Genomic DNA, 49,467 nt, shown 5'->3' on the forward strand with positions numbered 1-49,467 from the left:
CCACGTGCCGGTGCAACGTGTCGCGGTCGATCGGCGGCAGGCCGCGCGCGCTGTGCCACAGCTTCGCGGTGGCGAGCGGCAGCATCACGAGCGCGATGATCGAGTGGAACAGGAACGCCGGTTCGAGCGCGGGATTCAGCGTGCCGGCCTGCTGCGCGGCGCGGATGCGTTCGGCGAAGCCGCCGATATGGTCGAGCGGGATGCGCCGGACCATCCGCTCGCGCAGCAACCCGCCTTCGTGGACGATCTCGCGCAGCCAGATCGACGGCAGCCACGGCATGCGGTGCGTGACGTCGAAGAAGCGGTCGACGAGTTCGGCGACGAGCGCGAACGGATCGTTCTCGATCCGCGGTTCGGTCGGCCGCCACACGAACGCGATGACCTGCGCGAGCCGCTCCTCGACGATCGCGTCGAGCAACTGTTCGCGGTTCGTGAAGTAGTAGTGGACCATCGCCGACGTGACGCCGGCGGCCGCCGCGATCTGCGCGACCGTCGTCGCGGCGATGCCGCGCTCGGCGAACAACGCGATCGCGACGTCGAGCATATGGCCGCGCAGGTCGAAATCGTCCACCGACGGGCGGCGCCCGCGCGGCCTGGCGACGGTGGCTTTCGCGTTCATGAAATCGACGCTAATTGATGAGTTAGTTAATTTCAAGGAAGGGTTTTCGCCGCCCTTGATCTCGATCAGGCGTGCGTCGAATCCGGCCACGGACGCGCGGGGCGCCACGTCGCGGCACGCAGTGCGCCGTCGGTGGCATGTAGGGAGCAGTTAACGGGGAAAAGGGCGAGCGGGCGCGCGCCAGCGGTAGCGCACGCGCCCCGCCAAGGGGTTACCGATCGATCGGCGACTTCAGCGGTTCGTGCTCGCCGGTCAGGCCGAACACGACGAGCTGCGCGGGCTCGGTCGCGCTTGCGTTGCGCGACACCGGGTGGCGCGAGCCGGGTGCCTCGTACCAGCCCTCGCCGGCGCGGTAGCGGCGCAGCGGGCCGTCGTTCACCTGCGACAGCACTTCGCCTTTCGACACGACGGCAAACACCGAGCCGAGGTGCCGGTGTGGGGCGGACGCCTGGCCGGGCGCATAGTCGACGGTCGCGACGACGACGCGCTTGCCGGGCGCTTCGGGCACGGCCTGCTGCATGATCGCATGAACGCTGTCGCCGGCGTCGTGCGCGAAGGCGGCGGCCGGCAGCGCGGCGCCGAGCACGAGCGCGGCGCCCAGAACGGTGCGATGGAGCGGGGAGCGGGTCATTGCCGGTTCCTTACTCGGGCATCTTGCGGAACGCGATCGCGAAGCGGTTCCACGTATTGATCGTCGCGATCAGCATCGACAGGTCGAACAGTTCCTCGTCGGTGAAGTGCGGCTTGACGGCTTCCCAGACGGCGTCCGGCACGTGGTTGTCGGCCACCAGCGTCAGCGCCTCGGTCCATTCCAGCGCCGCGCGTTCGCGCTCGGTGAAGAACGGCGTTTCGCGCCACACGACGACGGTCGCGAGACGGCGGTCGGTTTCGCCGCCCTTGCGCGCGTCGGTCGTGTGCATGTCGACACAGAATGCACAGCCGTTGATCTGCGACGCGCGCAGACGGACGAGTTCGGCGAGCGGCTTCTCGATCGAGCTCTTCGCGATGAAGTCCTCGGCGTTGCGCATCACCTTGATGGCGTTCGGGCTGGCGGTATAGAAGTTCAGGCGCGGTTGCATGGCAGGTCCTTTTGGTGGGTGGCGCCGGGGCGGCGCGACAGGACCCACTTTACGAAACCGACTGGCCTGTTTGAATAGCCAATTCCGTGGAAATTCAGGTAACCAGTGATGGTCCGCCGGCCCCGCCCGCGCCGAGCAGCCCGGCCAGTTTCGCGAGCGCCGTGTCGATGCGCAGCGCGTCGATCCCGCCATAGCCGAACAGCAGCCCCGCGCGCACCGGCACGCCGACGTGAAACGCCGAGATTCCGTACAGGCCGATGTCCTGCGCACGCGCCGCGCGGACGAGCGCCGCTTCGTCGAGGCCCGGCTTCAGGTGCGCGGCGAGGTGGATGCCGGCGGTCGGCACGATCGCGTCGAACCACGGCGCGAGTTCGCCGCGCAGATGCGCGATCAGCATCTTGCGTCGCGCGTCGTAGTGCTTCTGCACGCGCTTCAGGTGCCGGCCGAAATCGCCTTCGAGCATGAAGCGCGCGAGCGCCGCCTGCGTCAGCGTGCAGGTGTGCCAGTCGACGATCTGCTTCGCCTTGGCCAGCGCGCCGCGCAGCGCGCGCGGCGGAATCGCGTAGCCGATCCGCAGTTCGGGAAAGATCGTCTTCGAGAACGTACCGACGTACGCGACGAGGCCCGTGCGGTCGAGGCTCTTCAGCGATTCGACCGGCCGGCCCTCGAAGCGGAATTCGCCGTCGTAGTCGTCCTCGATGATCACCGCGCGGCGGCGCTGCGCCCATTCGAGCAGCGCGATGCGCCGTTCCAGCGTCATCGGCATCCCGAGCGGGAACTGGTGCGACGGCGTCACGTAGACGAGCCGGGCTTCGTCGGGCAGGCGGCCGGTGACGAGGCCGTGCGCGTCGACCGGTACGCCGATCACGGTCGCGCCGAGCGACGCGAACGCGGCGCGCGCGGGCGGATAACCGGGATCCTCGACCGCGACGACGTCGCCAGGCCGCACGACGACACGCGCGAGCAGGTCGAGCGCCTGTTGCGCGCCGTGCGTGACGAGCACGTCGTCCCAGCCGCACGCGACCGCGCGGCTGAACGCGACGTAGCGCGCGATCGCGCCGCGCAGCTGCGGGTCGCCGGCCGGGTCGTGATACTGGCCGCGGCCGCGCGCCTGCTGGCGCAGCGCGTGATGCAGGCAGCGCCGCCATGCGTCGAACGGGAACAGCGTCTTGTCGGTCACGCCGCCGCGGAAGTCGAAGCCCGGCGCATCCTGCGGCGCGGGCATCGCGAGCGCGTCGGGCAGGTCGTTCCACAGCGCGCGGGCGTCGACCGCATCGACACGCGGCGTGGCGTCGACGATCGACGGCGCCGGCATCGCCGCCGCGTGCGGCACGCGCGCGAGGCCGTCCGCGACGAACGTGCCGTCGCCCGCGCGCGTAGTCAGGTAGCCCTCGGCGACGAGGCGCTCGAACGCGTCGAGCGTCGTCTTGCGCGACACGCCGAGCTGTTTCGCGAGATCGCGCGTCGACGGCAGCCGCGCGCCGCCTTCGAGGCGCCCGTCGACGATCGCCGTGCGCAGCTGCCGGAAGATCTGCCCCGTCAGGTCGTGACGGCCTTCGATGCGGATCGCGATGTCCATCGCAGTGGTTACCTCGATCGTGACGATTCAATGCCGATCAGGATACCGGAAGTCGGCGGACGGATCGGCAGCGTGCCGGCGCGAGCGCCGCCCGCATCGCGCGATTGGACCGCAGGCCGCCGCTGCCTTACGATCCACGACACCCTTACCCCTGGAGCGACCTCATGCTGTCCGAAGACGAACTGGCGCTGCTCGACGCGATCCGTGCCACCGGCAGCCTGTCGCGTGCGGCCGCGCGGCTCGGCAAGGCGCCGTCGACGGTGTCGCACGCGGCGCGCCAGCTCGAAACGCGGTTCGACGCGCTGCTGTTCGACCGGCGCGGCTACCGGCTGCAGCTCACGCCGGCCGGACAGGTGCTGGCCGACGAGGCGGCACGGCTGGCGCTGGACGTCGCGCGGCTCACGCAGCGCGTCCGGCAGATCGCGAGCGGCTGGGAGGACCGGCTGTGGATCGTCAGCGACGAGGTGCTGGAGTTCGACACGCTGCTGCCGGTCGTCCGCGCGTTCGATGCGCTCGATTCCGGCGTGTCGCTGCGCTTCACGCACGAAGTGCTCGGCGGCACCTGGGAAGCGTTGCGCGACGGCCGCGCGGACATGGTGGTCGGCGCGACCAACGAGCCGCCGGCGATTCCCGGCTTCAAATGGTTCGAGCTCGGCGCGATGGAATGGGTGTTCGCGGTGTCGCCGCGCCATCCGCTGGCCGCCGCGGGCGGCGTGCTGACGCGCGACGCGATCGGCGCGCATCGCGCGGTCGTCGTCGCCGATTCGTCGCGGCGCGCGGCCGGCCGTGCGTACGGGCTGCTCGGCGGCCAGCCCGTGCTCGCGGTGCCGTCGATGCGCGCGAAGATCCTCGCGCAGCGCGACGCGCTCGGGATCGGCTGGGTGCCGCGCCGGCGTGTCACGTCGCTGCTTGCGCGCGGCGAACTGGTCGAGAAACAGACGGCCGATCCGCGCGAGCCGAACCTGCTGTACGTGGCGTGGCATGGCGAACGCGACGGCCGCGCGCTGCAATGGTGGCTCGAGCAACTGCGCGAGCCGCGCCTCGCGCAGCGGCTGCTCGACGGGATCGACGTCGTCGGCTGAAGCGGCCGCCCAAACATGTTCGATGTTTTCGAACATGTTCGTCGCGCCCGTCGTACGGCAAGGGCGCGCGCCGGGCGCATCCTGTGTTCACGGTCAACTCACCGGTTCACAGGAGAACATCATGCAACGCTTCGAAGGAAAAACGGTCCTCGTCACGGGCGGCAACAGCGGCATCGGCCTGGCGGCCGCCAAGGCATTCGCGGCCGAAGGCGCGCGGGTCATCATCACCGGGCGCGACGCCCAGACGCTGGAAGCCGCCCGGCAATCGCTCGGCGAAGGCGCGCTGGCGATCCGCAACGAGGCCGGCAGCGTCGCGTCGGCGCGCGCGCTGGCCGACGCGATCGCGACGGCGGGCGCCCGGCTCGACGCCGTGTTCATCAACGCGGGCGTCGCGAAGCTCGCGCCGTTCGCCGACAGCGACGAGGCCATGTGGGACCTCGTGTTCAACACCAACGTGAAGGGCGCGTATTTCCAGATCCAGTCGCTGGTGCCGCTGCTGAACCGCGGCGCGTCGATCGTGATCAACGGTTCGATCAACGCGCACATCGGGATGCCCGGCTCGTCGGTGTACGCGGCGAGCAAGGCGGCCGTCAATTCGTTCGCGAAGACGCTGTCGACGGAACTGTTGCCGCACGGCGTGCGCGTGAACGTCGTCAGCCCGGGACCGGTGCAGACGCCGCTGTACGGCAAGCTCGGGCTCGATGCGGCGACGCTCGACGAGACGGCCGACAAGATCAAAGGCCTCGTCCCGGTCGGTCGTTTCGGTACGCCGGAAGAAATCGCGTCGACGGTGCTGCACCTGAGCGCGGCGGAATCGGCGTTCATCGTCGGCGCGGAAATCATCGCGTCGGGCGGGATGGGTCTGCTCTGATCCGCGACACCGACGAAGGCCGTTCGCCGGGCGCCGCGGCGCCCGGGCGGACGGCCCCGCCACGCGCGGGACGGAGCAGGCGAACCGCGCCTAGCGGGCGGCGCAGGCGCCGGCTTCGAGCTGCGTCACCGTGAGCCCGGAGAATGTCGCGCGGCCGTGCTCGGCGAACACGGCGACGCGGTCCGCATCGAGCGGCGGAAAGACCAGGTCGGTCAGCGCCACGCGGCCGCCGTTCGCGAACACTTCGACCGAGCCGCGATCGACGACGATCTCGAGCCGCACTTGGCCGCGCTCGAGCGGCAGGTCCACGATGTGCTCGCGGCTGAACTTGTCGGCGAAATGCGTTTCGCCCGAGCGGGAACGGTCGAGCGTCAGCGTGCGTTTCGCCGTGTCGTAGACGATCCGGGTGCCGGTCGACCCGTCGGCGGAACCCCGGACGATCAGGCCGGCGCGCGCCGCTTGCCGCGGCGCCATCGTCACCGTGATGCGCTGGACCACGCCGCGCGTCGCGGCCGGCAGCACGCGCGTCGCGGAGTCGACCGTGAGGTCGCCTTCGTGCACGACGGGCCGGCTGTCCGCCCACGCATCGAATGCGGCCGCCGGCGTGACGAAGAGCGTCGGTTCGCCGTCGATCGTCTTCAGCGACAGTTCGCGCGGCAAGGTGGTCGCGCCGCGCCACGGCGCAGTCGGCGCTTTCGCCGCGTAATCCCAGTTGCTCATCCACGCGATCGCGACGGGCCGCGCGCCGGGCGCGCCCGAGAACGTGCCGGCCGCGTAGAAGTCCGCGCCGTGATCGACCCAGCGGAATTGCGCGGGATCGGAGCCGGCGGGCGCAATGTGGTCGGGCACGAACGTGCGGCCGTCGAAATCGCCGACGAAATACATCGCCCCGGAACCGCCCGCGATCGACCACGGGTTGACGTTGACGATCATGACCCACCTGATGCGTTGCGGATCGTCGTCGAGCGGCAGCGGCACGAGGTCCGGCATTTCCCACAGCGCGCCGTCGTGCGGCACGCCCGGCCGCGTGAAGTCGCTCAGGAAATTCCAGTGGATCAGGTCGTCGGAGCGATAGAACTTCACGACGTGCGCGTCGGCGACGACCGTCGTCATCAGCCAGTAGCCGCCCGGCGCATACCACGACACTTTCGGGTCGCGAAATTCCTTCGATTCCGGATCGAGCGTGAGCACCGGGTTGTGCGCATACGGCTGCCAGGTCGTGCCCTGGTCGAGGCTGTACGCGAGCGACTGGGCCTGGACGCCCGGTGCGTGACCCGAGCCGGGCTTGTAGACGCTCGTATACAGCGCGACGAGCGGCGTGCGGCCCGGTTTGCCGAGACCGGACGTGTTCAGCGTGTCGGCGACGATCGAGCCGGAGAAGATTTCCTCCGATGCGTTCGCGCGCATCGCGACCGGCTCTTCGCGCCAGTGGACGAGATCGGTGCTCGTCGCATGGCCCCACGACATGTTGCCCCAGTCGTTGCCGAGCGGATTGTATTGATAGAACAGGTGATAACGACCGTTGTCGTAGACGAGCCCGTTCGGATCGTTCATCCAGTTGCGCTGCGGCGTGTAGTGAAGCGCGGGCCGCCATTGCGGCGTGCCCTGGCCGGCCGGTGCGTCGCACGGGGCAGCGGCGACCTGCGAGCACGCCAGGCAGGCGAGCAGCAACCGGGCGATCCGGAAGGTAAGGCGGAAAGACGTCGAATTCATGCGCGGTACCGTGCTTCGTCGGGCGAAGCGGGCAAGGGGCGCATGCCGCGTTCAACGGCGGCACGCGCGTGTGTTCGAAAAAAAAGGGAGGCGCACACGCGACACGCGCGATATGCGCCTCCTCGACCCCGGGCTTTACCGGCTTTCTTTATAGTTGGTTATCCTAATTGACCTGGCTGCTGCCGTCGTTGTGGCCGGCCCCGGTTGCAGGCAGGTTCGCGGGGATGTCGCCGTAGCCGCCGAGCCCGCCGCTTCCGTAGGCGCGGTCGACCGCCGTCGACGTGCCGTTGATGCGCACTTTCACCGTCGGCGCGAGCGTGCCGCCGCGGCGCGGGCCGATCGCATCGATGAACGACTCGACGAGCCCGCCCGGCATCACGTAGTGCGAATACGACTGGAATTCGCGCGGGTTCTGGTTCGGATCCTGCGAATACGGCGCACCGGCCGGCGCGGAGAAATCGGTCGGGTTGCCGAGCACGAGCCCGCTGCCGCCGTTCAGCGGCAGGAAGTCGCTGCGGATCCCGTTGCCGACGAAGCCGTACACGCCGTCCGGGCCGTCGACGCCGGCCGCCATCGTCGTGCGGTGGCTGATCGTGAACAGGTAGTACTTGCCGTCCTTCAGGTAGATCTGCGGCCGCTCGGTCTGGTCGTCGACGCAGTTCGCCGACAGGATCGGCGGCAGGAACTTCCACTCGGTCAGTTGCGGGTTCGTGGCGATCGCGAGGCCGACATTGGCCTTTTGATACACTGCGCCCGAATTCATCACCGCGTTGAGATCCTCCTTGTACGGATCGTTCGCCGCGTAGCCCAGGTCGGCGTCGGTACAGGTGCGCGCGCCGCGCGGGCCGCCCGTGTTGCCTTCGAAGACCATGTAGGTCTTGCCCGGATGCGCGGGGTCGGTGAACACGAACGGATCGCGGAACGAGAAGTAGGTGTTCTGCTGGCCGGTCTGGTAGTACTTGCCGTCCGGCTCCAGCAGCGCCTTGTGATCGTCGAAGCCGCTGAACCACACGTGCTTGTCGTCGGCATGGATGTGGCCGTCGGTGCGCGTGATGATCGCCTGCGGCGGCGTGATGTCGGCGCCGCCGGGCGCCGAGCGGTTGAACGACGTCGCGGTGTAGTAGAGGCTGACGTTGTCGCCGTGCGTGAGGCGAGCCGAGCCCGACCATTCGGCGTTGTTGGTCATCGGCGCGGTGCCGAACACCCTGGCGCTCGCGCCGTCCGGGAACAGGTGGCCGCCCCAGGTCCAGCCGCCGTTCGCGGGGCGCTGCGACGCGGGGATGCCCGCGCGGCGGTAGAAGAAGCCGATGCGCGCATGGACGTGACGGTCGTCGAACGTGTAGCCCGCGTGCGGATCGGCGGTGAGCGAAAAGATCACCTCCCAGCCCTTGTAGCTGAGCTGGTTGGCGCGCAGGTCGGCCAGCGGCCAGGTGTCCCACACCCACACGTTCGAGTTGATCAGCGGGAAATCCTGCGGGATGTCCGGCATCGTCAGCGCTTGCGGCAGCGAGTTCCGGTCGGCGCCGGCGGTGTGCGATTGCGCGACGATCTGGCGGATGTCCGCGCGCGTCCAGCGCATCGTGAAGTTGCCTTCGGGGTCGTAGGCTTGCTGGGAGTGAGGCGTGGGCATGGGCGCGCCCGTGCCGCCGGACTGCGCGTGCGCGACGGACGCGAAGGCGGCGAGTGCGCCGCCAGCGAGCAGCAAACGCCGGGTCGTCGCCGGGCGGAAAAAGGGAAAGTATGTCATCTCGTCGTCGTTTCCTGGGAAGGTGAAAGTGAACGGCTGAGTGGGCATCGATGTCCAAACCGGTTTGGATGCTATTTCAAACCGGTTTGGACGTCAAAAGATAATTATTTGACGGTAATCACTACCGACAGGAAACAATTGCCGCCAATCGGCATGCCGTGCGGCGCATGAAGGGCGAGGAACGACGGTGAAGGTGAATCTGAAGGCGCTATCGGATGCGCTCGGGCTGTCGCGCACGACGGTCAGCCGCGCGTTGAACGGTTACGACGACGTCAGCGAGGCAACCCGCGAACGCGTCGCGCGGGCGGCGCGGGAAATGGGCTACGTGGCCGATCCGACCGCGCGCCGGCTGGCGACCGGTCGAGCGGACATGATCGGAATCGTTTATCCGTTCGGTGCGGGCGATCTTGGCGATCCGCGTTTCGGCGAGGTTGTCGCGGGCGTGACCGAGCGGCTCGCCGAGCGCAATCTCGATTTCATCATCGCGTCCGCGCGACCGAACGCGGAGCTGGAGACCTATCGGCGGATCGTCGACGGCAAACTGGTCGACGGGCTGATCGTCGCGCGCACGCTCGTCGACGATCCGCGCATCGCGTACCTGCAATCGAGCGCGTTTCCGTACGTCGCGTACGGCCGCACGCAGGCGACCGAACCGTACGCGTGGTTCGATTTCGACAACGAGGCCGGCGCGCGCGATGCGGTGCGCAGGCTGATCGCCTTCGGGCATCGGCGCATCGCGATGATCAGCGCGCCGCTGGTGCTGAATTTCGCCGCACAGCGGCGCGCCGGTTTTCTGTCGGCGTTGCGCGAAGCGGGCATCGAACCCGATCCGGCGCTGCTCGTCGAGTGCCCGTTCACGCACGATGGCGGGTGGCAGGCCATGCGGGCATTGCTCGCGCGAGACGAGCGGCCGACGGCGCTGCTCGTCGACAACAACATCGCGGGCGGCGGCGCGTTCCGTGCGCTCGCGGACAGCGGGTTGCGCCTGGGCGCGGACATGTCGCTGATCGTCTATGACGGCGTGCCGCCGGACATCACGCATCCGTATCGCGTGACGGCCGTCGTGCAGCCGACCGGGCATGCGTCGGGGCGCGCGCTGGCGGAACTCATGCTGCGGCTGCTGGGCGACGGCGTGCACGCTCATCGGCTCGAGGCGCCGGTCATCGAGGCCGGCGACACCGACGGCCCGCTGCGCGGCTAGCCGGCGCGGGAACGGTGCGGGGCGTGATCGGCCCCGCGCGCGTTGCCGGGCCGGGTCCGGCATCGGGCGTGATGGAAAGGCCATGACGGCGGCAGGGGTGAATGCCCGTTTTTCTAGACGACCGGTCTAATCCGTCCTATCATCCGTCCTCATGAATGCGACGACGTATTCGGGCGTGGACGACACGGACGCGAAAATGCCATTTCGTGCTGCGATGCTGTCCATGCGGCGAGACGCCGTCGTTTTATTTGGCCCATTTCTAGACGACTGGTCTAATAGAGGCGTGGTATTCGGCGCGATCGATCGCACGATGACGCGCCAGCGCTGACTAACCGACAGGCGTACCGCGCCGACCGGCCATCGCCGGTTGCGCGGCCCTGTTCCCCCGTTCATTTTCGAAGGAGTGTCCGATCATGAAGATTCTGGTTGTCCTGACCTCGCACGACACGCTCGGCGACACCGGCAAGAAGACCGGCTTCTGGCTCGAGGAACTGGCCGCGCCGTACTACGCGTTCAAGGATGCGGGCGTCGAACTGACGCTCGCATCGCCGAAGGGCGGCCAACCGCCGCTCGACCCGAAAAGCAGCGATCCGTCCGCGCAGACCGACGCCACGCGCCGCTTCGACGCCGATGCGGCAGCCAAGGCGCAGCTCGCGTCGACGCACAAGCTGACCGACGTGTCGGTGGACGACTACGACGCCGTGTTCTACCCGGGCGGCCACGGCCCGCTGTGGGATCTCGCCGAGGATCTGCATTCGATCGGCCTGATCGAGCGCGCGCTCGCCGCCGGCAAGCCGGTCGCGGCCGTCTGCCACGCGCCGGGCGTGCTGCGCCACGTGAAGAACCCGCAGACCGGCGAATCGGTGGTGCGCGGCAAGCGCGCGACGGGTTTCACCAACAGCGAGGAAGCCGCCGTCGAACTGACGGAAGTCGTGCCGTTCCTCGTCGAGGACATGCTGAAGACCAACGGCGCGGAATTCGAGCGCAGCGCCGACTGGGCACCGCACGTCGTCACCGACGGGCTGCTGATCACGGGGCAGAACCCCGCGTCGTCGGCGCCCGCTGCCGAGGCATTGCTCGCCAAGCTCGGCCGCCGCTGACCGCATGGCGCCGGCCGGCCCGGCGCCGTTCCCGTTTCGTCGCCGGGCACGGCCGGCCCGCCGACGGCTCGTATCGTTCCGCCGTGCGCATCGCGCGGCGCGTTCCCTGTCGTTTTGCAGAACCAAGCAAAGGAGTCGTGGATGTCTGCCCTGTTCGAACCGTTCAAACTCAAGGATGTCACGCTGCGCAACCGTATCGCGGTGCCGCCGATGTGTCAGTACGTCGCCGAAGACGGCGTCGTCAACGACTGGCATCACGTGCATCTGGCCGGCATCGCGCGCGGCGGCGCGGGTCTCGTGATCGCGGAGGCGACGGCCGTGTCGCCGGAAGGGCGCATCACGCCGGGCTGCGCGGGGCTGTGGAACGATGCGCAGGCCGAAGCGTTCGCGCCGTCCGTCGCGGCGATCAAGGCGGCCGGCTCGGTACCCGGCATCCAGATCGCGCATGCGGGCCGCAAGGCGAGCGCGAACCGTCCGTGGGAAGGCGACGACCATATCGCCGACGGCGATCCGCGCGGCTGGCAGACCATCGCACCGTCGGCCGTGCCGTTCGGCGCGCACCTGCCGAAAGTGCCGCGTGAAATGACGCACGACGATATCGCCCGCGTGCAGGCCGATTTCGTCGCATCGGCGAAGCGTGCGCGCGATCTCGGCTTCGAGTGGCTCGAACTGCACTTCGCGCACGGTTACCTGGGCCAGAGCTTCTTCTCGGTGCATTCGAACCACCGTACCGACGAATATGGCGGCTCGGCGGAGAATCGCGGCCGCTTCCTCGTCGACACGCTCGCGGCCGTGCGCAAGGTCTGGCCCGAGCACCTGCCGTTGACCGCGCGCCTTGGCGTGATCGAATACGACGGCCGTGACGAAGAGACGCTTGCCGAGTCGATCGCGCTCACGCAGCGGATGAAGCGGGAAGGGCTCGACATGCTGAGCGTGTCGGTCGGCTTCTCGACACCCGCCGCGCAGATTCCATGGGGCCCGGCGTTCCTCGCGCCGATCGCCGAGCGCGTGCGCCGCGAGGCCGGGCTGCCGGTGTCGTCCGCATGGGGGATCGACACGCCGCAACTGGCGAACCGCGTGGTGGCCGACGCGCAGCTCGATCTCGTGATGGTCGGCCGCGCGCATCTGGCTGATCCGCACTGGCCGTACTACGCGGCCAAGCAGCTCGGCGTCGAGCGTCCGTCGTGGACGCTGCCCGCGCCGTACGCGCACTGGCTCGAGCGTTACCGGATCGCCGACAAGGCGGCCTGAGCCGCCTTCACGACACGGCGCGCGCATATTGCGCGTCGCCGATCCGGCGCCGATGGATAGAATGGCGGTTCATGCAGGCCGGTTGCCTGCGCGAACCGCCATTTTTCATTTCGACAGAGGTGCCATGGGCGCACATGTCCCGTCGTCTCCCGATTCCGCCGCACGGCCGCGCGCGCAGCAGATTGCCCGCGTCGTGCTGTATGCGGCGCTGCTGGTGCTCGCGCTGTGGATCATCCGCGACTTCATTCCCGCCATCGCATGGGCCTGCGTGATCGCCATCGCGATGTGGCCGCTGCTCAAACGCTTCGAATCGCATCGGCTGTTCCGTGACCGGCCGACGCTGATCGCGACCGTCATCACGGCCGCGATCTCGTTGCTCGTCGTGCTGCCGGTCGCGGTCGCGACCATCCAGGCGATCGGGCAGGCGCACGACCTGCGCGAGTGGTTGAAGTCGGTCCAGGACAGCGGCATTCCGTTGCCGGACGTCGTCAGCCGGCTGCCTTACGGCTCGGCGCAGATCACCGAATGGTGGCAGGCCAATCTCGGCCATCCGCTGCATGCGGCCAGCGCGATGCATGGCGTCAGCAGCGAGAAATTCCTCGCGTACGGGCGGCAGTTCGGCACGAAGGTCGCGCATGTGCTGCTCGAATTCGGCTTCATGCTCGTCACGCTGTTCGTGATCCTGCGCGCGGGCCACAAGCTGTCGGGCGCATTGCTGCAGGGCGCGCGGCGCGCGTTCGGGCACAACGGCGCGGAACTGATCGACCGGATGGTCAAGGCCGTGTACGGCACCGTGACGGGGCTCGTCGTCGTCGGGCTCGGCGAGGGTGCGCTGCTCGGCATCGCGTATGCGTTGGCCGGCGTCCCGCACGCGGCGCTGCTCGGCCTCGTCACGGCGATTGCCGCGATGCTGCCGTTCTGCGCGCCGATCGTGTTCTGCGGCGCGGCGCTCTGGTTGTTCGTGCAGGGTGCGACGGTGTGGGCCGTCGTGGTGGCCGTGCTCGGTTTCGTCGTCGTGTTCGTCGCCGAGCATTTCGTGCGGCCGGTGCTGATCGGCGGCTCGACGCGGCTGCCGTTCCTGCTGGTGCTGTTCGGCATCCTCGGCGGCGCCGAGACGTTCGGCCTGATCGGGCTGTTCGTCGGCCCCGCGCTGATGACGGTGCTGACGATGCTGTGGGCCGAGTGGATCGCGTGACGATGCGCGACGTTGTGCCGATTTGACGCATCGGCGCGGCGGGTTCGATGCGCGTACAAGCATGTGCGGGCCGCAACGACCGGGCTTGCGCGCGGGCATGACCTGCAGGGATTTGTATAAAGATCTCTACATTTCTTTTCGATCCGGACCCAAAGGTCGAGTAGCATGGGGCTTTCGATCACGCCGGCATGGCGCAGCAGATTTTCCCCAAGCATGCGATTGATTCCGATGTCCCGTCCCGCAGCGATGCTGTCTCTGGCCGCAGGCTGCCTGATGTTGCACGGTTGCGCCTGGTTCGACGCGTGGCTGCCGTTCTCGTATTCGCGCACGCCGCTCGCGCGGGCCGCGTCGCGGCACGGCGCGACGCGCGCCGATGTCGTCCGCGCGGCCGGCAACCCGCGCAGCGTCTGGATGGTCCGTAACGGCAGCGGCGTCTGCTACAACTACTTCATCGAGCACGGCAACGATCACCGGACGTACTTCGTCGTGTTCGACAAGGCCGGCGTCGTCACGCAGTACGGCTTCGACACCTGCATGGACGCCGATCGCAAGGGCGCGCTCCAGCCGGGCAAGGCCGCTTCGCGCTAGTGCGCGGCGGCCCGCGGGCGCCGGCCGTTACGCAATCGTATCGACCACGCCGCCATCGACACGCAGCGCGGCGCCGGTCGTCGCCGAAGCCTGCGGCGAGCACACGTAGACCACCAGGTTCGCGACTTCCTCGGGCGTCGCGGGCCGCTGGATGATCGAGCTCGAGCGGTGATTGCGCACGAACTCCACGGCCACGTCGTCGACGCTGCGGCCGGATGCGTCGGCCGTTTCCTTCAGCATCGCGCGCACGCCGTCCGACATCGTCGGCCCCGGCAGCACCGAATTGACGGTGACGCTGGTGCCGGCCGCGAGCTTCGCGAGGCCGCGCGCGATCGACAGTTGCGCGGTTTTCGTGAACCCGTAATGAATCATGTCGACCGGGATGTTCAGGCCCGATTCCGACGAAATGAACACGACGCGCCCGGCATTGCGTTCGATCATCCCCTTCAGGTAATGCCGTGCGAGCCGCACGCCGGACATCACGTTCATCTGGAAGTAATGTTCCCACTCGGCGTCGTCGATCTCGAAGAACGCCTTCAGGCCGTAGATGCCCGCATTGTTGACGAGGATGTCGGCCTCGGGCGTGTGCTGCGTGATGCGCGCGACGCCGGCTGCGTCGGACAGGTCGGCGGCGACGCCCTCGAAGCTTGCGCCGGGCACTGCCGCGCGAAGTTGCGCGAGCGCCGATTGCACCGACGCGTCGCTGCGGCCGTTGACGACGACGCGCGCACCGGCGCGCGCGAGCCCTTCGGCGATCGCGAGCCCGATGCCGGCGGTGGAAGCGGTGACGACCGCGGTCTTGCCTTTCAGATCGATGTGCATGAGCGTGACGGGAGAGGAGTGAACGGGAACCGCCGCGTGTGCCGCGGCGGACGAAACTCAAAGCTTAGGAGAATTTCGAGCAACAGGCCATCCCGCCCGTGGGGCGGCGGCGTTGACGCACACACTCCGGATGCGGACGTGAAGCGCTGCCCGTTCGTGAGTCGCGGGTGCGCGAGATCCCGGTCGGCTCAGGTTGGCTGAGCGCGAGACCGGGATCGCGCGCGTGCTTCGCCCGCGGGGAACCCCGCCAATGATGCGTTTGCGGGCTGCGATGGCGGCATGTGTGCATCCGGTGCGGATGGATCGGCGCCACAGCCGACGCTGGCGGATGTCGCGGATGCCGCCGGTCCGTCTCGTGCCCCTTGCTCGCAGCCTTTGCGAAGCACGCCAATGGCAGGCAAATATCACGAGCACATGACGAACCAGTCCCACCAGTAGTATCCCACCAGCTCCTGTGTACTTCGTTCCAGCGTATAGAGTCCGAAGCAGGCGCCAAGCGTTTCTATCCCGCTCGTTCGTGCCTTGGCACCGATGCTGACGAAAGTGTGCGACTTCTTCAGCGGCGGCAGGCCGTCGGACGTTTCAGGGTTCAACTGCACGGCCGTCACTTCAAGGAAGTCCTGCGTGAACTGGTTGAAAACCTGCTGGCCGAAGAGGTGCGAAACCTGATAAACGAGCACGGCCTCGTCCGCGTTCCCATAGAGGGACACCGCCCTGAGTGAAACGGTGTCGCCCGGTAACAGCGTCAGACGTGATTCAGCGGCGCCATTTCCGATCGCCCCACCGCGTGCCCCGGTGTAAAGCAGGCGTACGGCGCGATGGTCGATGGCGGTCGGTGCCCCGGGCTGCTTGCTCGGATTCGGGTACCTCGTCTTGATGTATTCCGTGTCGATTACGGCCAGGATGTCGATTTGCTGCGCGGTCGGGTCGAGATTGATGCTTCCAAGATCGGCTGTCATACGTGGTGCTCCATTCGGGTTCTGTCGCGGAAAGGGGCGGCGCCCGGTCAGGCGCCGTGCAAGACTTGCCGGCTGGATCGCCTCCGTCCGGCTTCGGAGCGAGTGGCCGGGGCGCTTGCCTCAACTGGCGGTGGCTTGCCAGGTCCAGAAGAAGTAGCCGAACAACGTCTTCTTGTTTTGATCCCGCGTATAAAGTGCAAAACACGCACCGAGGTTCTCGGATCCGGAAGAACCTGCTACGGCATTGAGGCTTTGAAACGCCTGGGATTGCGCCGAGATCGCGATGACGTCGGGCGTCTCCGCGGCGCTCGGTGCGTCGGCCTCGACGATGTTGTGCACGGCAAACCGGCTGAAGACCCGATCCCCCGAGAAGTGCCGCACGTCGTAGATCACCGCCGCATCGCCCGAGTTGTCGGACAGCGACGTCCCCATCAGGGATACGCTGTCGTGAACCTGCAGCTTCAGGCCCAGCGTGCCCGTTCCTTCCGAACTGCTCACGCCCGGCAGGCGGCTGCTGAGCATGAACGCGGCATTGCTGGTGATGGCCGTCGGGGCGGATGCGTTCCTGCTCGGGTTGGGATAATGTGCCTTGACATAATGCGTGTCGATAACCGCAAGAATGTGAATGAATTGAGCGGTCTTTTCCAGGTTGATGCTGTCCAGGTCGACTTTCATTGGAATGCCTCCGTGGTAGGTCAATTGCCCGTTTGGTGCGAATGGCGCATCGGCGATGCGCTCTTTCAGTATCGTCAATTTATATTCATCTTTGTACCTGTCAGGTTTGATGGGGGATCTATTTTAGTGGCGCGTATTTTATTTATTTAGGGGCGGGAGGTGGTTCTGGCGAGGTCGTGGAATCAACGTGCTGGCGGGGATGGTGTGATCCTTCAATTACGTGTTCGCGCGATATTGTTTGTGAGCAGGGCGCGGGTGCGCTTCGACTTGTGTAATTGGTTGTAATTGATTTTTGTGATTTTCCTGCTACCGGAAATTGGATTATTGAATGTGGGTTGCAATGATCGTTATCGTGTAATTGGTTGTAATTGATTGTTCCGGTCAAAATAAGGATATTGATCGTGACGCACTAATGACGTGTCGTCGGATTTCAATTACCAACGTTGAATGATTGGAGGTTAACCATGGCTTCCGAAGTCACCCTTGCATCAAGCGCGCAGGACATCAACATCATCGTGGTTATCGACACGGAATGGGTCAAGAGAACGTACCCGACTCCGAGCCAGAACCCGGGCAGTCCGACGGGCATCGCTCACAATGGCCAGTTCATGATTTGCACCGGCGCGCGCGGCATCAAGGGGCAGGGTACGGCCGACCTGGAAATCACCGCCTACCCGCGTGACCGCATCATGTTCACCGGCGTGTCGATCTACGACAACTCCGACGACGCCGTGATCATCTACGACATCAAGCACTACAAGGGTGATCAGGTGTTCAACCAGTTCAACTGCAACACGGTCGTCCGCAACGGTGCGGTGGAACCCGATCCGGAATCGCATACCCGAAATGGCCTCCCGGCCAAGCAGAAGCAGCTCACGTTCGCGACCTTCGACTCGTCGGTCAGGAACAGCGGCACGGAGTATTTCGGCGTTTGCTTCGCGCTTTACAAGCTCGTCGGCGGGCAGAAGCAGGAACTGTTCGGCTACTACTGGTGGGATCCGAAGATCTACGTTCCGGCCTGACCTCATCCGCTCGACTCGAGCGCGGGGGCAACGGGAAATGCGTGTCGACACCGGGCGAAGCGCGGGCATGTGGGAGCCGTGTCTTCGTCAGTGTCGAGGCGTCGGCTGAGGCAGGGTTGTGCCCACGGGAATTTCCGTGGGCACAATGCACGTTTGACGGCAGCCCGTTCGTTTTTGTTTGCCGCCGCGAATCCTGCAGGCGGGCGCAGGTTGCGCGGCGCCGCACAGTCTTGTACGGTGAGCGTTCGCCGTCCGAACCGGGAGCCCGCCGCGTGAGCCGTACCGCCAACCGATCCATCGATCCGTCGCCGTTCTGGCGCGATGCGGCGCTGCCGTTCATCGAAGCGCGCACCGTCGACGACGGCCGCGAGATCTGTTACGCGAAACATACGCACGACACGTTTTCGGTGGGCGCGATCGTTGGCGGCACGAGTACCTACGTGAACGGCGCGACGCGCGCGCACGTCGGGCGCGGCGTGCTCGTCATCATCGATCCGGAACAGGTGCATGCGTGCAACCCGTACGGCCCCGACGCGTGGGCGTACCGGATGGTCTATGTCGACGTGCCGTGGCTCACACGGCTGCAGCATGCGCTGGGCCGTGATCCGAATGGCGATTTTCGCGGGTTTTCGCCGAAATTGACGGAACGGGGCGACCTGTTCGCGCAATTTGGCGGTTTCTATCGCACGCTCGTGTCGCCTGCCGGCGATCCGCTCGGCAAGGAAAGCGCGGCGGTCGAATTCTTCACGCAACTGCACGGCGCGCTCGATCGCGAGCCGCCCGACCCGCGGCCGGGCGACGACAACGCCAAGCTCGCGCGCGCGGCCGACTACATCGCGGCACATTGCCGCGAGGGCGTGACGCTCGATGCGATCTGCGCGGCCGCCGACCTGTCGCCGTCGTACCTGATCCGCGCGTTCAACGCGCGCTACGGGATGACGCCGCACGCGTTCCTGATCGATCGCCGTGTCCAGTACGGCCGTACCGAGCTGCGCCGCGGCCGGCCGATCGCCGAAGTCGCGCTCGACGCCGGTTTTGCCGACCAGGCCCATTTCCAGCGCGCGTTCCGGCGCATCGCGGCCGCGACGCCCGGACAGTACCGCAGCGCGATGCGCTGACCGGCGGCGCGGCTACACGTCCAGCAGGAACAGCGCGCTGCCCGCGAGCAGCAGCGCCATCAACCGGTTGAACACGCGCATGCGCCGCGCGTTCGCGAGCCGGTGCCGCAGCGACGCGCCCGCGTACGCCCAGCAGGCGATCGACGCGAAGCAGATCACCAGATACAGCGCGGCGAATTGCCAGACCTGTGCACGGTCGCCATCGGCCGCGTACGCGCCCATCGCGGCCACGCACGCGAGCCATGCCTTCGGATTGAGCCACTGCATCGCGGCGCCGGCCGCCGCCGACGGGCCGGCCACGTCCGGGTCGGCCGACAGCCGGCCGTCGTCGAGCGCGAGCCGCAGCGCCAGGTAGAGCAGGAACGCGATTCCCGACCACTGCGTGGCCGTCGTCAGCATCGGCCAGCGCGCGAGCGCGGCGTGCAGCCCGAGGCCGATCAGCAGGAACAGCGCGACGAAGCCGAGCGTCGCGCCGGCCGCATACCGCAGGCTTGCGCCGAGACCGTGGCGCGCGCCCGCGCTGAGCGCGACGATGTTGACGGGGCCAGGCGTGATCGAGGACGCCAGCGCGAACGCGGCCATCGAAACCAGCATGCTCATTGATTGCCTCCATGCGAATGTCAAAGTCGCATCGAGACTAAAGAAGCCGCGCGTACCGGTATTGAAGAAAACTGCCCTCGGCGGCGCTGCCGGGATTCGGGTAACGCCGAACCGGGCACAGCGCTCACCGGCGCTCGAAAGTCGTTGGACGCAGGCGTTGCAACCGAAGGCATCGCGTCTCACGTCACGGACGGGCGGCCGCCGCGAGCGCGTCGAACACGTCGGCTTCCGGAAGCCGCAGCCACGATTCCGGGCCCGCGTCGATTTCCTCGACCGTCAGCAGACACGCATCGAGTTCGCGACGCAACCGGTCGTGATCGACCGACTGCCCGATGAACACGATTTCCTGCCGACAATCCCCTGCCGGCTCCTCCCATTTCTTCAGCACGCCGTCGCGGCGATAGTCGTCGAGCGGCCAGTCCGACTGCGGGATGAATCGCCACCATCGCCCGACGTAACCCCACTGGAACGCGCCGCCCGTCTGCACCAGCATGGCGATGTCGGTATACCGGTGCGCAGCCCAGACATAACCCTTGCAGCGCAGCAGCCGGCCGTTGTCCCACGGACGACGCAGCCAGGCGAGCAGGCGCGCCGGATGAAACGGCGCACGTTCGCGATAGGTCCACGACGCGATCCCGTACGCATCCGATTCCGACGGGCGTTCGTCGATCTGCATGCGCTGCATCCATCCCGGCGATTCGACCAGCGCCGGCAGATCGAAGCGCCGGGTATCCAGCACGTCCGACGGATCGACCTTGCCGTGCTGCATCGGCAGGATTCGCGCAGCCGGATTCAGCGACGCAAGCATCGCGCGCAGCCGGTCGAAACCCGCATGACCGATCCGGTCGAGACGGCTCACGAGGATCACGTTCGCGTATTCGACTTGCTCGAGCAGCAGGTCCGACAGCTTGCGCGGCGGGCCGGAATGGCCGTCGTTCGCGCGCGCCGCGTCGTGCGCGACCGGTTCGGCCGACGCGATCATGTCCTCGAACGTCTCGCCGTCGACCACCGTGACGAGCGTGTCCAGCCGTGCCAGCTCGCTCAGGCTGAAACCGTCCCGATCGAGAAACGCAAACGTCTCCGCGACCGGCATCGGCTCCGAGATGCCGGTCGATTCGATCAGCAGATAATCGAAGCGGCGCTGCCGCGCGAGCGTGCTGATCTGCTCGAGCAGGTCGGCGCGCAGCGTGCAGCAGATGCAGCCGTTGCTCATCTCGACCAGTTCGTCCTCGCCTCGATGCAGCTCGACGTTGCGCCGCACGTCGTCGGCGTCGATGTTCACTTCGCTCATGTCGTTGACGATCACGGCGACCTTCAGTCCTGCGCGATTGCGCAGGATGTGGTTCAGCAACGTCGTCTTCCCGGCGCCGAGGAAGCCGGACAGCACGGTGACCGGAATCCTCGGGCCGGGGGCGGCCGGCGCGCCTGGCGTCCCCGGCGGCGTCATGCGCTCGGCCCGGACGCGCGATCCAGGTAGCCTTCGAACAGGTCGACCACGACGTAGCCGTCGTCGGCGGCGTCGCCCCACAGATCCTTCACGCGGAACTCGACATGGTAGGTCGGCTGATGCGCGGCGCCGGTGTCGCCGTGGCCGATCGCGTCCGGGAAGGGCCACGATTCGGTTGTCCGGTGCTGCACGACGCCTTCCTTGCCGCGAACGTAGCCCGGCGCGCGGATGTGTCCGCTGACGTATTCGTCGCGAACGACGACACGCTCGCCGACCTCGAACCGCGTCGAGTCGGGCGGAGCCGCGCGGCCGCCGGATGTCGGCGGGTTCGCGAGCCGGAAATGCGAACCGAGCGCGCGGTCGAGTTCATCCTGCGTGAGCACGCCGGTTTCGACGAGCAATGTTGCCGTCGCGATCACGTAGCGCTCGTAGTAGCGCGTGCCGACATGCTGGCGTACATCGATGCGTTCGACCGCGTGACGTACCTCGTCGACGCTGAATTTTTTCAGTTGGTCCACGCCGACGAACATCAGGCTGTACGCGAGATGTTCCCAGTCTTCCTTGAAGACCGGCTTGTAGCCGAGACTGTTGATCGTATGCGGCACCGGGCCGAAGCCCTGGAAGCCGCCGAGGTCGTGAAAGCCGTCCATATGTGATCTCCGAGATGAAGGACGAAAGTGAAACGGGGGGCGAGTCAGTGCACGCGCGGCAGCGCCACACCGATCAGCACGTCCTTCGTGACGAGCGTGCGCAGTTGTTCCTCGCTCATCTGCTCGCTGCCGGCCGGCCGCACGGGCAGCACGAGATAGCGGGTCTCGGCGGTCGTATCCCAGACCTTCACGACGACGTCGTCGGGCAGGTCGGTGCCGAGTTCGCGCAGCACAGTGCGGCCCTCGCGGACGAGTCGCGCACGATATTCGAAGCCCTTGTACCACTCGGGCGGCAGCCCGAGGACCGGCCAGTTCGTGCATGAGCACAGGCTGCAGACGATCACGTTCTTCAGCGTGGGCGTGTCTTCGAGCGCGACGATGTATTCGCCCTGCGGGCCGGTGTAGCCGAATTGCGCGCATGCGGCCGTGCCGTCCTTCAGCAGCAGTTCGCGAAACGCCGGGTCGACCCACGCACGCGCGACGATGCGCGCGCCGTTGGCCGGATCCCAGGTCGTGGACATCAGCTCGGTCAGGCCTTCGATATAGCCGTCGGGGATCAGGTTCTTCTCTTTCATCACGCGAAACAGCGCCCAGGCACGTTCGCCGGGCGTCGAGACCGTTTCCGCGGAAGGGGTCGTACTCATCGTGGGGGCTCCTTGTGGTGGTTCGGGTTGACCGCCGCCACGGCGTCGGGACGGCCCTGGCGGGGGGGGCCGCGTGGTGTCGGTCACGCTCGACGAGCAGGGTAAGAAGAGAAAAAGCACGGTTCTTTGCCGGCACGGATCGGAAACTATGCTGAGACGGCCCCGTGGCGCGGCGTGAGGCCGGCGCGCACGGATGCACGGTGATGGGCTGCAATATGGGCGGGGCACCCGACACGAAAACCGTGGCAGCCGGCGCACGTTTTGCGACCGCTGCATGACATCGGAAGCGCAGGTCCGCCACAGCCAATTTCTTGTTCCGCCGGAAAACAGAACTGCGGATTTTGCCTTCCTATTCTCATCCTCAAGCGACGGCCGTTCGATGTCGCGAATCGCCGGCATCCCCGATGGACCGGCGGAACAACAGTCAGCCAGCACCCCCGCGATTCCACCATCCGGCGACGGTTCCCGTTCGTCGTGCGTCGAGCGTGGCGGTGTCTGCGCAACCAGGTGAGGAGCATGATGGACAACGTCAACAGAATGAAACTGAAGCGAATCGCGCGCTGGATCGGTTTGTCGCTGATCGCCGTCGCATCGCATTACGCGGGCGCGGTCGAGGTCGATCCCGGCGACTACGAGCAGTATCCGGCCGGCGCGACGATCGGCGTGCTGTACTACAACTATTCCGCGACGAACGCGTACTACGCGAACGGCCACCGGACGTCGGATTTCGACCTGCAGTCGAATGTCGGCATCGCCCGCCTGCTGCACGTGTTCCAGCTCACCGACAGGCTCACGATCGATCCGCAGGTGTTGCTGCCGTTCGGTCACATCAGCAGCTTTGGCAACGCCGGCGCGCTTGGCAGTACGAACGGTGTCGGCGACGTGATCCTGACCGCACCGTTGAAATTCCGCCTGAACGACGCGAAGGACGTCGTCGCCGCGACGGTCTACGTCTACGCGCCGACCGGGAGCTACGACCAGAACCGCGGTCTCAATCTCGGCGCCAACCGCTGGTCGCTCGATTTCCAGGCGGCCTACATCAAGCACTTTTCGCCGCAGTGGGCGCTCGATCTCGTCGGCGACGCGATCTGGTACGGCAACAACACGTCGTACGGCGCGAGCGGCGCGACGCTGCATCAGCGGATGAGCTACAGCGCACAGGCGATGGTGCGTTACATGCCCGATCCGGGCACGTCGCTCGCGGTCGGCATCACCCAGCTCTGGGGCGGTGAAACGAGCGTCGACGGTGCGGACAACAACGACGCGCTTCGCACGACGCGCCTGCGGCTCACCGCGGCGAAATTCGTGACGAAGTCCGATCAGGTGCAAATCCAGCTCGGCACCGACCTGAGCGTGCGCAACGGCCCGAAGAACAGTGTGCTCGCGGGCCTGCGCTACGCGCACATCTTCTGACCGGCCGCATGCGCCGGGATACGCCCGGTGCATGTCGCTCCGTGTCCCCAACGTCGATACCTCGACACCCGATTCCCTTTCCAGAGAGGTCATGCATGGAATCCGCCATCGACAAACACCTGGTCTGCCCGCGGACGCTGTCGCGCCGCGTCGCCGATGACTACCAGCCGCCGTTCCCGATGTACGTCGCCCGGGCCGCCGAAGACCTGAGCCAGGTCGTGATGGGCTATTTCGGCGTGCAATACAGCGGCGCCGACAAGCGCGCGGCGGCGCTGGCCGCGTTGCGCCGGATCGTCGCCGATTTCGGCGTGCAGGACGGCCCGAACAACTTCGATCTGACGCAACACACCGACGACCAGGGTTACGAGAACCTGATCGCCGTCGGCTACTGGCGCGATCCGGCCGCGTATGCGCGCTGGATCGCGTCGCCGGCACTCGTCGAATGGTGGACCTCCGACGCGCGCCTCGCGGACGGCATCGGCTACTTCCGGGAAATCGTCGCGCCGCGCGCCGAGCAGTTCGAGACGCTCTACGCATTCACGAACGATTTCCCCGGCGTCGGCGCGATCATGGACGGCGTCAGCGGCGAGATCGAGGAGCACGGTTACTGGGGATCGATGCGCGACCGGTTCCCGATCTCGCAGACGGACTGGATGCGCGCGGACGGCGAGTTGCGCATCGTCGAGGGCGATCCGGCCCGCGGCGGCCGCGTGGTCGTGCTGGCGCACGACAACATCGCGCTGATTCGCTCCGGCCAGGACTGGCGCGCGGCCGAACACGACGAGCGCCGGCTGTATCTCGAGGAGATCGAGCCGACGCTGCGCAGCGGAATGGACTTCCTGCGCGACAACGGCACGGACGTCGGCTGCTACAGCAACCGCTACGTGCGCTCGATCGATCTCGACGGCAACGTGCTCGACGAGAGCTACAACATCGGCCACTGGCGCTCGCTCGACCGCCTCGAACGATGGGCCGAATCCCATCCGACGCACCTGCGGATCTTCGTCACCTTCTTCCGCGTCGTCACCGGGTTGTCGAAACTGCGGCTGTATCACGAGGTTTCCGTCTTCGACGCGAAGCATCAGGTCTACGAATACGTGAACTGCCATCCGCGCACCGGGATGATGCGCGACGCCGTCGCCATCGCCCGCTGAATCCCGCCGGCACCGCCGGGGCCGGCGGTGCCGCTTACCGAACTGGAGAACGTCGATGGCCATCAAACGCCCGACCCGCGAACAACTGTCCGATATTGCAGCCGGCTTCGGCTTTCATCTCGATTCCCGCCAACTCGCCGACTACGACGATGCGCTGCAGGCGAACTTCGACGCCTACGATGCGATCGACGCGCTGCCCGACTATCTGCCCGTCGTCGCGTATCCGCGCACGCCCGGCTACCGTCCGGAAGGCGACGAGAACCGTTACGGCGCGTGGGCGCGCAAGAGCACGATCCACGGCGCCGCCGACGGCAAGCTGCGCGGCAAGACGGTGGTCGTGAAAGACAACATCTGCGTCGCCGGCGTGCCGATGCGCAATGGCTCGACCACGTTCGAGGGCTACGTGCCCGACGTCGATGCGACCGTCGTCACGCGGGTGCTCGACGCCGGCGGCACGATCGCCGGCAAGTCGACCTGCGAGTACTACTGCTTTTCCGGCGGCTCGCACACGAGCGCGTCGGGGCCGGTGCACAATCCGCGCAAGGCAGGGCACTCGTCCGGCGGCTCATCGTCGGGCAGCGGCGCGCTCGTTGCGAGCGGCGAGGTCGACATGGCGCTCGGCGGCGACCAGGGCGGCTCGGTCCGGATCCCGTCCGCCTATTGCGGCATCTACGGGATGAAGCCGACGCACGGGCTCGTGCCGTATACCGGCGCGATGCCGATCGAGGCGACCGTCGATCATCTGGGACCGATGACGGGCAACGTGCTCGACAACGCGCTGCTGCTCGACGTGATCGCGGGCGACGACGGGCTCGATCCGCGCCAGCGGGCGCTGCCGCCGCGCGCCGATTATCTCGGCGCGATCCGCGACGGCATCGCGGGACTGCGGATCGGCATCCTGCGCGAGGCGTTCGGGCTCGCGAATTCGGAGAACGTGGTCGACGAGGCCGTGCGGGCCGCCGCGTACCGGTTGCACAAGCTCGGCGCGCGCGTCGACGAAGTGTCGGTGCCGCTGCATGCGGCCGGCACCGCGATCTGGCTGCCGATCGCGGCCGAGGGGGCGACGCAGCAGATGATGAAGGGCAACAGCCACGGTTTCAACTGGGGCGGCCTGTACGTGACCGGCATGATCGATCACCACGCGGGCTGGCGCGAGCGCGCCGACGAGTTGCCGGATACCGTGAAGGTGACGATGCTGCTCGGCGAATATTTCACGAGCCGGTATCGCGGGCGCTACTACGCGAAGAGCCAGAACCTCGCGCGGCGCTTGCGATCGGCTTACGACGCGGCGCTGCAGTCGTATGACGTATTGCTGATGCCGACCGTGCCGATGCGCGCGTCGAAGCTGCCGGCGCCCGGTTGCGCGATGTCCGAGTCGCTGACGCGGGCGTTCGAGATGCTCGCGAATACCGCGCCGTTCGACGTGTCCGGGCATCCGGCGATGTCGCTGCCGTGCGGGGTCGCCGACGACCTGCCGATCGGGCTGCAACTGGTCGGGCGCCGTTTCGACGAAGCGACGCTCTACCGCGTGGCGTATGCGTATGAACAGTCGTCCGACTGGCGTCGGACGACGTACGCGTGACATGCACGGCGCGGTAGCGCGCGGTCGCCGCGCCGCGTGCCGGTTCGACCGGCAACGCGGCGTGCGCGGTCATCGATTGGACAAGGCGCTTTTGAACGGGCACGCTATCGGCTGCGTGTTTGCCAACCCCTGTAGGGCACGATCATGACGATGCGTCCTCTCCCGCGCGCCATAAGCGGCGACGCGCCCGGCTCGGCGTCCGGCAGCCCGCTGGACGAACGGGCGAATACGGCCATCGAGGTGGCGACCGACGGCTCGGTCAGCCAGCGTATCGAATTCTGGCGCGAGACGATTCTGCGCCTGTTCGCGGACGTGCAGATCGCCGCCGTGCAGAAAGCCGATTTCTTCGGCCGGGTGCGGCAGCGCAAGTGCGAGAAGATGCGCATCTCGGAAATCCACGCGAGCGAGCAGGCCGTGATCCGGCGTTATCGCCAGGCGCGCAGCGAGTATGAGGACAAGTATTTCGGGGTCTTGATGCTCGAGGGCAGCCAGTCGGTCGAGCAGGACGGCAAGATCGTCACGCTGCACCCCGGGGATTTCGCGATCTACGACGCGACACGGCCTCACCACCTGCAGTTCGGCCAGTCGTGGCGCGAGATCGTCGTCAGCATTCCCCGCGCGACCCTGAACCAGCTCGTCGTCGGGATGGAGCACCGCACGGCGTGCCCGACGCAAACCGGGGACGGCGTCGGCAGCGTCATGCGTGCGTTTCTCGAGCAGATGTCGTCGCAGATCCGCAGCGTGACCGAGGACGAGATGCGGCAGCTGTCGGATACCGCGATCTCGCTGATCGCGATGACGCTGGGGGGCATCCAGCGCAACGACCTCGCGCAGTCGAGGATGAAAGCGTTGACGCTGACGCGCGTGAAGCGGCATGTGCTCGAGCACCTGCACGACCCGGAGCTGAACCCGATGCTGATCGAGCAGTCGATCGGGATTTCGTCGCGGTACATCAACAAGCTGTTCGAGGCCGAGGAGACGTCGCTGATGCGTTACGTGTGGAACCTGCGGCTGGAACGGTGCGCGCAGGATCTCGCGAATCCGCAATGCGCGGCGCTGCGCGTGTCCGACGTCGCATTGCGCTGGGGATTCAACGACATGTCGCATTTCAGCCGCGTGTTTCGCGAGCGGTTCGCGATGTCGCCGCGGGCGTGGCGCGAGCAGGGCGGCAAGCCGCGCGCGTAATGCGTCCCGGGCCGCGTTCGTGGGCGGCCAGCGCCGATCGCGGCGGCCGGACGTCGACAGGCTCGGCCGACTTCAGTGCAGCGCCCGCGGCGCGTGCGCTGGCCGCGAATCGGCGGAGTCGACCACGCCGGTTGCACCGGTTGCGTCGCCCGCGCGCAGCGGTCCGCCCGCGCAGGGTTCCGTCGACACCGAGAAGCCGAACGTATTGACGCCGCCCGCGCACGCGACGAACACGCCGCCGCCGTGCATCTCGGCCACGGCCTTGACGATCGACAGCCCGAGCCCGTGGTTCTCCTTGCTGTTCGCGCGTGCTTCCTCGAGCCGGTAGAAGCGCTCGAACACGTGCGAGCGCTGCACCGGATCGATCGGCTCGCCGGGGTTCGACACGGCCATCTCGACGAGCGTGTCGCGCCGCATGATCGTCACTTGTAACGTCGCGCCGGGCGCGGAATGCTGGATCGCATTGATCAGCAGGTTCGTCATCGCGCGGCGGAACAGCGACGGATCGACGGCCGCGCGCGCATCGCCGTGCAGTTCGGCGTGCAATTGCGCCTCGTCGAGCGGGATCTCGAGGAAATCGAGCATGCGCCGCACCTCGTCGGCGAGCGACACGTCCTTCAGGTCGGCCGCGCGTTCGCCGCGGTCGCTGCGCGACAGGAACAGCATGTCGTTGATGATCACGCGCAGCCGCTCGAATTCCTCGAGGTTCGACTGCAGCGTCTGGCGCATCCGGTCGACCGAGCGGTCACGGCTCGTCAGCGCGACCTGGGTCTGGCCGATCAGGATGCTGATCGGCGTGCGCAGCTCGTGTGCGACATCCGCGTTGAACGCCTCGAGTCGCGCGTAGGTTTGCTGGATCCGTTCGAGCGCGCCGTTGAACGATGTCGCGAGATCGCGCAGCTCGGTGGGCAGCGCGTCGGTCTGCAGCCGCTGGCGGCGGTTCGTCGCGCTCACGCTCGCCGCGTCCTGCGACAGCCGGTCGAGCGGCGCGAGCCCGAAGCGCGCGACCGCGCGGCTCAGCAGCAGCGTGATGACGGTCGCTGTCGCGATCAGCGCGGCCAGCGTCCAGCCGAAGCGGCGCAGCATCCGCTGCGTGCGTTCGCACGAGGTCGCGACGACCAGCTGCAGCGTCGGCCGCTCGTCGGCGCCGGGCAGCGTGACGGTCTTGGTCATCACCGCGTAGCTGCTGTCGTTGAGCTGGTAGCGCTGGAACGCGCCGAACGGCGGGTCGAGCGGCACGCCGTCGACGGGGCTGCCGAAGCGGAACGCGGGGTTGTCGCTGACCACCTGATAATGCGTCGAACCGTCGGGCGGTTCGAGATCGGCGAGTTTTTCCTGCATCAGGCGGCCGCGCGCGGCCGTGGTCGCGTGCGACACGATCATCGCGGCGACCTTGGCGCGCGTGTCGAGCGTCGCGCGCAACTCGGCGAACAGCTGGCGCTCCATCATCACGAACAGCCCGCAGCCGACCAGCGTGAACACGAGCAGCGACACGATGCCGAACATCGCCGAGAGCCGCAGGATGATCGAGCGTTTCATGCTCGCCGCTCCGTGTCGCCGTCCTCGCGCGCCTCGAGCACGTAGCCCATCCCGCGGATCGTGTGCAGCAGCTTGTCCGCGAACGGGCCGTCGAGCTTCGCGCGCAGCCGCTTGATCGCCGTCTCGACGACGTTCGCGTTGCTGTCGAAGTTCACGTCCCACACCAGTTCGGCGATCGTCGTCTTCGACAGCACCTCGCCGCTGCGCCGGGCCAGCACGCCGAGCAGCTGGAATTCCTGCGCGGTCAGGTCGAGCCGCATGCCGTCGCGCGTCGCGCGGCGGCCGATCAGGTCGACGCGCAGGTCGCCGATCGAGATCAGCGTCGACTCCTGCACACGCGCGCGGCGCGTCAGCGCGCGCAGCCGTTCGATCAGCTCGAGAAACGAGAAGGGCTTGGTCAGGTAGTCGTCGGCACCGCCGCGCAGCCCGCGCACGCGATCGTCGACGCGGTCGCGCGCGGTCAGCATGATGACCGGCGTCTGCTTCTGCGTGCGCAGCGCGCGCAGCACGCCGAAGCCGTCGAGCTTCGGCAGCATCACGTCGAGCACGACCACGTCGTAGTCGAATTCGACGGCTTTCCATGCGCCGTCCTCGCCGTCGAGCGCGGTATCGACGACCCAGCCTTCCTCGGTCAGGCCGCTCTTCAGGTATTCGACGACTTTCGGTTCGTCTTCGACGATCAGGACTTTCATGGGGTTGTCCGCCTAATCGGGTTAAGGGCCGACGCTCGCGGCGCGCGGCGGGGCCGCGGCCGCGACGTCGGACGGCGCGGCGCCGTCCCAGCCGCCGCCGAGCGCCTTCGCGAGAAACACGACGAGCGCCGCGCGCTGGCCCTGGATCTGCACGGCCTGGCGCTCGCTCGTCAGGAGTTGCTGCTGGGCCGTCAGCACGTCGATGAACGGCGTCAGGCCGCCCGCGTAGCGGTCCTGCGCGAGCGACACGAGCTTGCGCGCGTCGTCGACGGCCGCCGATGCCTGCTGCGCGGCGTCGGCGAGCACCGACAGGCCCGTGACCGCATTTTGCACCTCCTGGAACGCGGTGAGCACGGTTTGCCGGTAGCTGGCCTGCGCGGCGACGTAGCCGGCCTGCGCGAAATCGACGCCGGCCTTCAGCCTGCCGCCTTCGAACAGCGGCTGGCTGAGCGACCCGCCGACCGACCACAGCAGCGCCGGCACGGTGAACAGGCCCGCGAACCGCGTCGCGTCCCAGCCGATGTCCGGCGACAGCGTGATGCGCGGGAAATACGCGGCGCGCGCGACGCCGATCTGCGCGTTCGCGGCGGCCATCGCGCGCTCGGCCGACGCGACGTCGGGCCGCCGCTGCAGCAGGTCGCTCGGCATGCCGGTCGGCAGCGCGGGCGCGTTGATCGGCACCACGCGCGGGGGCAGCGAGAAGGCGGGGGCCGGCGTGCCGACCAGCGTCGCGATCGCGGTTTCGACCTGCGCGCGCTGCTGGATCAGCAACTGCGCCTGCGTGCGCGTCGCGTCGAGCTGCGCGCGCTGCTGCAGCAGATCGAGACCCGACACCGCGCCGAGGTCGTGGCGCGCGCTCACGTAGTCGAGCGCCTTCTGCTGCAGGTCGATCGACCGCTTGACGACGTCGATCTCGGTATCGAGCTCGCGCAGCGCGAAATAGCTCGACGCGAGATCGGCGCTCAGCACGAGGCGCGCGTTCGCGAAATCGTCGCGCGCCTGCTCGGTGGTTGCCTGCGCCGATTCGACGCTGCGCCGCACGCGGCCGAACAGGTCGAGTTCGTAGCTGACGGCCGCGCCGACCTGGACGTCGTTCTGCACGGTCGACATGCTTTGCGTCGCGTAATTGGTCTGCGGGCGGTCGCCGGAGATCTTGAAGCGCTGGCCGCTCGCGGTCAGGCCGACGGCCGGATATTGCGCGGACGCGACCGACGCGAGCGTCGCTTTCGCCTGGTCGTAGCGCGCGGCCACGGCCTTCAGGTTCTGGTTGTTGCGCAGCGCGTCGGTTTCGAGTGCGTCGAGTTGCGGATCGCCGAACGCGGTCCACCACGCGGGGTCGAGCGGCGCGCGGGCCGGCGCGGCCGGGTGCCAGTACGCGTCGGCCGGGTCGAGCCGCCATGCGGCCGGCGTGTCGACGGCCGGGCGCTGGTAGTCGGGGCCGACCGTGCAGCCGGCGAGGACGGTTGCCGCCGCGACGGCGGCGAGCGCCGCGGGCCGCATGCGTGCGCGCAACGCGATCACGACTTTGCTCCCGCGACGGAAGAAGCGGGCTGCGCGGCCGGTGCCTGCACGACGACCTTGTCGCCGTTCGCGAGCGCGTCGCTCGGGTTCGCGACGAGGCGGTCGTTCGGCGTGAGCGGGCCGTCGACTTCGAGCGTCTGGCCGATCGTGCGCACGACCGTCACCTGCTTCAGGTGGACCTGGCCGTTCGCATCGACGGTCGCGACCGTCGGGCCTTCGCCGCGGAACAGCAGCGTATTGGCCGGCACCTGCAGGCGGCCGATCGGCGTCATCGGCAGCGTGGCCTGCACGTACGCGCCGGGCAGCAGCCGCCCGTCGGGGTTCGGCAGCGTGATCTCGATCTGCAGCGAGCGCGTCGCGACGTCGATCGCCTCGGACGTGCGCGTGATCGTGCCGTCGAAGGTCCGGCCCGGCAGCTCGGCCTGCGCGACGCTCACGTGCTGGCCGACCTTCACCTGCTGCGCGTAGGCCTGCGGCACCTGGACGTACAGGCGCAGCCGGTCGGCCTGCACGACCGTGAACAGCGCACGGCCCGCGTTGCCGGAACTGACGAGATCGCCGACGTCGACGTTGCGCTGCGTGACGATCCCGTCGATCGGCGCGGCGATCCGCTGGAAACCCTTCAGCTCGGTGAGCCGGCGCATGTTCGCATCGGCCGCGGCGAGGTTCGCGGTGCCCTGGTTGAACGCGCCTTGCCGGTCGTCGAGTTCCTGCTGCGACACGGCATCGCGCTGGCGCAGCTGCTGCGCGCGGTCGAACGACGTCTTCGCGAGCGCGAGCGCGGCCTGTGCCTGCTGGCGTTGCGCGGTGGCCTGCGCGAGTTCCTGGTTCAACTCGGGCGTGTCGAGTTCGGCGAGCGTTTGCCCCTGCTTCACGTGCGTGCCGATGTCGGCCTGCCAGCGCAGCACGTAGCCGCTCGCCCGCGCATAGATCGGTGCCTCGACGAAGCCGCGCAGCGTGCCGGGCAGCGTCAGCTTGCCGCCGGTGGCCGCGTCGACCGGGTGCACGACGGTCACGTACTGGCGCGTGTTCTGCTCGGCGACAGCGTCGAGCCGGTGGCCGTTCAGCACGTTGACGACGATCGTCCGCGCGGCGCCGGCGGCCAGCAGCACGCCGATCACGATCAGGACGATGCGCCCGCGCCGCGACACCGACGTGCGCGTCGGCAGATGCATGCCGTGTTCGTCCACCTGGATGCCGACGGCGCTGTGATGTTTCTCTTCCATGAATTCAACCAATTCAACCGGGTAGGGGGGACGAAAGTCAGTGTCCGGCCTGACGCGCACGGCGGCGGGCCAGCCGCGCATGCACGCCGCCGAACACGAGCGGCACGAACAGCAACGTCGAAACTGTCGCGAACAGCAGTCCGCCGATCACCGCGCGGCCGAGCGGCGCGTTCTGCTCGGCGCCTTCGCCGAGACCGAGCGCCATCGGCACCATCCCGATGATCATCGCGAGCGCCGTCATCAGCACCGGCCGGATCCGCGTCGCGCCGGCCTCCAGCGCGGCCGTGAGCGGCGGCGCGCCGGCCGCGAGGCGCTGGCGCGCGAACGACACGACCAGGATGCTGTTCGCGGTCGCGACGCCGACCGTCATGATCGCGCCGGTCAGCGCGGGCACGCTCAGGTGCGTGCCGGTGATGAACAGCATCCACGCGATGCCGGCGAGCGCGGCCGGCATCGCGCTGATGATGATCAGCGGGTCGAGCCACGACTGGAAGTTGACGACGATCAGCAGGTAGACGAGCACGATCGCCATCGCGACGCCCGCGCCGAGGCCGAGATACGACGTGCGCATCGTCTCGATCTGGCCGCGCATCGTCAGGTCGGTGCCGCGCGGCAGCGTCGCGCGCGCATCCGCCACGATGCGGTCGATCTCGCCCGCGACCGCGCCGAGGTCGCGACCCTCGACGCTCACGTACACGTCGATCGCGGGGCGGATGTTGTAGTGCGTGATCACGGCCGGGTTCGCGGTGCTGCGCACCTGCACGAGGTTGCCGAGCAACTGCAGCGGCGTGCCCGTGCGGCCGCTCGCCGAGATCGGCGTGCCGAGCAGGTCGTCGACCGACGAGATGCTGTATTGCGGGGTCTGGATCTGCAGCGGGTACTGCACGCCGGTGCGCGGGTTGATCCAGAACGACGGCGTCGTCTGCGAACTGCCGGACAACGAGATCAGCATGTTCTGCGCGACGTTCTGCGCGGAGAGGTTGAGCTGCTGCATGCGCGTACGATCCATGTCGGCCAGCAGGGTCGGTTCGTCGTTGCGTTGCAGCACGTGCACGTCGACGGCGCCGGGGATTTGCCTGAACTTTTTCATCAGGCTGCTCGCGATGGTCATGTTACTCGCGAGATCGTTGCCGAGCACCTGCACGTCGATCGCGGCCGGCTGACCGAAGTTGAGGATCTGCGTGATGATGTCCGACGGCTGGAAGAAGAACTCGACGCCCGGGAAGCGCTGGGGCAGCAGCGTGCGTAGCGTCTGCACGTAGTGCTGGGTCGCGCGGTGGCCCGGTTTCAGCGCGATCAGCAGCTCGCCGTCGAGCGTACCGATCGTGCCGGCGTTGCTGTACGACAGGTTGATGCCGCTCACCGGCAGGCCGAGGTTGTCGACGATCGCGCCGAGCTCGTCGGCCGGCACGGTTTCGCGGATCACGCGCTCGACCTGGTCGGCGAGGCGCGCGGTTTCCTCGATCCGGTAGCCGGTCGGCGCGCGCATGTGCAGGCGGATGTTGCCGGAATCGGCGTTCGGGAAGAAGTCGCGGCCGAGCACGAAAACCAGGCCCGTCGACAGCACGCAGAAGCCGAGGAAGCACATCGCGTAGAAGCGGCGGCGCACCAGCAGGATGCTCAGCAGCACGATGTACCACGCACGCAGCCGCTCGAACGCGCGGTTGAACGCGTGATGGATGCGCGCGAAGCGCGACGTCGAATGGTCGGGGCCGGTGCCCGCCTGCTGCGGGCGGAACAGCAGCATCGCGAGCGTCGGCACCAGCGTGCGCGACAGCACGTACGACGCGAGCATCGCGAACACGACGGCTTCGGCGAGCGGCACGAACAGGAAGCGCGCGACGCCCGTCAGGAAGAACATCGGCACGAACACGATGCAGATGCACAGCGTCGACACGAACGCGGGCACCGCGATCTCGCCCGCGCCTTCGAGGATCGCGTCGTGCAGGTTGGTGCCGAGATGCAGGTGCCGCTCGATGTTCTCGATCGTGACGGTCGCGTCGTCGACGAGAATGCCGACCGCGAGCGCGAGCCCGCCGAGCGTCATGATGTTGATGGTCTCGCCGAGCGCGGACAGCGCGATCAGCGACGTGAAGATCGACAGCGGGATCGAGATCGCGATGATCAGCGTGCTGCGCCAGTTGCCGAGGAACAGCAGGATCATCATCGCGGTCAGCACGGCGGCGATCAGCGCCTCGTGGATCACGCCCTGGACGGCCGCGTTGACGAACACCGACTGGTCGAACAACGGCGTGATCGTGAGCCCTTCGGGCAGCGTCGGGATCACCTTCGGCAGCAGCGCCTTCAGGTCCGACACGACCTTCAGCGTGGACGCGTCGCCGCTTTTCAGGATCGAGATGAGCACGCCGCGCTGGCCGTTCTGCCGCACGACGTTGGTCTGCGGCGCGAAGCCGTCGCGCACCGCCGCGACCTCGCGCAGGTAGGTCGTCGCGCCGTTGACGGTCTGGATCGGCAGGTTGCTGATGTCGGCGACGGTGTCGGCCGACGCGTTCGTGTCGATCCGGTATTCGGTCGGGCCCATCTTCGCGGTGCCGGTCGGCAGCACGAGATTCTGCGCGTTCACCGCGTTGACGATGTCGGCCGGCGTCAGGCCTTTCGCCTGCAGCGCCTGCGGATCGAGGTCGATCGCGACCACGCGCGTGCGGCCGCCGTACGGGAACGGGATCTGCACGCCGGGCACCGTGATCAGCTGCGGGCGCAGGAAGTTGAGCGCGATGTCGGCGAGCGACTGTTCGCTGAGCGTCTTGCTCGACAGCCCGAGCTGGATCACCGGGATGCTCGACGCCGAATAGGTGATCACGAGCGGCGGCGTCGCCCCCTGCGGCATCTGTCGCACGATCGCCTGCGCGGAGGACACCGTCTGCGCGATCGCCGTCTGCACGTTGGCGCCCGGCTGCAGGAACACCTTCACGACGGCGATGCCGGGCAGCGACGTCGATTCGACGTGCTGGATGTTGTTGACGGTCGTCGTCAGGATCCGTTCATGGACGGACGTGATCCGGTTGGTCATCTCCGTCGCGGAGAAGCCGCTGTAATTCCAGATGACGCTGATCACGGGGATGTTGATCGCGGGCAGCACGTCGACCGGTGTGCGCATCAGCGCCAGCGGGGTGGCCAGCACGATCATGATGGCCATGACGATGAACGTGTAGGGGCGCCTGAGCGCGAGATTGACGATCCACATGGAGGCGGCGGGACAGGCGGTGATCAGGCGTCGGTGAAGGGAACCCGAATGATAGGCGTCGGCGTGGAACGGGTTACTGTCGCGAAACTGGCGGAACTGTCAGGTTGGGGCGGGCGGGTGGTCGGCCGATTCCGCAGACGGAAGGCATGCGTCGCGATGGCGGCGGTTTCGTCGATCGTGCCGCGTTCACAGCTGCTCCATCCCGAAGCGCGCGAGCGCGCGCAGATCGACGACCTCGATCTGGTTGTACGCGAGCCGCAACGCGCCGAGCTTCTCGAGCTGCTGCAGCGCCTGGTTGATCCGTTGCCGCGACACGCCGACGAGCATCCCCAGTTCCTCCTGCGAGATCGACAGCGACGGGCCGGTGTCCGGATACAGGTCGGGGTTGAACAGCTGCGCGAGCGCCTGCGCGACGCGCGCGTCGACGTCGAGCAGCCGGCTGTTCTGGATCGACGCGATGAATTCGCCCATCCGGTTGTTCAGCTGATGAATCACGAAGCGCGTGAACGGCAGGCTGGTATCGAGCAGCGCGTGGAAGGTGTCGACCGGTACGAACAGCACGGTCGAGCGCTGGATCGCGACGACCTCGTACTTGCGCAGCTCGCGCTTGATCACGCTGCCTTCGCCGAACCAGCCGCCCGACGGCACGCCGGAAAACGTGCAGCCGCGCCCCGACACGTTGAAGATCGCGAGCTTCAGCAGCCCCTGGTGCACGCCGATCCAGTATTCGGACGGCGCGAGCCGGCGCGCGATCACGTCGCCGGCCTCGCATTGCTCGACGTGCGACTGCGCGAGCACGAGCGCCTGGTGCTCGGGCGCGAGCGTGCGGAACCACGCGCACTGGCCGAACAGCGTCGCCAGGGCGGGCAGCGGGCCCGGTTCGGGAAGCGGGTCGGCCGCGTCGGGCGGCGCTACGGGGTGATCGTGCATGGGTGCGGGTTTGCGAGGATAGGGATAACGCGCAGCGCTCGAAAGGCACTCTGTCGTTTCGATGACAGACGGCTCACAATAACGCCCGTTAGGCTGTCGGCAATTGAACCACATCAAAACGATCCGGGGTGCATGCACGCCGGTCGGCAGAATACGGGAGACAGGATCATGACGCAGATGTTCGAGGCCGGACTCGGCCGCCGCGACGCCAATTACGTGCCGCTCACCCCGATCGACTTCCTGGTCCGGACGGCCGAAGTCTACGGCGAGCGCGTGGCGATCGTGCACGGCGACGTGCGGCGCACGTGGGGCGAGACCTACACGCGTGCGAAGCAACTCGCGAGCGCGCTTGCGCGGGCCGGCGTCGAGCGCGGCGACACGGTCGCGGCGATGCTGCCGAACATCCCGGCGATGGTCGAGGCGCACTTCGGCGTGCCGATGGCCGGCGCGGTGCTCAACACGATCAACACGCGCCTCGACGTGCCGTCGGTGCTGTTCATGCTTCGTCACGGCGAGGCGAAGGTGCTGATCGTCGACACCGAGTACGCGGAGTTCGCGCATCGCGCGGCGCTCGAGGTGCCGGGCCTGAAGATCGTCAGCGTGGCCGACGCGATGCCGGCCGATCCCGAGCGGTTCGCGGGCGCGACCGACTACGAGGCGTTCGTGGCCGGCGGCGATGCCGACTACGCGTGGACGCCGCCCGCCGACGAGTGGGACGCGATCGCGCTGAACTACACGTCCGGCACGACCGGCGACCCGAAGGGCGTCGTCTACCATCACCGCGGCGCGTATCTCGCGGCGGTCAGCAACCTCCTCGAATGGGACATGCCGAAGCACGCGGTGTATCTGTGGACGCTGCCGATGTTCCACTGCAACGGCTGGTGCTTCCCGTGGGCGGTCGCCGCGCGCGCGGGCGTGAACGTGTGCCTGCGCAGGTTCGACGCGAAGACCGTGTTCGACCTGATCCGCCGCGAGCGCGTCACGCATTACTGCGGCGCGCCGATCGTGCAGAGCGCGATCGCGAACGCGCCGGCGGAATTCCGCGCCGGAATCGACCACACGGTGCACGCGATGGTCGCGGGTGCGGCGCCCGCGCCGGCCGTGATCGCGAAGATGAAGGAGATCGGCTTCGACCTGCTGCACGTGTACGGGCTGACCGAGGTCTACGGCCCGGCGACCGTCTGCGCGAAGCAGGCGCACTGGGACGAACTGCCCGACGAGGACCGCGCCCGGCTCAATGCGCGCCAGGGCGTGCGCTACCACCTCGAGGCGGGCGCGACGGTGCTCGATCCCGACACGATGACGCCGGTGCCGGCCGACGGCGAGACGCTCGGCGAGATCATGTTCCGCGGCAACATCTGCATGAAGGGCTACCTGAAGAACCCGAAGGCGACCGACGAGGCGTTCCACGGCGGCTGGTTCCATACGGGCGATCTCGCGGTGCTGATGCCGGACGGTTATATCCGGATCAAGGATCGCAAGAAGGACATCATCATCTCGGGCGGCGAGAACATCTCGAGCATCGAGGTCGAGGACGCGCTGTACCGCCATCCGGCCGTCGCCGTCGCGGCGGTCGTTGCGATGCCCGACCCGAAATGGGGCGAGGTGCCGTGCGCGTTCGTCGAGCTGCGCGAAGGCGCGAGCGCCACCGAGGCGGAGATCGTCGCGCATTGCCGGCAACTGCTGGCGGGCTTCAAGGTGCCGAAGGCCGTGCGCTTCGGCGAGCTGCCGAAGACGTCGACCGGCAAGATCCAGAAGTTCCAGCTGCGCAACGCGGTCGGCTCGGACAAGGCGATCGACCTGGCGGGCGACAAGAAGTAGGCGCGGCGCCGGGCCCCGGCCGATCATCCGGCGTCCGTCACGCGTCGCGCTCGAGCCGGAACACGCTGACCGCGTCCGACAGCTGCGCGGCCTGGTCGCGCAGCGCGACGGCCGCGCGCTCGGCGTCCGAGATCAGCATCGCGTTCTGCTGCGTCGCGTCGCCGATCTGCGTGACGGCGAGGTTGACCTGCTCGATGCCGGTCGATTGCTCGCGCGACGCGGCGCTGATCTCGCCGATCAGCGTGCGGACCTGGTCGACCCGCGCGACGATCTCGCGCATCGTGCCGCGCGCGGCGTCCGCGATCCGGTAACCCTGTTCGACCGTCGTCGACGATTCGGCGCTCAGCGCGTCGATCTCCTTGACGGCGGCCGCGCTGCGCTGTGCAAGCGCGCGCACCTCGGCCGCGACCACCGCGAACCCCTTGCCGTGCTCGCCCGCACGGGCGGCCTCGACGGCCGCGTTCAGCGCGAGGATGTTGGTCTGGAACGCGATGCCTTCGATCGTACCGGTGATCTCGGCGATCCGGCGCGTCGCGCGGCCGATGTCGTCCATCGTCGCGGCCACGCGCTGCACCGCGGCGTCGCCGTTCGTCGCGGCGGCCGACGCGTCCGCGACCAGCATGTTGGCTTGCGCCGCATGCTCGGCGCTCTGCTGCACGGCGGCGGTGATCTGTTCCATGCTGGCGGCCGTCTGTTCGACGCTGCTCGCCTGCGTCGCGATCCGCGCGGCGATGTCGCCGCTGCCGGCCGCGATGCCGACCGTGCCGTGCGCGATGTCGGCCGAGCTGTTGCGTACCTGCGCGACGATCCGCGCGAGGCCGTCGCCGATGCCGTCGACCGCCTGCACGAGCCGGCCGATCTCGTCGTTGCCGGCGCTGCCGCGCGCGTGCGCGCCGTCGCGGATGCGCACGCTGAGATCGCCCGCCGCGTAGCGCTCGGAGGCGCGGGCGGCGGCTTCCAGCGGCCGGCTCACGACACGCCGCACGACGATCACGAACAGCGTCGCGAACGCCGCGACGAGCACCGCGCCGATCATCAGGAAGCGGTTGCGGGTGGCGCGCATGGCGGCGAGCAGTTCGTCGTCGAGCGCGATGCCGCCGACGAGCCACTGCCACTGCGGAATCGTCGTGAACGATACGAATTTCGCGGTCGGGCCGCTGTCGTGCGCGGCCGGGTCGGTCGACGTGTACGCGAGCCGCCCCTGGCCGGCCGCGAGCATCCGCGCATACGGCGCACGCGTGTCGTCGGCGGGTTGGCCGGCCGCATCGGGATGCACGACGAAGGTGCCGCGCGACGGGCCCTGCGACGCATCGAGCACGAAGTAGTAGCCGTTGTCGCCGATCTTCAGCGAGCGGATGCCGTCTTCGACGAGCTTGAGTTCGTTGCCGATGTCGAGGCCGACGAACAGCGCGCCGATCACGCGGCCGCTCGCGTCGGTCACCGGCTTGTACTGCGTGATGTACGGCCGGCCGAACAGCCTCGCGAGGCCGGTATAGCTGCGCCCGGCGACCAGCGGCGCATACGCGGGCCCGGCGCGGTCGAGCCGGGTGCCGACGGCGCGCGCGCCGTCCTGCTTCTTCAGCGACGTCGTGATGCGCACGAAATCGTCGCCGTCGCGCGCGAAGATCGTCGCGATCGCGCCGCTTTTCTTCAGGAACTGGTCGGGAATCGCGTAGTCGAGGTCGAGCGGCTGGCCGCCCGCGAGGAGGGTCGGCGCGGCGACGCCGCCGATGTCGACCGTGCGGGCCGCGTCGAGCGAGAAATCGGCCGGCAGGAAGCTCGCGAACAGCGTCATCGAGCGGTTCGCTTCGGCGGTCAGGGCCTTGTCGAACAGGTCGACCATCGCGCGGATCGACTGCTCCTTGTCGGCGATCCGCAGATGGGCTTCTTCAGCGAGCTGCTGGCCGGCGAAATGAGCGAGCGTCCACGCGAACACGGTAAACAGCAGGGCGACGAGCACGCACGCCAGCGCGGCCAGACGCGCGCCGACGCTCACCCGGCCCAATTGGGTCGATCTCATGAAACATCCTGAGTGGGGAGAGTGAGAGGGGCGGAACGCACGCGTCACCGCAGTCCGTAAGGAAAACGGCAGATTCGGCGAAATCTTTAGCGGGACGAAGCCGGCGGCGCCGCGAACGGGCGTTGCCGGAGGTCGGTGGCGCGCGTCGGCCGGTCAGCGGGTCAGTGCGTCACGAGCCACGCGACGGCCAGGTAGCGGCCGACTTTCGCGATCGTCACGATGACGAGAAAGGTCGGCAGCGGCTCGCGCAGCACGCCGGCGATCATCGTCAGCGGATCGCCGATGACCGGCGCCCAGCTGAGCAGCAGCGACCAGCGGCCGTAGCGCCCGTACCAGCGCTCGGCGCGCGCGAGCGCGGACGGCTTGACCGGAAACCAGCGGCGGTCGCGGAAGTGCTCGATGCCGCGCCCGAGCGCCCAGTTGATCACCGAGCCGGCGACGTTGCCGATGCTCGCGACGAGCACCAGCGCCCACACGGGTTCGCGCCCGGCGAGCAGCAGGCCCGCGAGCACGGCTTCGGACTGGAGCGGGAACAGGGTCGCGGCGACCATCGACACGGCGAACAGGCCGCCGTAAGTGAGCAATTCGGACATCGCGCGATTGTACCGGCCGAATGCCGGCCGGCCCGGATCAGGCGATCACGGGCGCACGATGCTAGGTGGCGCCGGCCGTGCCGAACAGCAGGTGCGAGATCAACGACTTGTCGACCGGTTCGTCGTTGAGCGTGCTGGCGAGCAGTTCGCCCGCGAGTTGCTGCGGCGAGAACACCATGTCGGGTTTCAGCAGGCGCAGCCGTTCGAGGTTGCGCTGCTGGTTCACGAGCGCGACCGTTCGCACCGTCGGCGCGATCTCGCGGATCGCGAGGATGACGAACGCGTTCTCGGCGTCGTCGGAGCGCAGCGCGAGCACGGCACGCGCGGTCGCCGCGCCGGCGCTTTCCAGCACCGCATGATCGGCCGCGTCGCCGACGATCAGGTCGGTCGAGGCCGCGTAGTTGTGCTCGACGCCGGCCGGCACGACGACGGTCACCGCGTAGCCGCGCTTGCGCAGCCCGTCGTGTACCGCGTGCGCAACCGGCGTCGCGCCGACGATCAGGAAATGATGCTTGCGGATCACGTTCGACAGGCCTCCCTTGACGATCCGTTTCAGATTGCCGCCGATCACGGGGCCGACGACCGCGCTGATCGATGTCGCGAACACGGTGATGCCGAGCACGATCACCGAGGCGGTGAACAGCCGCGCGGTCGGCGCGTGCGGGACGATGTCGCCGTAGCCGACCGTCGACATCGACACGATCGAGAAATAGACGGCGGTGGCGAGATCGTGGACGGGCGGCGTGAATTCGTCGCCGAGGTACAGCACGCCGAAGGTCGCGTAGATCAGCAACGACACGATGCTCAGCAACGCGAACAGGCTGCTCGCGGCGATGCTCGCGCGGTCGAAGTGCCGCCAGTAATAGAGCAGCGCGACGACCAGCACGGCCGTGTAGACGAACACCGCGTGGCTGCGATAGCCGCCGAGCATGCTGATCGCGGCGGCCGCGACCAGCAGCACGATCGACAGCACCCACGCGACGCGGGCGCGCAGCACGATGCCGATGGCCATCGTCGCGAGGCCGGCCGCGACGACGACTTGCGGCAGCACGACGAGCCCCGCGGTGTCGACGAGGTTCAGCGCATCGGCGAGCCACGCGTGATGCAGGCCGAGCCGCGCATGCTCGACGACGGGGCGCAGCACCATCAACGCATCGAGCGCGAGAAGGAGGGCGAGATACCAGTGCAGGCCGATCGGCGCGAACAGGCGCCGCAGGCGGGTAGTGACGTGCTTCATTCAGTCGCCCGGCGGCCCGGGCATGTCCAACGAACCAGCCGCTACCCTAAAGCATTCGGCGAGCGGTTGCTTTTTCGCGGGGCTCGACGGCGGCCGCGACGAAGCCGGCAGACCGGGCCGTTCAGTTCCACCCGACCATGATCGCGCCCATTCCGACGAGCAGCCCGCCCGTCACGCGGTTCATCGCGCGCATCCGCGCCGGCCGCTGCAGCGCGCGGCTCAGCCGGTGCGAGAACAGCGCCATCGACGCGACGCCGCCCGCGAACAGCAACGCGAACGTCGTCGCGAGCAGCAGGAATTGAAGGTTCAGGCTCCAGTCGGCATTCGGGCTGATGAACTGCGGAAAGAACGACGGAAAGAACAGCAGCGTTTTCGGATTCAGGCCGGAGGTCGCGACGCCGCGCCAGAACAGCGCCCGGTCGGTGTCGATGTCCTGCCGGGCGATTGCGGCTCCGGCCGCGGCATCGGTGGACGGAGCGGATGCGTTGGCCGGCGCCCGGCTGAGCCATTGCCTGGCGCCGAGCCACACGAGATACGCGGCGCCGGCCCAGCGCAGCGCGGTCAAGGCATGCGCGCTGACATGCACCAGCGAATTCAGGCACAGCGCGGTCAGCGCGAGTTGCAGCAGCACCGCGAGCGTGCCGCCCCACACGCACGGCAGCGCGCGGCGCCAGCCGGCGCGCAGCGCCTGGTTCATCGTGAGCAGGTTGACGGGACCGGGGGCGTAGATCAGGACGACGGAAGCAGCGAGGAACGACAGATAAAGCTTGAACGACATGACGGGAGTGCAGGAACAGGGCCGCGGGCACCGGCTCCGCACGCGGTCGGATAGGCGTGCGGGCGGCGGGGAATCGCATGCCTGCGGCCCGGCACCGCAACTCGTGATTGCGGCCGTGCGTCCCGCTGCGAAGGGGTGGTCGCGGGGAGCGTGCCGGGCAGCAGGCATGGTGAAAATGTATCAAGCGGCCCGGTTAAAAGGCTTCCTGTTTTCCGGCTAAACGGGCCTGAAACCGGAATCCTGTTCAGCTAGAATGCTGATTTTAAGTAGAAGATTCTTTTCATCATGGCTACCCGCGAACGCACGCCGAGAACGCTCGACAACCAGGACCGCAAGATCCTGGGCGCATTGCAGAAAAACGCGCGCCTGTCGAACGCCGAACTCGCCGAACAGATCGGCATGTCGACCACCGCCTGCTGGAACCGCACGCGGCAACTCGAACTCGACGGCTACATCGACGGGTACGTCGCGCTGGTCAACCAGCGCATGCTCGGCTACGCGGACATCGTGATCCTCGAAGTCACGCTCGATCGCCACGAGGACGACGCGCTCGCGCGTTTCGGTTCGGAGCTGGCGGCGCTGCCGGAAGTGCTCGAGGCGTATCTGGTGTCCGGCGAGTACGACTACTGGATCAAGGTCGCGGTGGACGGCACGGCCGGCTACGAGCGCTTCCTGCGCGAAAAGCTGTACCGGATTTCGAGCATCCGCCACAGCCGCTCGATGTTCGCGCTGCGCTGCATGAAGGACGTGCCTTCGATCCAGGTGTGACGGGGTGCGGACGGAGGGCGGCCGTCGTTGAAACGACGGCGCGTGCGGCTGCGGGCGGGGCGCGGAGAAAACCGCCAAAGGGCCGACACGCAACGCTTGCCGGCAGAGTCGGCAGGCGAGCGCGGAAAACGGATGAATCTTCCGGCGGCGGCGGTCCGGCGCAATCGTGCGCCGGCTATCGGCCTTGAAGCGGCCTCGAGATGACCTTCAAACGCTCGCGGCGCGGTGAGCGCGGCCGGCCGGGACGAGCCCGGCCTGTTTCCACGCCGGCACCGCCATGTTCCGATGCCCGACGCAGCGGCCGCTGGCGGCCGGTCGGCCTGCTCAGCGCGGCAGGCGCGCGTGTGCTTGCGCGATGATTTCGCAGTTCTCGAGGTGGAGCGCCCACGCTTCTGCAAGCAGCTCGCTCACACGTGCGAGCCAGCCGGTGGATTGGGTGGAACGGTTGGAGACGTTGGACGTTTGCATGACGAAGCCCCGTATAGGTGGCGAGTTAGGGATAACCCTAATCATAGCGGAGCATCACCGCCTTGTGAAATGCGATTTCGTTATATGAGAATTCCTGACACTTTATGTTGCTGCCGCGCAACATGCATGTCTGACTGCGTTTGCGTCGCGGACAGGCGTGCCGAGGCCGTCCCGGCCAGGCTTCGCGGGAAGCGGGACAAGGGAAGGCGAGCGTAGGGGAAACGGGGCGCGATTACCGGCCGATCCACCCGAACCGCCAGGACAGTCGCCGCGTCGCGGCGAGCAGCGCCTGTGCGAGGTCGCTGTCCGGCCCGCGCGGGAAGCCGCGCGACGAGCCGATGATCGCGATCACGAGCCGGATGCTGCCGGTGTGATCGAACACGGGCGCGGCGACCGTGCCGATGCCCGGCACCGGCGCGTCGAATGCGAAATCGAGTTCGTCCGCGCGAATCGCCGCGAGCCGCGCACGGAATGCGGCGTCGTCCGGCGCGGTGCGGCTGCCCGCGAGGCGCACGGGCTCGTTGGCGAGCAGGTCGGCCAGCACGTCCTCGGACATGCCGGACGCGAAGATCCGGCCGATCGCCGTATTGACGAGCGACATCACGGTGCCGACCTGCAGGCTCACGTGCTGCGGCCGTGCCGATTCCTCGAGACGGATCACGGTCGGGCCGAGCGGGCCCAGCGTCGCGCCGGCGACGCTCATGTCGGTCGCGGCGGCCAGCGCGACGATCTCGGCTTCCGCGTCGCGCGTCGGCGACACGCGCTGCATCGCGATCAGGCCGAGCGCCTGCGCGAGCGGGCCGCCGTCGAAGCAGCCGGCGTCGTCGCGGCTCAGCAGGCCGATCTTCTGCAGGCTGACGAGATGGGGGAACGCCTTCGCGGCCGGCATGCCGGCTGCCGCCGCGAGATCGCGCAACGGCAGCGCGCGGCCCGCCGACACCAGCGCGAGCAGCAGGTCGCCGGTGCTGTCGAGCGCGTTGATTCCGCGTTGCGCCTTCGCGTCGTCGGCCAGTGCCGGTGGCACGCGAGCCGGGCCCGCTGCCGGCGCGGCCAGCGGTTCGGCCTGGTTCGCCCTTTCCGCGCCGAGCGACGCGGTGGCCTGCCGCGCTGCTTCGCGCAAGGCCGTCGCAATCGGGCCGTGCCAGTCGACATCGATCGACCCGCTCGAACCGATCACCGTCAACGCAAGCTGCAGACGCCCGTGCGCGTCGAGGACGGGCACGCACATCGCGCTGACGCCGGGGCTCGGCCGGTCGATGCCGCGCTCGATGCCGCGTGCGCGGATCGCCTCGCGTTCGGCCTGCTGCACGTCCGCGTCCGGCACCGGCTGCACGCCCTCGGCGCCCGCGAGCGTCTCGCCCGCGCCGGCCTGGCTCGCCGCCATCGCGTCGAGCTGCGCGGGTTCGCCGAATGCGCGGAACACGCGGCCGGTCGCCGTCGTGTCGAGCGACATCACCGAGCCGACGTGCAGGTTCACATGCAACGGATAACCACCGTGCTCGATGCGCACGATCGTCGGGCCGAGCGCGCCCGGCACCGACAGCGCGACGCTCAGGCCCACGGCTTCGGCGAGTCGCACCGCGTGCGGCAGCGTCGCGCGGTAGGCCGGTTGACGCTCGATCGACATCAGCCCGAGCCGCAGCGACAGCGGGCCCGGCTCGTAGTTGCCGGTGATCGCGTCGCGCTTCACGAGCGCGAGCCGCGTCAGGCTGACGAGATAGGTATGCGCCTGCGCGGTCGACAGGTCGGCCGCCGCGGCCAGTTCCGACAGCCCGAGCGGCTTGCGCCGGCGTGCGAGCGCGTCGAGCAGCCGGCCGCCGACCTCGACACTCTGGATGCCGCGCTGCGCCTTGGGCGGCGCATCGTCCGCGCTGACTTCGTGGTTCTGCACGCGATGATTCTTCCTTGACGAAACCCCGCATGGTATCCGACGCCATTTATCGCGCCAGCCCGCAGGTTTACCCGTATTAGACAATAGCAAGCGACTTTGTCATTGACAAATATTCGATGCGGGAAGATGATCCGCTCACTCCCCTCAACACATGGCTCGCAGCCACGGAACGCAACATGGCCAAAGCATTCGCCTCCCAAGCCGATCTGGAAGAGAAGAAAGTCACCTGGACGAAGCTGTCCGAGAACGCCTACGCGTACACCGCCGAAGGCGACCCGAACTCGGGCGTGATCATCGGCGACGACAGCGTGCTGATCGTCGACACGACCGCGACGCCCGCGATGGCGCAGGACCTGATCGCGAAGATCCGCAGCGTGACCGACAAGCCGATCAAGCACGTGGTGCTGTCGCATTACCACGCGGTGCGCGTGCTCGGCGCGTCCGCGTATTTCGACGAAGGCGCGCAGCACGTGATCGCGAGCCGCGGCACGTACGAGATGATCGTCGAGCGCGGCGAGGCCGACATGAAGTCGGAGATCGAACGCTTCCCGCGCCTGTTCGCCGGCGTCGAGACGGTGCCGGGCCTGACCTGGCCGACGCTCGTGTTCGAGCGCGAGATCACGCTGTTCCTCGGCAAGCTCGAGGTGAAGATCATGCACGTCGGCTCGGGCCACACGAAGGGCGACACGATCGTCTGGCTGCCGTCGCAGAAGGTGCTGTTCTCGGGCGACCTCGTCGAGTACGACGCCGCGTGCTACTGCGGCGATGCGCAGCTCGAACAGTGGCCGGCCACGCTCGAGGCGCTGCGCGCGCTCGGCGCCGAGAAGCTCGTGCCGGGCCGCGGCCCCGCGCTGCTGAACCCGGCGGAGGTGAACAAGGGCCTCGACTACACGAAGGATTTCGTCACGACGCTGCTCGCGCAGGGCCGCAAGGCCGTCGAGCGCAATCTCGACCTGAAGGCGGCGATGGCGCTCACGCGCGAAGCGATGGACCCGAAGTTCGGCCACGTGTTCATCTACGAACACTGCCTGCCGTTCGACGTGTCGCGCGCCTTCGACGAAGCGAGCGGCATCGCGCATCCGCGCATCTGGACCGCGCAGCGCGACAAGGACATGTGGGCCGCGCTGCAGGACTGAGCGGCACACGACGGCGAGCGCTGACGTAGGCATCGCCGTTTCCCCGACGGTTGCGGCATCCGCGGCGGCAGTGCGCCGCGGTGCCGGCAGCCGGATCCGGCCTCACAAGAAAGCAGGGCGCACGCACGCCCTCGGAGACTGCCGCGCGCGCGAATCGCGCGGCCCGTTTGGAGAGAGACATGCCCCAATCGCTTCCCGCCGGAGCGACGCTCGCGCACGCGCGTGCGTCGGCTTCGGTATCCGAATTCAGCGACGCGCAACTGTTCCGCAAGATCGCGTGGCGGATCGTCCCGTTCCTGTTCCTCTGCTACGTCGTGTCGTTTCTCGACCGCATCAACATCGGCTTCGCGCAGTTGCAGATGAAGCACGATCTCGGCTTCAGCGATGCGATGTACGGCCTCGGCGCCGCGGTGTTCTACGTCGGCTACGTATTCTGCGAAGTGCCGAGCAACATGCTGCTCGCGCGCTTCGGCGCGCGCCGCACGTTCATGCGGATCATGCTGCTGTGGGGTCTCGCGTCGACCGGGATGATGTTCGTGTCGCAGCCGTCGCACTTCTACGTGCTGCGCTTCCTGCTCGGCGTGTTCGAAGCCGGCTTCTTCCCCGGCATCGTGCTGTACCTGACCTACTGGTTCCCGGCGAACCGGCGCGCGGCGGCGATCTCGGTGTTCTTCGCGGGCGTCGCGGTGGCCGGCGTGCTCGGCGGCCTGCTGTCGGGCTGGATCATGCGCGACATGAGCGGCGTGCTCGGGCTGCACGGCTGGCAATGGATGTTCGCGATCGAAGGCGCGCCGGCGATCCTGCTCGCGTTCGCCGCGTTCACGTTCCTGGTCGACCGGCCGCAGGACGCCGCATGGCTCACGGCCGACGACAAGGCGCGCGTCGCCGCGCTGTGCGCCGAAGGCCGCGGGCACGGCAGCGCGCACGACGGGCGCAGCGTGATGGCCGCGCTCGCGAACCCGCGCGTGTACCTGTTCGCGTTCATCTATTTTTCGCTGACTTGCGCGTCGCTGACGCTCAACTTCTGGATGCCGCTGATGATCCGCGACTTCGGCGTGACCGATGTCGTCGCGGTGAGCCTCTACACGGTCGTGCCGAACGCGGTCGGCGCGGTCGGGCTGGTGCTGATCGCGCGCCGCTCGGACCGCACCGGCGAGCGCCGCAAGCACTTCGCGTGCTGCACGATCGGCGGCGGGCTCGCGCTCGCGGCGCTGACGCTGCACCTGCACAGCTTCGCCGCGATGCTCGCGTGCCTGTCGATCGCGGCGACGCTGATCTTCGCCGCGCTGCCGATCTTCTGGGCCGTACCGACCCGCTACCTGTCGGGCAACGCGGCCGCGGCCGGGATCGCGCTGATCAGCAGCCTCGGGATCACGAGCGGCATCGTCAGCCCGTGGGTGATCGGGATGATCCGCACGCGCACCGGCAGCATGGATCTCGCCGTGTACCTGCTCGCCGCGCTGCTGGTGGCCAGCGGCGCCGCGCTGATGCTCGGCGTGAAGGGCGAAAGCGCGCCACGCGGCTGAGCACGTGACGACCGGTCGCGGCCCGCGGGCGGCGGCGGCCGGCGCTTCCTCTTCGCCCGCACCCGAATCCATCGAGGAGACGATCGATGTCAGCCCCTCTTCACGCGCACGCCGCACCGGCCGCCGCGTCCGCCGCCGGTTCGACGGATGCGGCCGACGACGATGCGCTGTACCGCCGTATCGGCCTGCGGATCGTGCCGTTCCTGTTCATCTGCTACATCGTGTCGATCCTCGATCGCAGCAACATCGGCTTCGCGCAGTTGCAGATGCGGCAGGATCTCGGCCTGACCGACGCGATGTACAGCCTCGGCGCGGTGCTGTTCTTCGTCGGCTACGTGCTGTTCGAGGTGCCGAGCAACGCGCTGCTGCGCCGCTTCGGCGCGCGCCGCACGTTCGCGCGGATCATGTGCCTGTGGGGCGCGGTGTCGGTCGCGATGATCACCGTCGACAGCGCCAGGCACTTCTACGTGCTGCGCTTCCTGCTCGGGCTGTTCGAGGCCGGGTTCTTTCCGGGCGTGGTGTTCTACCTGACGTACTGGTACCCGGCGCGGCGGCGCGCGTCGGTGCTGTCGATCTTCTACGCGGGCGTCGCGGTGGCCGGGATGGTCGGCGGGCTGCTGTCGGGCTGGCTCATGCGCGGGATGTCCGGCGTGATGGGGCTGCACGGCTGGCAATGGATGTTCGCGATCGAAGGCGCGCCCGCGATCCTGCTCGGCGTGGTCGCGTGGTTCTGGCTGTGCGACCGGCCGGAGCACGCGCGCTGGCTGTCCGACGCCGAGCGCGAGCGGCTCGCGGCGGACCTCGCCGCCGACCGCGCCCG

General features: G+C 68.0%; 43 protein-coding genes. 18 read left to right on the forward strand and 25 right to left on the reverse strand.

Features of this window, described 5'->3' with window-relative positions:
- The 4 genes from G3N62_RS15270 to G3N62_RS15285 all read right to left on the reverse strand — a co-directional run.
- Positions 1–619 (reverse strand): TetR/AcrR family transcriptional regulator (locus G3N62_RS15270; RefSeq protein ID WP_206141252.1); only part of this gene is annotated, 619 nt, incomplete at its 3' end.
- A gap of 211 nt (positions 620–830) precedes the next feature.
- Positions 831–1,250, reverse strand: coding sequence for a cupin domain-containing protein (locus tag G3N62_RS15275; RefSeq protein WP_049032703.1), 420 nt, complete (start codon positions 1,248–1,250; stop codon positions 831–833).
- A 10-nt stretch (positions 1,251–1,260) separates the two neighbouring features.
- Positions 1,261–1,698 (reverse strand): carboxymuconolactone decarboxylase family protein, encoded by a 438-nt coding sequence (locus tag G3N62_RS15280; protein ID WP_049032701.1) that lies wholly within the window; start codon positions 1,696–1,698, stop codon positions 1,261–1,263.
- A gap of 94 nt (positions 1,699–1,792) precedes the next feature.
- Positions 1,793–3,277 carry a PLP-dependent aminotransferase family protein gene (locus G3N62_RS15285; RefSeq protein WP_124608389.1) on the reverse strand — a complete coding sequence of 495 codons (1,485 nt, stop codon included), beginning with the start codon at positions 3,275–3,277 and terminating at the stop codon, positions 1,793–1,795.
- A 164-nt stretch (positions 3,278–3,441) separates the two neighbouring features.
- On the opposite strand from G3N62_RS15285, the gene G3N62_RS15290 reads away from it, so the two are divergent.
- The gene (locus G3N62_RS15290) at positions 3,442–4,359 is read left to right on the forward strand and encodes a LysR family transcriptional regulator (RefSeq protein ID WP_124669366.1); all 918 of its coding nucleotides are present in this window, start codon (positions 3,442–3,444) and stop codon (positions 4,357–4,359) included.
- 121 nt (positions 4,360–4,480) lie between these two features.
- Positions 4,481–5,230, forward strand: coding sequence for an SDR family oxidoreductase (locus tag G3N62_RS15295; protein ID WP_059556704.1), 750 nt, complete (start codon positions 4,481–4,483; stop codon positions 5,228–5,230).
- A 90-nt stretch (positions 5,231–5,320) separates the two neighbouring features.
- Here the strand turns inward: G3N62_RS15295 and G3N62_RS15300 are convergent, their stop codons facing one another.
- Complete coding sequence (locus G3N62_RS15300) at positions 5,321–6,943, reverse strand: glycoside hydrolase family 32 protein (RefSeq protein ID WP_069705326.1); 1,623 nt, start codon at positions 6,941–6,943, stop codon at positions 5,321–5,323.
- A gap of 163 nt (positions 6,944–7,106) precedes the next feature.
- On the reverse strand, positions 7,107–8,690 hold the full coding sequence (locus tag G3N62_RS15305) for a glycoside hydrolase family 68 protein (protein ID WP_034191500.1): 1,584 nt from the start codon (positions 8,688–8,690) through the stop codon (positions 7,107–7,109).
- 187 nt (positions 8,691–8,877) lie between these two features.
- On the opposite strand from G3N62_RS15305, the gene G3N62_RS15310 reads away from it, so the two are divergent.
- The 5 genes from G3N62_RS15310 (at position 8,878) to G3N62_RS15330 (ending at position 14,025) form a co-directional block, all read left to right on the forward strand.
- The gene (locus G3N62_RS15310) at positions 8,878–9,891 is read left to right on the forward strand and encodes a substrate-binding domain-containing protein (protein WP_124669365.1); all 1,014 of its coding nucleotides are present in this window, start codon (positions 8,878–8,880) and stop codon (positions 9,889–9,891) included.
- A gap of 413 nt (positions 9,892–10,304) precedes the next feature.
- A complete protein-coding gene (locus G3N62_RS15315) occupies positions 10,305–10,991 on the forward strand; it encodes a type 1 glutamine amidotransferase domain-containing protein (protein WP_059556477.1) in 687 nt (228 codons plus the stop codon).
- Between the two features lie 141 nt (positions 10,992–11,132).
- Entirely contained in the window at positions 11,133–12,242 is a 1,110-nt protein-coding gene (locus G3N62_RS15320; RefSeq protein ID WP_034191497.1) for an NADH:flavin oxidoreductase/NADH oxidase, read from the forward strand.
- Between the two features lie 124 nt (positions 12,243–12,366).
- On the forward strand, positions 12,367–13,437 hold the full coding sequence (locus tag G3N62_RS15325) for an AI-2E family transporter (RefSeq protein ID WP_034191496.1): 1,071 nt from the start codon (positions 12,367–12,369) through the stop codon (positions 13,435–13,437).
- Positions 13,438–13,650: 213 nt separating this feature from the next.
- Positions 13,651–14,025, forward strand: coding sequence for a hypothetical protein (locus G3N62_RS15330; RefSeq protein ID WP_034191495.1), 375 nt, complete (start codon positions 13,651–13,653; stop codon positions 14,023–14,025).
- 27 nt (positions 14,026–14,052) lie between these two features.
- Here G3N62_RS15330 and G3N62_RS15335 read toward each other — a convergent pair whose 3' ends face one another.
- The 3 genes from G3N62_RS15335 to G3N62_RS15345 all read right to left on the reverse strand — a co-directional run bounded on the left by G3N62_RS15335 (position 14,053) and on the right by G3N62_RS15345 (position 16,481).
- Positions 14,053–14,847 (reverse strand): SDR family NAD(P)-dependent oxidoreductase, encoded by a 795-nt coding sequence (locus tag G3N62_RS15335; RefSeq protein ID WP_049029691.1) that lies wholly within the window; start codon positions 14,845–14,847, stop codon positions 14,053–14,055.
- A gap of 404 nt (positions 14,848–15,251) precedes the next feature.
- Entirely contained in the window at positions 15,252–15,806 is a 555-nt protein-coding gene (locus tag G3N62_RS15340; protein WP_034191493.1) for an inclusion body family protein, read from the reverse strand.
- 120 nt (positions 15,807–15,926) lie between these two features.
- The gene (locus G3N62_RS15345) at positions 15,927–16,481 is read right to left on the reverse strand and encodes an AidA/PixA family protein (RefSeq protein WP_034191492.1); all 555 of its coding nucleotides are present in this window, start codon (positions 16,479–16,481) and stop codon (positions 15,927–15,929) included.
- Between the two features lie 464 nt (positions 16,482–16,945).
- Between G3N62_RS15345 and G3N62_RS15350 the strand changes: the two genes are divergently transcribed.
- Together G3N62_RS15350 and G3N62_RS15355 are read left to right on the forward strand one after the other, a co-directional pair.
- Complete coding sequence (locus G3N62_RS15350) at positions 16,946–17,503, forward strand: inclusion body family protein (RefSeq protein WP_034191491.1); 558 nt, start codon at positions 16,946–16,948, stop codon at positions 17,501–17,503.
- A gap of 272 nt (positions 17,504–17,775) precedes the next feature.
- Positions 17,776–18,621, forward strand: coding sequence for an AraC family transcriptional regulator (locus G3N62_RS15355; RefSeq protein WP_069705328.1), 846 nt, complete (start codon positions 17,776–17,778; stop codon positions 18,619–18,621).
- Positions 18,622–18,633: 12 nt separating this feature from the next.
- On the opposite strand, the gene G3N62_RS15360 is transcribed toward G3N62_RS15355, so the two are convergent.
- The 4 genes from G3N62_RS15360 to nthA form a co-directional block, all read right to left on the reverse strand.
- The gene (locus G3N62_RS15360) at positions 18,634–19,221 is read right to left on the reverse strand and encodes a LysE family translocator (protein ID WP_049031615.1); all 588 of its coding nucleotides are present in this window, start codon (positions 19,219–19,221) and stop codon (positions 18,634–18,636) included.
- Between the two features lie 184 nt (positions 19,222–19,405).
- Complete coding sequence (locus G3N62_RS15365; protein WP_124669364.1) at positions 19,406–20,668, reverse strand: GTP-binding protein; 1,263 nt, start codon at positions 20,666–20,668, stop codon at positions 19,406–19,408.
- Positions 20,665–21,318: a nitrile hydratase subunit beta gene (gene nthB, locus G3N62_RS15370; RefSeq protein WP_124669363.1), complete on the reverse strand. Its 654-nt coding sequence runs from the start codon at positions 21,316–21,318 to the stop codon at positions 20,665–20,667. Before nthB ends, G3N62_RS15365 begins: the two co-directional genes overlap by 4 nt.
- A gap of 44 nt (positions 21,319–21,362) precedes the next feature.
- Positions 21,363–21,962, reverse strand: a complete 600-nt coding sequence (nthA, locus tag G3N62_RS15375) for a nitrile hydratase subunit alpha (RefSeq protein ID WP_124669362.1) — start codon at positions 21,960–21,962, stop codon at positions 21,363–21,365.
- A gap of 516 nt (positions 21,963–22,478) precedes the next feature.
- Here nthA and G3N62_RS15380 point away from each other — a divergent pair.
- From G3N62_RS15380 to G3N62_RS15395, 4 genes are all read left to right on the forward strand, one after another.
- Positions 22,479–23,375 carry a transporter gene (locus tag G3N62_RS15380; RefSeq protein ID WP_034191486.1) on the forward strand — a complete coding sequence of 299 codons (897 nt, stop codon included), beginning with the start codon at positions 22,479–22,481 and terminating at the stop codon, positions 23,373–23,375.
- Positions 23,376–23,470: 95 nt separating this feature from the next.
- Entirely contained in the window at positions 23,471–24,529 is a 1,059-nt protein-coding gene (locus tag G3N62_RS15385; protein ID WP_069705332.1) for a phenylacetaldoxime dehydratase family protein, read from the forward strand.
- A gap of 55 nt (positions 24,530–24,584) precedes the next feature.
- Complete coding sequence (locus tag G3N62_RS15390) at positions 24,585–26,111, forward strand: amidase (protein ID WP_034191484.1); 1,527 nt, start codon at positions 24,585–24,587, stop codon at positions 26,109–26,111.
- Between the two features lie 144 nt (positions 26,112–26,255).
- Entirely contained in the window at positions 26,256–27,296 is a 1,041-nt protein-coding gene (locus tag G3N62_RS15395; protein WP_124669361.1) for a helix-turn-helix domain-containing protein, read from the forward strand.
- 72 nt (positions 27,297–27,368) lie between these two features.
- Here G3N62_RS15395 and G3N62_RS15400 read toward each other — a convergent pair whose 3' ends face one another.
- From G3N62_RS15400 to G3N62_RS15425, 6 genes are all read right to left on the reverse strand, one after another.
- Entirely contained in the window at positions 27,369–28,835 is a 1,467-nt protein-coding gene (locus tag G3N62_RS15400) for a heavy metal sensor histidine kinase (protein ID WP_124669360.1), read from the reverse strand.
- Entirely contained in the window at positions 28,832–29,527 is a 696-nt protein-coding gene (locus G3N62_RS15405) for a heavy metal response regulator transcription factor (RefSeq protein WP_124669359.1), read from the reverse strand. Before G3N62_RS15405 ends, G3N62_RS15400 begins: the two co-directional genes overlap by 4 nt.
- A 21-nt stretch (positions 29,528–29,548) precedes the next feature.
- A complete protein-coding gene (locus tag G3N62_RS15410; protein WP_124608450.1) occupies positions 29,549–31,027 on the reverse strand; it encodes an efflux transporter outer membrane subunit in 1,479 nt (492 codons plus the stop codon).
- Positions 31,028–31,044: 17 nt separating this feature from the next.
- On the reverse strand, positions 31,045–32,274 hold the full coding sequence (locus tag G3N62_RS15415; RefSeq protein ID WP_059556485.1) for an efflux RND transporter periplasmic adaptor subunit: 1,230 nt from the start codon (positions 32,272–32,274) through the stop codon (positions 31,045–31,047).
- Between the two features lie 37 nt (positions 32,275–32,311).
- Positions 32,312–35,479, reverse strand: a complete 3,168-nt coding sequence (locus tag G3N62_RS15420) for an efflux RND transporter permease subunit (RefSeq protein WP_034191478.1) — start codon at positions 35,477–35,479, stop codon at positions 32,312–32,314.
- 186 nt (positions 35,480–35,665) lie between these two features.
- Positions 35,666–36,409: a Crp/Fnr family transcriptional regulator gene (locus tag G3N62_RS15425; protein WP_059556486.1), complete on the reverse strand. Its 744-nt coding sequence runs from the start codon at positions 36,407–36,409 to the stop codon at positions 35,666–35,668.
- A gap of 168 nt (positions 36,410–36,577) precedes the next feature.
- On the opposite strand from G3N62_RS15425, the gene G3N62_RS15430 reads away from it, so the two are divergent.
- A complete protein-coding gene (locus G3N62_RS15430) occupies positions 36,578–38,230 on the forward strand; it encodes an acyl-CoA synthetase (protein ID WP_049030310.1) in 1,653 nt (550 codons plus the stop codon).
- A gap of 37 nt (positions 38,231–38,267) precedes the next feature.
- On the opposite strand, the gene G3N62_RS15435 is transcribed toward G3N62_RS15430, so the two are convergent.
- The 4 genes from G3N62_RS15435 to G3N62_RS15450 form a co-directional block, all read right to left on the reverse strand.
- Positions 38,268–40,250 (reverse strand): methyl-accepting chemotaxis protein, encoded by a 1,983-nt coding sequence (locus G3N62_RS15435; protein ID WP_059556488.1) that lies wholly within the window; start codon positions 40,248–40,250, stop codon positions 38,268–38,270.
- A 161-nt stretch (positions 40,251–40,411) separates the two neighbouring features.
- Positions 40,412–40,843 carry a YqaA family protein gene (locus G3N62_RS15440; RefSeq protein ID WP_034191474.1) on the reverse strand — a complete coding sequence of 144 codons (432 nt, stop codon included), beginning with the start codon at positions 40,841–40,843 and terminating at the stop codon, positions 40,412–40,414.
- Between the two features lie 61 nt (positions 40,844–40,904).
- Positions 40,905–42,080 (reverse strand): voltage-gated potassium channel protein, encoded by a 1,176-nt coding sequence (gene kch, locus G3N62_RS15445; RefSeq protein ID WP_049031150.1) that lies wholly within the window; start codon positions 42,078–42,080, stop codon positions 40,905–40,907.
- Between the two features lie 121 nt (positions 42,081–42,201).
- Positions 42,202–42,858 carry a LysE family translocator gene (locus tag G3N62_RS15450; RefSeq protein ID WP_034191472.1) on the reverse strand — a complete coding sequence of 219 codons (657 nt, stop codon included), beginning with the start codon at positions 42,856–42,858 and terminating at the stop codon, positions 42,202–42,204.
- A gap of 285 nt (positions 42,859–43,143) precedes the next feature.
- Here G3N62_RS15450 and G3N62_RS15455 point away from each other — a divergent pair, with 285 nt between their 5' ends.
- Entirely contained in the window at positions 43,144–43,626 is a 483-nt protein-coding gene (locus tag G3N62_RS15455; RefSeq protein WP_034191471.1) for an Lrp/AsnC family transcriptional regulator, read from the forward strand.
- A 324-nt stretch (positions 43,627–43,950) separates the two neighbouring features.
- On the opposite strand, the gene G3N62_RS15460 is transcribed toward G3N62_RS15455, so the two are convergent.
- Entirely contained in the window at positions 43,951–44,094 is a 144-nt protein-coding gene (locus tag G3N62_RS15460) for a hypothetical protein (protein ID WP_167361898.1), read from the reverse strand.
- Positions 44,095–44,326: 232 nt separating this feature from the next.
- Positions 44,327–45,985, reverse strand: a complete 1,659-nt coding sequence (locus G3N62_RS15465) for an IclR family transcriptional regulator C-terminal domain-containing protein (RefSeq protein ID WP_124669358.1) — start codon at positions 45,983–45,985, stop codon at positions 44,327–44,329.
- Between the two features lie 176 nt (positions 45,986–46,161).
- On the opposite strand from G3N62_RS15465, the gene G3N62_RS15470 reads away from it, so the two are divergent.
- The 3 genes from G3N62_RS15470 to G3N62_RS15480 all read left to right on the forward strand — a co-directional run.
- Positions 46,162–47,121 carry an MBL fold metallo-hydrolase gene (locus tag G3N62_RS15470; RefSeq protein WP_006482658.1) on the forward strand — a complete coding sequence of 320 codons (960 nt, stop codon included), beginning with the start codon at positions 46,162–46,164 and terminating at the stop codon, positions 47,119–47,121.
- Between the two features lie 179 nt (positions 47,122–47,300).
- Positions 47,301–48,647 (forward strand): MFS transporter, encoded by a 1,347-nt coding sequence (locus G3N62_RS15475; RefSeq protein ID WP_124669357.1) that lies wholly within the window; start codon positions 47,301–47,303, stop codon positions 48,645–48,647.
- Positions 48,648–48,733: 86 nt separating this feature from the next.
- Positions 48,734–49,467, forward strand: a 734-nt coding sequence (locus G3N62_RS15480) for an MFS transporter (protein ID WP_206141251.1), incomplete at its 3' end; no start/stop codon positions are given.

The sequence above is a fragment of the Burkholderia sp. Tr-20355 genome (assembly GCF_017104685.1).
Taxonomy (GTDB): domain Bacteria; phylum Pseudomonadota; class Gammaproteobacteria; order Burkholderiales; family Burkholderiaceae; genus Burkholderia; species Burkholderia seminalis.

Coding starts and splice junctions, on each gene's coding strand:
- G3N62_RS15275 (WP_049032703.1), bottom strand. CDS start 1,250: ATGACCCGCTCCCCGCTCCATCGCACCGTTCTGGGCGCCGCGCTCGTG.
- G3N62_RS15280 (WP_049032701.1), bottom strand. CDS start 1,698: ATGCAACCGCGCCTGAACTTCTATACCGCCAGCCCGAACGCCATCAAG.
- G3N62_RS15285 (WP_124608389.1), bottom strand. CDS start 3,277: ATGGACATCGCGATCCGCATCGAAGGCCGTCACGACCTGACGGGGCAG.
- G3N62_RS15290 (WP_124669366.1), top strand. CDS start 3,442: ATGCTGTCCGAAGACGAACTGGCGCTGCTCGACGCGATCCGTGCCACC.
- G3N62_RS15295 (WP_059556704.1), top strand. CDS start 4,481: ATGCAACGCTTCGAAGGAAAAACGGTCCTCGTCACGGGCGGCAACAGC.
- G3N62_RS15300 (WP_069705326.1), bottom strand. CDS start 6,943: ATGAATTCGACGTCTTTCCGCCTTACCTTCCGGATCGCCCGGTTGCTG.
- G3N62_RS15305 (WP_034191500.1), bottom strand. CDS start 8,690: ATGACATACTTTCCCTTTTTCCGCCCGGCGACGACCCGGCGTTTGCTG.
- G3N62_RS15315 (WP_059556477.1), top strand. CDS start 10,305: ATGAAGATTCTGGTTGTCCTGACCTCGCACGACACGCTCGGCGACACC.
- G3N62_RS15320 (WP_034191497.1), top strand. CDS start 11,133: ATGTCTGCCCTGTTCGAACCGTTCAAACTCAAGGATGTCACGCTGCGC.
- G3N62_RS15325 (WP_034191496.1), top strand. CDS start 12,367: ATGGGCGCACATGTCCCGTCGTCTCCCGATTCCGCCGCACGGCCGCGC.
- G3N62_RS15330 (WP_034191495.1), top strand. CDS start 13,651: ATGCGATTGATTCCGATGTCCCGTCCCGCAGCGATGCTGTCTCTGGCC.
- G3N62_RS15335 (WP_049029691.1), bottom strand. CDS start 14,847: ATGCACATCGATCTGAAAGGCAAGACCGCGGTCGTCACCGCTTCCACC.
- G3N62_RS15340 (WP_034191493.1), bottom strand. CDS start 15,806: ATGACAGCCGATCTTGGAAGCATCAATCTCGACCCGACCGCGCAGCAA.
- G3N62_RS15345 (WP_034191492.1), bottom strand. CDS start 16,481: ATGAAAGTCGACCTGGACAGCATCAACCTGGAAAAGACCGCTCAATTC.
- G3N62_RS15350 (WP_034191491.1), top strand. CDS start 16,946: ATGGCTTCCGAAGTCACCCTTGCATCAAGCGCGCAGGACATCAACATC.
- G3N62_RS15360 (WP_049031615.1), bottom strand. CDS start 19,221: ATGAGCATGCTGGTTTCGATGGCCGCGTTCGCGCTGGCGTCCTCGATC.
- G3N62_RS15365 (WP_124669364.1), bottom strand. CDS start 20,668: ATGACGCCGCCGGGGACGCCAGGCGCGCCGGCCGCCCCCGGCCCGAGG.
- nthB (WP_124669363.1), bottom strand. CDS start 21,318: ATGGACGGCTTTCACGACCTCGGCGGCTTCCAGGGCTTCGGCCCGGTG.
- nthA (WP_124669362.1), bottom strand. CDS start 21,962: ATGAGTACGACCCCTTCCGCGGAAACGGTCTCGACGCCCGGCGAACGT.
- G3N62_RS15380 (WP_034191486.1), top strand. CDS start 22,479: ATGATGGACAACGTCAACAGAATGAAACTGAAGCGAATCGCGCGCTGG.
- G3N62_RS15385 (WP_069705332.1), top strand. CDS start 23,471: ATGGAATCCGCCATCGACAAACACCTGGTCTGCCCGCGGACGCTGTCG.
- G3N62_RS15390 (WP_034191484.1), top strand. CDS start 24,585: ATGGCCATCAAACGCCCGACCCGCGAACAACTGTCCGATATTGCAGCC.
- G3N62_RS15395 (WP_124669361.1), top strand. CDS start 26,256: ATGACGATGCGTCCTCTCCCGCGCGCCATAAGCGGCGACGCGCCCGGC.
- G3N62_RS15400 (WP_124669360.1), bottom strand. CDS start 28,835: ATGAAACGCTCGATCATCCTGCGGCTCTCGGCGATGTTCGGCATCGTG.
- G3N62_RS15405 (WP_124669359.1), bottom strand. CDS start 29,527: ATGAAAGTCCTGATCGTCGAAGACGAACCGAAAGTCGTCGAATACCTG.
- G3N62_RS15410 (WP_124608450.1), bottom strand. CDS start 31,027: ATGCGGCCCGCGGCGCTCGCCGCCGTCGCGGCGGCAACCGTCCTCGCC.
- G3N62_RS15415 (WP_059556485.1), bottom strand. CDS start 32,274: ATGGAAGAGAAACATCACAGCGCCGTCGGCATCCAGGTGGACGAACAC.
- G3N62_RS15420 (WP_034191478.1), bottom strand. CDS start 35,479: ATGTGGATCGTCAATCTCGCGCTCAGGCGCCCCTACACGTTCATCGTC.
- G3N62_RS15425 (WP_059556486.1), bottom strand. CDS start 36,409: ATGCACGATCACCCCGTAGCGCCGCCCGACGCGGCCGACCCGCTTCCC.
- G3N62_RS15430 (WP_049030310.1), top strand. CDS start 36,578: ATGACGCAGATGTTCGAGGCCGGACTCGGCCGCCGCGACGCCAATTAC.
- G3N62_RS15435 (WP_059556488.1), bottom strand. CDS start 40,250: ATGAGATCGACCCAATTGGGCCGGGTGAGCGTCGGCGCGCGTCTGGCC.
- G3N62_RS15440 (WP_034191474.1), bottom strand. CDS start 40,843: ATGTCCGAATTGCTCACTTACGGCGGCCTGTTCGCCGTGTCGATGGTC.
- kch (WP_049031150.1), bottom strand. CDS start 42,080: ATGAAGCACGTCACTACCCGCCTGCGGCGCCTGTTCGCGCCGATCGGC.
- G3N62_RS15450 (WP_034191472.1), bottom strand. CDS start 42,858: ATGTCGTTCAAGCTTTATCTGTCGTTCCTCGCTGCTTCCGTCGTCCTG.
- G3N62_RS15455 (WP_034191471.1), top strand. CDS start 43,144: ATGGCTACCCGCGAACGCACGCCGAGAACGCTCGACAACCAGGACCGC.
- G3N62_RS15460 (WP_167361898.1), bottom strand. CDS start 44,094: ATGCAAACGTCCAACGTCTCCAACCGTTCCACCCAATCCACCGGCTGG.
- G3N62_RS15470 (WP_006482658.1), top strand. CDS start 46,162: ATGGCCAAAGCATTCGCCTCCCAAGCCGATCTGGAAGAGAAGAAAGTC.
- G3N62_RS15475 (WP_124669357.1), top strand. CDS start 47,301: ATGCCCCAATCGCTTCCCGCCGGAGCGACGCTCGCGCACGCGCGTGCG.